This is a genomic window from Brevundimonas sp. GW822-FHT03E11 (assembly GCF_058801445.1).
Genome location: NZ_JBXANG010000004.1, coordinates 222902 through 277340, shown reverse-complemented (window position 1 = coordinate 277340; position 54439 = coordinate 222902). Strand labels below are relative to the sequence as shown.

The window sequence follows — 54439 nt, the reverse complement described above, 5'->3', positions numbered from 1 at the left end:
CTGGAGACCATCCGCGAAGAGGTCGCGTCCCGAGCCTTGCGGCGTCGCTCGACCAACGACGATCTGGGCAAGGTGACGCTTTCGGCCGGCTTTGCCGACTATCGGCCGGGAGAAAGCCCCGCCGCCCTTCTGGAGCGCGCGGACGCGGCGCTTTACGCCTCCAAGCGCGGGGGTCGCAATCGCGTCACGCGGGCGCCCGCCCTCGAAAACGCGGCTTGAGGGCATGACATCGCGGCCAGCTGCGCAATAATCGATCCATGCGCAGCTTTTCATTCAACGTCGCCTACTGGATTCTCTCGATCGCCTATGGCTTGGCCGCCGCCTTCGCGGCGCTTGCCCCCGGGCGGGGCCCGACTGGCTGGGTCATCCGCCGCTACGTCCGACGCATGGTGCAGGCCATGGCCCTTTTCGCCGGCATCCGCCTGGACGTGCGGGGCAAGGAACGGCTGCCTGAAGGCGCCTTCATCATCGCCTCCAAGCACCAGAGCTGGGGCGACGGCTTCGCGACCTATGATCAGTTCGACGATCTGGCTTTCGTCACCGGCGACCACCTGGAAAAATTTCCCCTGCTCGGCGGCGTTCTGAAAAAACTGGGCGCCATCGTCGTCAACAGCTGCGGCGGCCACGAAGCGCGCCAGGCGCTCGCAACCCGCGCCGCCCAGGCCAGGGCTGAAAACCGCAAGATCCTGATCTATCCTGAAGGTCACCTCGCCCCGGTCGGACAGAAATACCGCTATCGCTCAGGCGTCTGGCATATGTATCGCGACTTCGACATGCCGGTCGTGCCGCTGGCCACCAACCTCGGCCTCTTCTGGCCCGAAGAGAAGTACGAGAAGCATCCCGGCACGGCCACCCTCGAGTTTCTGGACCCCATTCCAGTCGGCCTGGACAAGGACGAATTCCTGGCGCGCCTTGAAGCCGTGATCGAAGCGCGCACGGCCGAACTGGTGGCAGAGGCCACAGGCGCGCCCCTGTCGCCGGCGGTGCTAGTCGATACGCCCGCCTAGAGGTCCAGCAACAGGCGCAGACGGTTCTTGGCGAGTTGTCGTCGTTTTCGAACCAGTTCGCGGCTGATGTTCAGATGTGCGGCGATCCGATCATCTCCCCAATCGTCCAGGTGAAGCCGCAAGGGTTCGACCAGGGCGGCCGGCAAGGCGTTCATCGCCTTGTCCCAGGCGGCGTCTCGCTCTTGTTGCGACAGGGCCTCTTCCGGCGACGGCGCCGCCCTGACCCAGGCCGCCGCAGTCGGCGGCGGCAGATCGGCGTCCTCTGTCTGTATAGGGATCCGATTGGCGTTGTGGCGATGCAGGTCCATGCAGGTGTTGTGCAGTATACGCACCAGCCAAGCTCGGGGATTCTCCACCGGTTGCCGCTGAAAAGCCTGGGCGGCCCGCACCATGGCGGCGCTCAGCGCATCCTCGGCGTCGGCGCGATTTCCGCCGGACAGACGAAGGCTTCTCTGCCGCAGGGCTGTCTGATGCGCCATCCAGATGGCCCAGAACCGATCCATGGAGGCCGGCCGCTCCAGGGATCGCGCGATGACCTCCGTCGGCGTCAGCGGCGAACCGGCGCGCCGCCCTCCAGCCGCCCTGGCCAGAACATCCACCGGCGAAGGCTGGGCCGGTCTTAATCCCCGACGCAAGCCTCGTTCGGTTCGGGCCGGCGATTTGGAGATCTGTTCGATCTCCTGGGTTTCCTTTTCTGGAAACAGGCGGACAACATTCATCTTCCCGACCCCTCTGTCCCATCGGGCTGACGTCGGGCGCCGACGCGCCGATCCGACCTTGGCGGAGAAGCGCCGCCCGCCGTCTATGCGACGTCGCCGCCCCATCACCCCCGTGAATACAACTTAAACGGGTTTCCCGGAGTTTTGTGAAGCGTGCGATCCGAATTCGAGGGAAATCAGATCAGCTGTGCGTCGCCTCGGCCGATAGAGCCGCACCCTCTTCTGTCTTGGCCGCGCGCGCCAGCATCGCGCAGATGGCGAGATCCAGCTGTCGCGTCACCTCCTGCGCAATGATCGCCCGCAGGGCATCGACGATCTCGCGACTGACCTGGGCGGACGGCCCAAGCGCCGCGCGGCGCATCTCCTCCGGCATGGCCGCCAAGCGCTGGTCCGCCACGGCCTTCCTCAACTGTTCGCGTTGATCGGCGAAACTGTCGACGACCTGGTGCTTCTGCGCCGAGACGGCGTCATACAGATGCTGGCCCGCCCCTTCTGTCACGAGGTCTTGTCCTTATCGGCGGCGGGCAGGCCCAGGGCGCGCTCGACCTGTCCCTTCAGCTGGTTGATCATCTCCTCGCTGAACTTGGCCACCTGACCGGCCGCCGGATCCTGCAGCTTCAGAAGATCCGGCAGCTGAGCGCTGGCCAGGTTGAACATTTCGATCACCATCTGTTGCGCCGCCAGAACAATGGGATCGCGCGCCGGCGCCGGGGGCGCGCCCGGCTCGACGCCGGCGTCATCGTTCGTCATAGGTCGCCTCAGTCCTTGTCGCCGGACGCCGGGACGAAGGTGGTCTTGGCGACCAATTCGCCTTCCTCAATATCGGTCAGCAGGCCCTTGGCCTTGACCATCAGCTTGGCGGCCCATGAGGCGTAGGGGTCGTCGAGAAGCGGCTCCTGCATCTGATAGAGGATGGCCACGACCGTTTCCGACGCGCGGCGCAGGTCCAGGTAGCGTTCCTGGCTGGCGGCGAAGGACGGTCGCGACAAGCCCTCGCCCGCCTCCTCGCTCCAGTCTTCCATAGCGCGCTGCGTCTCCCATTCCAGGGCTTCCGCTTCCTGAGTCACGGCCTGGGCGTCGCTCTTTGCGGACAGGGTCAGTCGGCTCACGATAGTCTCCTTTGTTTGGCTTCAGTTCTTGGGGAAGCTCTCGACGGCCTTGGTGACGGACTCCGCCGCCAGACCGGCTGCGATGGGGGCGGCGAACGCGCTGACCAGGGCCATGGCGTAGGCGACCAGGGCCGGTTCGTTCAGGCCGCCGGAGGCCAGCATCATCGCCATCGCCTTGCCTTGGACGGTGGTGCTGATCGACATCGCATTGCGCTGGTAATCGGCCGCGTCCTGAACCGCCAAGGCTGCGGCCTGGGTGGCCTTGTCGTAGGCTATGGCCCCGCCGGCGGAGACGCGGCTGGCGCTGGACGGCGTGCCCGCCTCCAGGGGCGCAAAACCCATGGCCCAGTTGGTCGAGGTCTGGACGGCGTCCTTGATCTGGCTGTTGACGGCGGGTTCGCTCACGGCGCTGCTGCTTTCGTTTCAGGAGGGCCCGGCGCTATTTGTGCGCGGCGTTCATGATCATGGTGACGGCGCTGGAGGTGACGGCGTTGCCGATCTGTTGCAGCCCGCCCTGCGCCTGCTGGGCGTTCTGCATGGCCAGGGAAATCGAGTGAGCCATGCTCTGATAGACCAGGGCCATGGACTGGGCCGGCGCCTCGCCCAGCACCTTGACGTTGGTCTGGGTGACGGCGTCCGTGACCTGAGAATTGACGGGCGTATCGGCGGCCATGGTTCAGATCCTGACAAATCTAGAGTTTCAGCATTTTGAGAGCGACGAGCAGCATCACGGCGGTTTCCAGCGTGTTTGAGGCGGGCGGGCGCGCCGCAATCCGAGCGGTGGCCGCCGCCGAGACGAGGCCGCCCATCTCATAGACCTGCATCACCCCCTGGTTGGTCGCCGCCTGGGCGCAGATGGAGGCCTGGCGTTGGGCCTGAACCGCGTTCTGGAAGACGATGGCCGTCGAATGGGCGGCGCTCTGGTAGATCGACCCCATGGCCACCGTCGACGCAGAGCCCAGAACCATCATGTTCTGTTGCGTCACCGCATCGGTGATCCGGCTGTTGACGGCGGGCGAATAGGCCATGACTCAGGCCACCGGGATTTCGAGAATCTTGGCGATCAGGGCGCCCACCGCCGCATTGTTGATCTGCTGCATGCCGCCCTGGGCCTGGCTGGCGTTCTCCACCGACAGGCTGGTGGCGTGGGCCACCGCCTGAACGGCGATCGCCACAGCCTCCGCCGGACCTTCGCCCAGAACCTTGACGTTGGTCTGGGTCACGGCGTCGGTGATCTGTGCATTGACCGTGTCGGTCATGAGCCTTCCCCCTCTTCCAGATGGTCAGGTGACGACGGGCGCGCCGTACATGGGCGACGGCGCCTGAGCATGGGTCTGCGAAACGGCGCGGACGCCCATGTCCGCCGCGCGGGCGGCGCGCATCGGCTGCATCTCGGCCAGGCTGGTCGCCAGCTGCCGCAGTTGCAGGGTCGACAGTTCGGCCGCGTGTTGGCTGGACGCCGCCAGGCGCGCGGCGAAGGCGTCGGCCGAGGCCATGATGGTGATCAGGCTGGCGTTGCAGACCCCCGCCCCGCCGCACAGCACCAGAAGGTCATCCCGGCAGGCGGCCGAACCCCGCAGGTCCGGCGATCGCGTCTCCTCCTGCGTCATTCGAACGGCTCCTCTCGACGCGGATTGATGTCTGGCCAGGGCACGAAGGACGGCTTGTCCATCAGGGCGTTGACGCAGTTCATCGTCGCCACCATGCCCAGGATGTTGGTCGTCTGCTGATGGGCCACAGCGTTGTGGTACATCAGCCCGCTGGCCTGATTGGCGGCGACAAGGCTCTGCATCGCCGCAAAGCTGGGGCCCGAGCCGATGACCGTCAGCAAGGTGCTGGCCACCGAATCGGCGATCGGCGCGGTGGCCGGATTGCGGCTGAGCTCCAGGGCGAGCTTGAGGATGTCCTCATAGTCGCCGAGGTTGGGCGAGCCCTTGTCGGCGCCGCCGCTCTTGTTGCTGGCCTCGGACACGTCGTCCTCCCAAGGGTGGCGCGGCGGGCGCCGGGGCCCGACCGCAACGATGGCGGATTACGACAGTCGACGCTCGCCGGCCGCGTCGCCCGTCGGCCGGTCCTCAGACCTGGGTGGCGCGCAGGGCCGTGAGCAGCGACAGCAGATTGTCGGGGGTGTCCGACTGGCTGATCTTGCTGGCCGCCACGGCGCCGGCCATGGTGTCCACGCTGTAGATCTGGATCACGCCCTGGTTGGTCGCGGCCTGTCCGGCGATCGCCAGCTGCTGCTGCGAGGAGGCGGCGTTCTCGTAGAGAATGCCGGTCGAGTGGGCGAGCGACTGGTAGATCGCGCCCATGGCCATGGCCGGGGCGTCGCCCAGAACCTTGACGTTGGCCTGGGTGACGGCGTCGGTGATCATGCCGTTGACGGGAGTGGGAAGCGCCATGTCTCAAATCCTTCTTTCAGTGCGAGGGTGAAGCGTCAGGAGACGCCGGCGCCGGGGCCGACGGCGCGCAGGGCGGTCAGCAGGGACAGCATATTGTCGGGGGTGTCGGACTGGGCGATCTTCGAGGTCGCCACGGCCCCGGCCATGGTGTCCACGCTGTAGATCTGGATGACGCCCTGGTTGGTGGCGGCCTGCGCCGCGATCGCCAGCTGCTGCTGCGACGAAGCGGCGTTTTCGTACAGAATGCCCGTGGAATGGGCCAGCGACTGGTAGATCGCGCCCATGGCCATGGCCGGGGCGTCGCCCAGGACCTTCACATTGGCCTGGGTTACAGCGTCGGTGATCTGACCGTTCACCGGAGTTGGAATAGCCATCAGTTCTCTCCTTACCCGTTGGATCGAGGCCCGTTTTGAGGAAGGTCGCCTCGCCCCGCTGAAGCGCGACCTCACGGACTTGACGGTCGAGCGGCCAACTCGTGAACCACCTTTGGTTGATTTCTCCATCGCTCGGCGCGCCTGCTGAAAATGCGCGCTCAAGTTTCACAAGACGCCGTCGGCCACGTCGGGTGTGCGGGACGCCACCGCTCGCGTCGCAGTCTTTCGGGGCGCGGCTCTGACGCGGGAGTGGTGGGCCAGACCGTGCAATCGGGACCGGGAGCATCCCATCATGTCGAGAGCGCTCAACCTGTTGTTGCTCGGTCGTATGGTCGAAGGCCGTTCGGTCCGTCCCTCAGCCACCGCGCCCTTCTCCGGCGTCGCCCGACCGGCGAGCGCCAATGCGGAAGCGACACCTATGCCGATCTCCACCGCCAACTTCATGGATCTGGTCACCCAATGGGCCAGCGCCAACGTCAATCGAATCCGCCTGGTCTGGCCGCTCGCCGGCGGTTGGGAGGCCTGGGCCCAGGCCGAAATCGCCGGCCACATCAACGCCAATGTCCAGGACGCCTGGATCGAGCGCGAAGCCTATGTCTATCCCGACCGGGCGCGCGCCGACTTCCTGGTCAACAACCCTTTCGAAAACCCGTCCTCGGACGAGATCGTGGTCGAGATGAAGTGCGAGTCGCTCCGCAACTGGGCCGGCTTCATCGACGGCCTGCGGTACGACACCTGGAAGCTGAACGGTCCGATGCGGCTGGGGCTGGGGGGCGCCAGGAAGATCTCGCTCGGCCTGTTTTTCTCTCCGGAATCGGAAGAGCAGCTGGCCGTGCTGACCGGATATGAGATCCGCTACACGCCCCATCGCGAGATCGGCATCGCCTTCCTCGTCGCCTGAACCACGTCAAGCCTGGGATCTGGAGCGACGCTCCAGATCCTACAGCCGGCCCGCCTCGCCCAGCTTGTCCAGCATCCACACCCGCGCCGGCGGCAGGGGCCGGTTCTGCGGGTGGAAGACGAACTGCTCCAGGAAATGCCCGGTCAGGTCGAAGCCCGCCTTGACGTCCCCCTCGTCCACGCCGGCCTGGGCGCCGAGCATGAAGGGCGGCAGGGCCAGCATCTTGTCGGCATAGGGGGCGCCGGCCGCGCGGCTGACGGCGCGGCCTGTGCGGGGGCTGACATAGATCAGGTCGTCAGTGACGCCGGTCGCCGCGCATTTCGAAAGATCCAGCCCGAAGCCCAGATCCTCCAGCAGCCCTGCCTCGAACCGCACGAAGACCGCCGGCCAGACCTCGGGCCAGGCGAAGGCCGTCATCAGGGCTTCGAAGGCCAGGAAGACGCCCGGATGCGGCTCGCGCTCCGGCAGGGCGCCCTGGGCCACGCCCGCCGCCGCCGCCAGACCGGTCAGGGCCAAGGCGTCGTCAAACAGGGCGCTCGGTCCCTCGCCCACCGGCTCCAGCCGCGCCCCGCCCAGATGGTCCGAGGTCCGCGCCCGATAGTCCGCCACGACCCGCGCCCCCGGCTGCAGAAACGGCCGCATCTTCCGCGACGCCCCGCCCGCCACATAGGCCGCGCGCCGCCCATGGGTCTCGGTCAGCAGATCGACCACGGCGCCGGTGTCGCCATGGCTGCGCGCCGACAGGACGAAGGCCTCTTCGTGGAAATCCATCAGTCGGCGGAGTCGGACTTGATCAGGGCGACCACGGCGCGCGCGCGGTCGTTCGGCACGGTGAAACTGAGCACATATTGCTCGATCTTCCACACGCCTTCCGGCCCGCTCCGCCGCAGCAGGCCGGATCCCCGCAGGGCGCCGTAGCCGTCATTGTCCAGCTTCTCGTCGAACCAGGCGACGTCGCCGGAGACGATCAGAGTGCGGTCAGAGGGGCGATAGGTCCAACCCTGGCCGCGGGCGAACAGCGGCTCGGCATAGGCTTTGAACGCGGCGATATCCCAATGTTCCGACGCGTCGGTGCCGACGAATCGCGCGGTGTCGCTGAACTGGGCGAAATAGGTTTCGCCGTCCGCGTCTGCCGCCGCCTGATGCATCCGGTCCAGGGTCGCCGCCGCCGCGTCCGCCTCCCGTTGGGCGGTCGCGCGGACCTCATTGGTCCGCACTGACGACCCGGTCGTCGGCGGCGCGGCTTGAAGGGCGAGAACGGCGAACAGGGCGATGATCATGCCGCCCGTTCTAGTCCTGTTCTCAGCTTTCGGGAACGGGGTAGGTGTCGGGCCTCAGAACACGGGCCAGGGCCAGAAGATTGCGCGCGGCGTTTCGGCCAACCCGATCGGAATAGTCATGGCCCTGATCCGTCTCGACATAGTCGGGACCGGCGCCCGGCCCCAGGTGCCAGTAGGTCCAGCTCTGCGCCGGCATGGTGAAGCCCATGTCGATCAGGGCCTGGGACACGGTGGCGACGATATGGTGCGCGCCGTCCTCATTGCCGGTGATGACGATGCCGCCCACCTTGCCGAAGGCGACGGGCCGGCCGCTGTCGTCCGTTTCCCCGAACAGGGCATCCATCCGCTCCAGGGCCCTCATACAGACGCTCGACATCTGGCCGACCCAGGTCGGGGTGGCGAAGACGACGATGTCGGCCGCCATAATCTTGGCGTGAACCGAGGGCCAGTCGTCGCCTTCGCCCTCGTCCGTCCTCACGCCCGGCTTGAGGTTCAGATCCACCAGCCGGACCAGCTCGACCTCGGCGCCGCCCTTTTCCAGCTCCGCGATCACCACCCGGGCGAGGGCCTCGGTGCTGGACGTCTGGGGCGAAGGTTTCAGGGTGCAGTTCAGAACGAGCGCTCTCATGGGGATCCTTTCCGTCGTTTTCTGGCAAACCGGCGGGGCCTTGAGGCGTTCCATCGAGGCGTGGCGGGTTTGCGAAGATCAGGGACGCCTGGGCCGATCTAGACCAAGGTCGAATGGATCGCCTTCAAGGCGCCGCCTAACCGAGACGCTGAAGGCCCTCCCCGGCCGTAACCCTGAAGAGTTCATGTCGCGCATCCGTTGTTCGTCCCTGCGTTCCAAGCTTATGTCGGCCGAAGACGCCGCCGCCCTGATCCCGGCCGGATCGACCGTCGGCATGAGCGGCTTCACCGGCTCCGGCTATCCCAAGCTTGTCCCCCCGGCCCTGGCCCGGCGGATCGAGGCGGCGCATGACGCGGGCTCCCCCTTCCGGCTGAACCTGTGGACCGGCGCCTCTACCGGACCCGAGCTGGACGGCGCCCTGGCCAAGGCCGACGGCATCGAACGGCGCCTGCCCTACAACTCCGACCCCATCGCCCGCGAGAAGATCAACTCCGGCCAGATGGACTATCTGGACATGCACCTCAGCCACCTGGCCCCCATGGTCTGGCAAGGCGTGCTGGGCAGCCTCGACACGGCCGTGATCGAGGTTTCGGCCATCAAGGAGGACGGCTCCCTGGTCCCCTCCTCGTCGATCGGCAACAACAAGACCTGGCTGGACCGGGCCGAGCGCGTGATCCTCGAGGTCAACGCCTGGCAGAACCCCGCCCTGGAGGGGATGCACGACATCTATTACGGCACCGCCCTGCCGCCCAATCGGGTGCCCATCCCCCTGACCCGCCCCGACCAGCTGATCGGCCAGCCGACCCTGCGCTGCGACCCGGACAAGATCGTCGCCATCGTCGAGACCGAGGCGCCGGACCGCAATCTGCCCTTCGCCGCCCCGGACGCCAACGCCCGCGCCATCGCCGGCCATCTGATCGAATTCCTCAAACATGAGGTGAGGGTGGGCCGCCTGCCCGCCGGCCTGTTGCCGCTCCAGTCGGGCGTCGGCAATGTCGCCAACGCTGTCCTGGCGGGCCTGATGGACAGTCCGTTCGAGCGGATGGCCGCCTATACGGAGGTCATCCAGGACGGCATGCTGGACCTGCTGGACGCCGGAAAGCTGACCGTCGCCTCCGCCACCGCCTTCTCCCTCAGCCCTGAGGCGGCGGCCGATCTCAACAGCCGGATGGAGCAGTTCCGCGGCAAGATCATCCTGCGCCCCCAGGAAATCTCCAACCACCCCGAACTGATCCGCCGCCTGGGCTGTATCGCCATGAACGGCCTGATCGAGGCCGACATCTACGGCAACGTCAACTCGACCCAGGTCATGGGCTCGCGCATCCAGAACGGCATCGGCGGTTCGGGCGATTTCTCGCGCAACGCCTTCATCTCGTGTTTTGTGACCCCCTCGACGGCCAAGGGCGGCGCCATCTCGGCCATCGTCCCCATGGCCAGCCACGTCGACCACATCACCCAGGACGTCCAGGTCATCGTCACCGAACAGGGCCTGGCCGACCTGCGCGGCCTCTCGCCGAAACAGCGCGCCCGGCTGATCATCGCCCAGTGCGCCCACCCCAGATACCGCGACGGACTGACCGACTATTTCGAGCGCGCGCTGAAGGGCTCCTACGGTCTCCAGTCGCCGCATCTGCTGAACGAGGCCCTGTCCTGGCATCAGCGCTATATCGACACTGGGTCCATGCTTCCGGCCTGAGGAAGCGGGTCGGATCACTTCCGTCCGCTCCTGAATACGGCGGCGCAAGCCTTTGCGCCCCGCGCCGGTCCGTTTGACGGGAGCGGACGCTTTTAGGACGGCCTCAGATGAGGCTAGCGGTGCAGGGTCGTGGGGAAGTCACGGCCCAGGGCTTCGGCCATCGCCTGCTGGCTGATCAGGAAGACCTGATCCCGAAGGTGATAGTTGTTCGACAGCACGATCACCGTCACATCGGCGTCGGGTTGGTACAGCATCAGGTTGCGGAATCCGCCCCAGCTGCCGGTGTGGTAGATTTGGCGATCCTGGAAGCTTGGCCGAACCTGATCGCCCAGCCGGTTCGCGAAAATCCCGTAGCCCCAGTCGCGGCGTGGATGGCCCCGCTCCATCGGCGTATCGGCAGGGGCGTGGTCGGCGAGCATCTGCTGATAGCTGGACGGCTTCAGCAGACCGCCGCGGTGCAACGCCCTCTGCCAGACCAGCAGATCGTCCAGCGTCGAATAGACCGCGCCCGCCCCCGCGACGATGGAGGTGTTGGCGTTCGGCTGGGCCGCCAGTCCGCCGGGGAAGTTGGCGTAGCCCATGATCAGCCCGTGGTCGCGGCCGTCCAGGTCCAGCCCGCTGTCCTTCATGCCCAGGGGGCTGAAGAAGGTGTCGTGCATATAGGCGTCATACGGCCGTCCGCTGGCCTTCTCGACAATCGCCGCCGCCAGGTTGAAGCCTGCATTGTCGTACCGGACCTTGGTCCCTGGCGGAAATTGCAGGCCGAACCGTTTCGAATCCTCGGTCAGCTCGTCCAGGGTCGCCGGCGTCGTGCGCCTCATGCCCCAGCCCGGCCGCGCCATCAGGTCCGGTATGCCCGAGGTGTGCGACAGCAGGTGGCTGATCCGCACCGGCTCCCACGCCTGAGGACAGGGCTGGATCCATTTGCAGACGGGGTCCGAGACGCTCAGCCGTCCCTCGTCCTGCAGATGCAGAATAGCCGCCGCCGTGAACTGTTTGGAGATCGAGGCCAGCCGGAACCGCGAGTCCAGTTTCAGCGCCTGCTCCTGCCCATAGTTCGCCTTGCCGTAGACCTGACGGAACAGAACCCGGTCGCCCCTGGCCACCAGGACCCCGCCCATGAACCGACCGGCGGCGGCCTCGCGATCCAGCCGCGCGGCCAGCCGAGGCAGGTCCTCGACCACGACCAGCGGCGGGCGCGGCGGCGTCTCGGGCGAAGCGGCGGCGCGCGCTGCGTCGCTGACGGGCCTTACCGCTGTGGAGAATCCGGCCCAGACGGCGCCGCCGAGGATCAGCGCCCCCAGGACGCCCAGAACGAGCCGGGGATGAGCCCCCGGGGTACGCGGCACTTCAAACACGGGCGCTCAGACGTCGAAATCCAGACCGAACTGGGCGTAGAGCGCCCGCGAATCCTGCCACTTCGGATCGACCTTCACTGTCAGGAACAGGTGGACCTGGCGGCCCAGGATCTCGTTCAGCTCCTCACGCGCCTTCTGGCCGATCCATTTCAGGGTCTGGCCGCCCTTGCCCAGGACGATGGGGCGCTGGCTCTCGCGCTCGACATAGATGGTCTGTTCGATCCGGGCCGAGCCGTCGGCCCTCTCCTCGAAACTGGTCGTCTCCACCGCCGCCGAATACGGCAGTTCCTCGTGGACGCGCAGATAGACCTTCTCGCGCGTGATCTCGGCCGCCAGAACCCGAACCGGCACGTCCGCCGCCTGGTCCTCGGGATAGAGCCACGGCCCCTTGGGCATGGACCGCGCCAGCCTTTGCTTCAGGTCCTCGACCCCGTCGCCGTTGGCGGCGGAGATCATATAGACCTCCTCATAGACGCCGCTCTCGAAGAGCTTCTGCGACAGGCCCAGCAGGGTGTCGCGCCGCATGCCGTCGATCTTGTTCAGGGCCAGGATCACCTTGGTCCCCGTCGCCTTGAGATTGGCGATGATGGTCTCGGTGTCCTCGGCCGAGCGCCGATCCGCCGCCGTGCCTTCGCGACCTTCGGCGTTGATGTGCGACTGGGCGTCGATCAGATGCACCACCACGTCCGCATCCTCGGCGCCGCCCCAGGCCGAGGCGACCATGGCCCGATCCAGACGCCGGCGCGGGGTGAAGATGCCGGGGGTGTCCACCAGCACGATCTGGGCGTCGCCTTCCATGGCGATGCCGCGCACGGGGAACCGCGTGGTCTGCACCTTCTGGGTGACGATGGAGACCTTGGACCCGGTCAGCCGGTTGACCAGCGTGGACTTGCCCGCGTTCGGGGCGCCGATGATGGCGGCGAAGCCCGCCCGCTGGTTTTCAATATCGGTCAAATGACGCCTTCACGTTTCAAAAGGGCCGTTGCGGCCGCCTTCTCCGCCTCCTGACGCGAACGCCCCTGCGCGGTCAAGGGCTCCACGCCCTCAACGGACACCTCGACGGTGAAAGTCGGTGCATGATCCGAACCCGTCCGATCTGCGATGCGATAGGTCGGCAGGGGCCGGCCCAGCCCTTGGGCCCATTCCTGCAAGGCCGACTTGGGATTGGTCACGGTTCGCGACGGGGGCGCTGCAAATTCCAACGCCCAAGCCTTGTCGAACACGGTCCGGGCCGCCTCGAGACCGCCGTCCAGATAGACGGCCGCCAGTATGGCCTCGACCGCATCGGCGATGACCCCGGCCTTGCGGCGGCCGCCCGTCTTGGTCTCGCCCGGCGAGAGCCGCATCGCCGGGCCGACGCCCAGGGCTTCGCCCACACGGGCGCAGGCGGTTTTGTCGACCAGGGCGTGCAGGCTGGACGACAGCTGCCCTTCGTCCGCGGTCGGATAATCCCGCGACAGCTTGTCCGCCACCAGCAGGCCCAGAACCCGGTCGCCCAGGAACTCCAGCCGCTCGTTGTGCTTGGGGCCATGGACGCCGACCGGCGCGCCCTCGCCCACGCTGGCGTGGGTCAGGGCGCGATCCAGCAGGGCCTTGTCCCGGAAATGATGGCCGAGCTGCGCCTCAAGCGCCGCGACCGCCTCGGCCCGCGTATTCGCCATCAGTGCAGAACGTCGAAGAACCGATCGAGCCGCACATTGCCCCACGTCCAGGGCTTGAACAGCGAGGCGCCCGGCTTCCACGAGAACAGGATGATCTGCGCCTTGCCGACCAGGTTCTCGGCCGGGACCATGCCCACGCCGCTGGACTGTTCGACGCGGCTGTCGATCGAGTTGTCGCGGTTGTCGCCCATCATGAAATAGTGACCGGCCGGCACCTCATAGACGGGGGTGTCGTCCAGATCGTTGCCCGGGCCGAAGTCCTGGGTCATGAAGCTCTTGCCGTTGGGCAGGGTCTCGCGAACCTCGGTGACGGGGCGCGGGCCGAAGATGTCGTTGATCTCCTGCTGGCTGACCACGACGTCCTGAACAGGTTTATCGTTGATATACAGCTTGTTGGCGATCATCTGGATCCGATCGCCCGGCAAGCCGATCACGCGCTTGATAAAGTCGGTCTTGTCGTCGCGCGGCAGTTTGAACACGACGATGTCGCCCCGCTTGGGCGCCGACCCCATGATCCTGCCGTCGAACAGCGGCGGGCTGAACGGGATCGAATGTCTCGAATAGCCATAGGACCATTTCGACACGACGATATAGTCGCCCTCATACAGGTTCGGCTCCATCGAGGCCGATGGAATGGTGAAGGGCTGGAACAGGAAGATCCGCAGCACCATGGCGATCAGCAGGGCGAAGACGACCGTCTTGACGATTTCCATCGTCTCGTCCCCGGCCCCGCCGCCCTGTTTGGCCTTGGAAGACTTGTCCGCCTTTTGCGCCGCAGGCGCCGGCGCGTCCTCGAAGGGGGCGTCGCCGTCGTCGCTCCAAACCGGCCGCTTTGCGGCGACCGGCGCCGCCGAAGTCGTCGAGGTCATTGGCTCGACAGGCGCCTCCGCAGGCTTCTCCGCCTTGTCGCCCTCAGTCCAGACATAGACGTCGCCCGCCGAGGCCGCACCCGCAGCATCGCTCGTCTTCACGTCGTCGCCCTGCGGCTTTTGATCTTCGCTCATGCGATCAAGCATCCCCTTGCCGCGTCCTCGCGGTCGTCCAGTGACGGGTATATCGCGATTACGACAGCGGCAAGGCTTCGATCACCACGAAGGCGAGCGCATAGGGGTGTTCGTCGCTCAGGGTCAGGTGAATCTTCGCCTCGTGCCCGGCCGGGGTCAGCCGCGCCAGGTGATCGGCCGCGTGGCCGGTCAGGGCCAGGGTCGGCTGCCCGGACCTCAGGTTCACCACCCCCATGTCGCGCCAATAGACGTCCGCCCTCATGCCGGTGCCCAGTGCCTTGGCGCAGGCCTCCTTGGCCGCGAACCGCTTGGCGTAGCTCCAGGCCGGGTCCGGCTTCCGATCCGACCGCGTCCGTTCGATATCGGTGAAACAGCGCTGTTTGAACCGCTCGCCGAACCGGTCGAGCGAGGCCTGGATACGCCGGATGTCCGACAGGTCCGCGCCGACGCCGATGATCACTTCGCCGAATCCATCGCCGCCCGCATGCGCCGGATCGCTGTATCCAGGCCCACAAATATGGATTCGCCGATCAGGAAATGGCCGATGTTCAGCTCCCGAATCTCGGGAATGGCCAACATCCGTGGGGCGGTCTCATAGTCGAGCCCGTGACCGGCGTGGACCTCCAGCCCCAGGATGTCGGCCTGGGCGGCGGCGGCGGCCAGCCGCTCGAACTCGACCTCCCGCTCGCCGGGATCGGTCAGGTGGCAATAGCGGCCGGTGTGAAACTCCACCACCTGGGCGCCGACCGCCGCGGCGGCCTCGACCTGAGCCTCGGACGGTTCGATGAACAGCGAGACCCGTATCCCAGCTTCCGTCAGGGCCTGAGCGACAGGCTTGATCCGCGCCTCCTGTCCCGCCACCGCCAAGCCGCCTTCCGTCGTCACCTCCTCGCGTCGCTCGGGCACAAGGCAGGCGGCGTGGGGGCGGTGGCGCAGGGCGATGCTCAGCATCTCGTCGGTCACGGCCATTTCGAAGTTGAGCGGCTTGGCTGCGCGCGCGCAGAGCGCGCTCAGCACGCCGATGTCGGCATCCGTAATGTGGCGCCGATCCTCGCGCAGGTGGGCGGTGATGCCGTCCGCCCCCGCCGTCAAGGCCGTCTCCGCCGCGCGGACCGGATCCGGATGGGCGCCGCCGCGGGCGTTCCGAACCGTCGCGACATGATCAATATTGACGCCCAGCCTCACCCGTTCGCGCATCTTCAGCTCCTCGCCGGCCCCGACGTCGCTTCGTCGGACACTATTTCGAAAGTCTGCGGCTGCCGGGGTCTTCGACCGGCACGGCCGCCAGTTCCGGCGGCAGGGCGTCGGCCGGATAGGCCGGCACCTCCAGCGACGCCAGGGCGATCAGGGGCACGCCCACATCGGCCTTTCCGCCTGACCGATCGACGATACAGGCCGCAGCGACCACCTCGCCTCCCGCCGCCTGGATGGCGGCGATGCATTCGCGCGACGACAGGCCGGTGGTGACGATATCCTCCACCATCACAACCTTCTGGCCCGGCTCGACCGAAAACCCGCGCCTCAGCTTGAACTGGCCGCCTTCGCGCTCGACATACATCGACGGGACGCCCAGGTGGCGCGCCGTCTCATAGCCGGGAATGATCCCGCCCACGGCCGGCGAAATGGCCACATCCACCGGCCCGACCGTCGCGACGATCTTGTCCGCCAAAGCCTTGCACAGCCGCTCGCAGCGGTCCGTCTGCATGAAGACCAGGTTCTTCTGCAGGAAGACGGGGCTGTGCAGACCGGAGGACAGGACGAAATGGCCTTCGCGCAGGGCGCCGGCGTCGCGAAACTCGTTGAGGACGTCTTGGGTGTTCATGCGGGGGGTCTTAGCGCCTCGCCCCGTCCGGCGAAAGACTCAGCCGCGCCCGCGATCGACGTTGTCGACCGAAGGATTGGCCCGCAGAGCCGCCATGATGGTGGTGGCGTGTTTGGCGTCCTCCACCTCCACATCAATCGTCACGTCAAAGAAGTCCTGCTGACGATAGGCCATCGACAGATTGATGATGTTGCCGCCCGCCTCGCCGATCAGGGTGGTCACCTGTCCCAGCACGCCCGGCGCATTGCGGATGGTGGCGTTCAACCGGACCGCCGCGACGGCGTCCGTCTCGGCCTGGGGCGTCCATTGCAGATCGTGCCAGACCGAATCGTCATCGGCGAAGGCCGCCAGGGCCTGACAGTCGATGGTATGGACGGTGAGCCCGGTCTCCGGCTCAAGAATGCCCACGATGCGATCGCCGGGCACCGGGGTGCAGCAACGGCCGAAATGGACGCTGACGCCGGGCGTGAGCCCGCCGCCGCGAACGAACAGCCGGGCCGTATCGCCTTCGATCCTCTGTTTTTCCGGCCCGGCCTTCAACCGCCCCTTCAAGGACGGGAACAGGGTCTCGGCCACGGTCGTGGGCGAGAACCGACCGCGGCCCAGATTTTCGAACACATCGTCGTCCGAGGCGACCGCCAGGGTTTCCAGAACCGGCTTCAGCGAGACGTCGGCCAGAGACTTCTCCACCCGGGCCAGCGTCTGCTCCAGCGCCACACGGCCCAGCTTGATGAACTCTTCACGCTCGGAGGTTCGGATATGACGACGAATGGCGGAACGGGCCCGCCCGGTCACCGTCAGACTACGCCAGTCCGCCGGCACCTCCCGCTTGGCCCCGCGAATGATCTCGACCACGTCGCCGTTCTGCAAAGGCGTCCGCATCGGCTTGAGCTCGCCGTTGACCTTTACCCCGACGGCCGTGTCGCCGACCTCTGTGTGAACCGCATAGGCGAAGTCCAGCGGCATGCCGCCGCGCGGCAGGGTCACCAGCCGGCCCTTGGGCGTAAAAACGAAGACCTGATCCAGGTACATTTCGAGCTTGGCGTGCTCGACCCAGTCTTCCCCGCCCTCGCCATGTTCAATCACCTGAACCAGGTGGCGCAGGTTCTGCAAGGGATCGCGGCCGCCTCCCGTCGCCATGGCTTCATGATCGAAACCGTAGGAATGGTTCTTGTAGCGCCAGTGGGCCGCCACCCCGTCCTCGGCGACGCGGTCCATCGCCTCGGTGCGGAGCTGCATTTCGATCCGCAAGCCGCGCGGCCCCACGACCGTGGTGTGCAACGAGCGGTAGTTGTTCGACTTGGGCGTGGAAATGAAGTCCTTGAACCGTTCCGGCACCATCGGCCAGGCCCGGTGGATCACGCCAAGCGCGCGGTAACAGTCGTCCTCCGCCTCCAGGATCACCCGGAACCCGTAGATGTCCGACAGGGAGGAAAACCCGACCGACTTGCGTTGCAGCTTCCGCCAGATGGAATAGGGCGTCTTCTGCCGACCGAAAACCCGCGCCGGCACCCCGGCTTCCGACAGCACCCGCTCCACCTCGTCCGACACGCCTTCAATGGCGTGACCATGCTCCAGCTTCAACGCCTCAAGCCGACGTTCGATGGCGGTCTTGGCCGTGGGATTGAGATAGGTGAAGGCCAGTTCTTCCAGTTCGGATGCGATGGAATGAATTCCGATCGACCTCCCCAGGGGCGCATAGACCTCCAGCGTCTCGCGGCTGATGCGCTCACGCTTCTCCGGCTTGACGTACTGAAGGGTCCGCATGTTGTGCAGGCGGTCGGCCAGCTTGACCAACAGGACCCGCACGTCCCGGCTGATCGCCAGGATGAATTTCCGGAGGTTTTCTGCCTGGCGCGTATGCTCGGCCTGAAGCTCAAGCCGGCTCAGCTTGGTGACGCCCTCGACCAGGACGGCCACCTCTTCCCCGAACATCTGAGCGATGTCTTCGCGTGTGGCCGAGGTGTCCTCGACGACGTCGTGCAGCAGGGCCGTGACGATCGTCGCCGTGTCCAGCCGATAGTCGGTCAATATGCCCGCGACCTGGATCGGATGGGCGAAATAGGGATCGCCTGAAGCCCGCAACTGCGAGCCGTGCATCTTCATCGCATAGACGTAGGCGCGATTCAGAAGCGCTTCGTCCGCCGTGGGGTCATAGGCCTTGACCGCCTCGATCAGCTCGAACTGGCGCAAGATCGGCGCACGTTTCGACGATCGCGGCGCACCGTCCGCCGGCGGCGTCGGATCGTTTTTGTTTGCAGCTTGGGGCGCCGGCGGAACCGTCTCGGTCCGCGCCGGCAGGATAGTGACGCCTGGGGCTCCCTCGGGCGTCAGTAGCGCTCCTCCTGACCGCCGTCCCGGTCGCTTTGCAGGGCGCGGATCAGCTCGGCCTCGGCCATGTTCATGTGCTGCGGCTCGGCCAGCAGGGCGACGGTTTCCGCCTCGTCCTCGGCCTCCGTGCGCTCATCGACGCGTTGCAGCGTCGTGATGATCGTCTCGCGCAGTTCATCGGGCGCCACCGTATCATCGGCGATCTCGCGCAGGGCGACCACGGGGTTCTTGTCATTGTCGCGGTCGATCGTCAGGGCGGCGCCGTTGGCGATGCTGCGGGCGCGGTGACCCGCCATCAGCACCAGACCAAAGCGGTTCGGAACCTTCTCGATGCAGTCTTCGACGGTGACGCGGGCCATGAAATTCCTCGAACGCGGGGGAGAACCGCGTCAAATACAGATATGGTCGCTGTTTTGCAACGCCAGAGCGGCGAAACTACGGCGTCAGATGGGATGAGCGTCCTTGCCGACCCCTGCGGCCCCGGCAAGGGCTGCGGCGTCGCCGCCGGCGGGATGCACCCAGTCCGGCGCAATCTCCGCAATCGGCCCCATGACGAATCTGCGCTCGGCCGCCCTGGGATGCGGCAGGATCAGGCCGTTCAGGTCGCCGATCAGTCGCCCGTAGGCGATCAGGTCCAGGTCCAGGGTGCGCGGCGCGTTGCGCGCCGACCGACGCCGCCCGAAGGCGTCTTCGATCCGGCCCAGGGCCGCCATCAGATCATGGGGATCATGGGCGGTGCTCACGATCACGACGCCGTTCAGGAACGGCGGATCCTGCGGATCGGGCCATGCCAGCGACGACCACCAGGACGACCGGGCGATGATGTCGATCCCTTCCGTGCGAAACCGCGCCAGAGCCGCCTCCAGGGCCTCGCGGCAAGACGACCAGGCCCCCTTGTCATTACAGCCCAGCGCCACGATGACTGCGGCGTTCAGGTCGAGTGCGGCGTCGATTCTCGTATCGACCGGCGCCCCTCGCCTTTCGTCCCTCATTTCATCTCTTTCGACGGCCTCGACCATGTTTCATCCCACCGACCGCCTGGCGATCTTCATCGACGGGTCCAACCTGTATTCCGCCGCCCGCGCCTTGCAACACGATATGGACTTCCGGCGGATGCTGGACTGGTTTCGCGAAAAATCCATCCTGATCCGCGCCTACTATTACACGGCGGTGGTGGAGGGCGAAGAGTTCTCACCGGTAAAACCCCTGGTGGACTGGCTGGACTACAACGGCTTTTCCGTCGTCACCAAGCCGGTGAAGCGGTTCACGGACACGGCCGGCCATAGCCGGATCAAGGGCAATATGGACATGGAGATCGCGGTGGACATGCTGGAGCTGGCGCCGGCGCTGGATCATGTGGTGCTGTTTTCCGGCGACGGCGACTTCCGACGGCTGGTCCAGGCCGTCCAGGCCAAGGGCGTGCGGGTGACGGTCATCTCCACCCAGAAGACTCAGCCGCCCCACATCGCCGACGAACTGCGCCGTCAGGCGGACGCCTTCCTGGACCTGAACGATCTGATGGCCGACTTCGGCCGACCCAAGTCGGCGACGGCGCAATGAACCTGACGCCCGAGCCGCCCCGCGACTGTCCGCTCTGCCCGCGACTGGTGGCCTATCGCCAGGAAAACGCCCGCCAGAATCCGGATTGGTGGAACGGCCCCGCCCCCTCCTTCGGCGACCCTCAGGCGCGGCTTCTGGTCGCCGGCCTGGCGCCGGGCCGCACCGGGGCCAACCGCACCGGCCGTCCATTCACGGGCGACCACGCCGGATGGCTGCTGTACGACACGCTGAAGAAGACCGGCTTCGCGACCGGAACCTATGAGCCGAACGGCGACGATGATCTGACCTTGGTCGATTGCATGATCACCAACGCCGTCCGCTGCGCCCCGCCCGGCAACAAGCCCCTGCCGGTCGAAGAGACGACCTGTCGTCCTTTCCTGATCGACCGACTTGCGCTTCTGCCCAATCTTAAGGTCATCATCACCCTGGGCGACGTCTCTCGCCGCAACATCCTCAAGGCGTTCGGCCGCCCCGCCTCGGCCATGCCGGCGGGGCATGGGGCCGAGGGCGAGGCCGGAGGCTATGTGATCCTGAACTCCTATCACTGCTCCCGATTGAACACGAACACGGGTCGCCTGACCCCGGACATGTTCGAAGCGGTGTTCAATCGCGCCCGGTCGATCATAGAAGCCTGACCGTGCTGTCGCGGAGGTGTCGCACCAATCCGGCAGGATCCAATTGAGGCGGAACTGAGGCCCCGCCGCTGCGTTCTCGAGGGGAGGGAGGCTGAACCATGCAACGCACGACCGATCGACTCTTCACCCCAGCCGAGCGCAGGCTGGCCTTGATCGCAGCCGTGGTCGTGGTCGCCTTCACGGTGCTGACGCTGTTGACAGGGGGTCTGGTCGCCCCCTCCGCCGGCGGCCAGATGAGCCGAGGAGTCTCCGACCTGCCCGGCGTGATGGACGCCCGCCCTCTCAGCTAGGCGACGGCGACGGGGCTCAGCCCTTGTCCCGCATCAGCCGCGCCTTGTCGCGCTGCCAGTCCCGTTCGGCCGAGGCCTCGCGCTTGTCGTGCAGCTTCTTGCCCTTGGCCAGGGCGATCTCCAACTTCGCCTTGCCCGCTTCGTTCAGATAGAGCCTCAGCGGGATGATGGTCTGACCGTCGCGTTGCACCGCCCCCATCAGCTTGTCGATCTGCTTGCGATGCAGCAACAATTTGCGCGGCCGGCGGGGCTCGTGATTGAAGCGGTTGGCCTGTTTGTAGGGCGGAATGTCGGCGTTGATCAGGACGATCTCTCGCCCCTCAACCGCCGCATAGCTTTCGGCGATATTGGCCCGACCGTCGCGCAGAGCCTTGATCTCGGTGCCCAGCAGCTGAATCCCCGCCTCTATATTGTCCTCCAGGAAATAGTCGAAGCGCGCGCGGCGGTTCTCGGCGATGACCTTGGACTTGGGCTGCGGCTTGGGCGCCATCAGATCACGCCCGCCTCGACCATGGCCTTGTCGATGGCCGGCTTGACCGCGTCGGCGGTCGGCGACAGCGGCAAGCGCGCCTCTTCCCGGCACAGGCCCAGCCGGGCCAGGGCGTATTTGGTCGGGGCGGGAGAATTATCGAGGAACAGCGCCTTACACAGGCCGATCAGACGGTCCTGCCAATCCCGCGCTGCGGCATAGTCGCCGGCCGCCGCCGCATTGTGCAAAGCGACCATGGCTTCGGGCGCCACATTCGACGCCACCGAAATCAGTCCGACCCCGCCATGGGCGTGATAGCCCAAATAGCTGGAGTCATCGCCGGAGATCAGGTCGAACGGCTCTTGGATCTCGGCCCGCATCCAGCTGACCCGGCTCATGTCGCCGGTGGCGTCCTTGATGCCGACGATGTTCGGATGAGCCGCCAATCGCGCCACCGTCTCATTCGCCAGGTCCGCGCCGGTTCGCGCGGGCACGTTGTAAAGCAGGATGGGCAGTTGGACGGCGTCCGCTATGGCCTCGAAATGCGCCGCCATCCCGGCTTGGGACGGGCGGATGTAATAGGGCGTCACGACCAGGGCGCCGTCCGCCCCGACCGTCTTGGCGTGGCGGGTCAGGTCGATGGCTTCCTTGGTGTAGGGCGAACCGGTTCCGGCGATGACGCGAACGCGGCCGGCGACCAGCCGCACGCACAGTTCGATCACATGCTTGTGCTCGTCCAGATCCATACTGGCGCCCTCGCCTGTCGTGCCGACGGGCACCAGACCGCTGACGCCTGCGGCGATCTGACGCTCGATCAGCGTGGCGAATGCGGCTTCGTCCACGTTTCCGTCATGAAGTGGTGTGATCAGGGCGGTGATCACGCCCTTGAACAAGGGGGCGGTCATGGGACTAGCTAGCCTAATTGGGGAGGGGCGATGGACGGACGTCCAGGACCTCTGTCTTGAGAGCGCGAGACGTTAGGTCGCCAGCGGCTTCGCCGCAACCGGGATGAATGAGAACAGGAAAGATCATGATTGCGACGAGTCTGGCGGCGGTTCTCGCCTTGATTGCGCCGAGCCCTCAAGACGCGGCGCCGGCGCAGGCCGTCCCCTATGGTTCCGTCACTCAAACCGGCGTCGCCTATGGCCAAACCCGCGTCCTGAATGATCAGGACACGGCGCTGTTTCGTCAAGGACTGGCCGCCGCGCGGGCGCGCGACGTGCTGGGCGCCCAGTCGGCCCTCTCACAGATCGGCGATCCCGCAGCGCGCAAACTGGTCCAGTGGGCCCTGATCGACACCTCGGGCGAACAGCTGGCCTACGCCGACCTCGCCCGCGCCCAGACGGAGCTGGCCGGCTGGCCGAGGGCCGAATCACGCCGCGAAGCGACAGAAAAGGTGCTGGCCCGATCCGGCGTCGGCCCGGACGCCGCCCTGGCCCTGTTCGCGCAGGAACCGCCCCGCACGGTCGATGGCGCCATCGCCTACGCCGCCGCCCTTGAACAGAGGGGGCGACGCGATGAGGCGCGCGCCCTGATCCGCGAATGGTGGCGCACGCGATCCTTCGACGAGGCGCCGCAATCGCGCATTCTGGTCGCCTGGGGCGGATGGTTGACCCCGGCCGATCATGAGACCCGCCTCAATCTGCTGCTGATGGGCCCTCACGGCCCGGCCACCCGCGCGATGACGGGCCTCGTCTCACCGGAACGGGCGGCCGTCGCAAACGCCGTCATGAGCCTGCGCACCGCCTACAGCCCTGACGCCGTGGTCGCTTCCCTGACCCCGACACAGGCCGTCGATCCCGTCGTGGTCCTGGAACGGGTTCGTATCCTGCGGTCTCAGAACCGTCAGTCCGAAGCCTTCCCGCTTCTGGCCTACCTCCCGCCCGCTCCGGGCCACACGGTCGGCGACGACACCCTGTGGACCGAGCGCCGCAACTATTATCTGGACGCCCTGCAGCAGGGAAACTGGCGCGCCGCCTATGATGCGATGAACGGCCACGGCTTCACCTCGGGCGACCGAATGGTTGACGCCGAATTCTTCGCCGGATGGGTCGCCCTGACAAAGCTGAACCAGCCCGAAGTCGCCGCCCGTCATTTCGAGGCCCTGCGCACCGCCTCCTCAACTCCGATCACCCAGGGCCGCGCCTATTACTGGCTGGGCCGGGCCGCCGAGGCCCGGGGCGAGCGCGACGCCGCCCTCGCCTATTATCGCAACGGCGCCCAGCACTGGCAGACCTTCTATGGCCAGCTCGCCGCCGAAAAGGCCGGGATGACCACCCTGACCCTGCCCGGTGATCCGGCGCCTACCCCTGCGGACATCGCCCGATTTGAAGCCGATGAACGGGTTCGCGCCACTCGGATTCTCGGCGAGACCGGGGAGACCAGCCTGCTGCGGGTCTTCGCCTATCAGCTCGACAACGACCTCCCCACGATCGAGGATCTGGCCCTGCTGATGGATTTGAGCCGCAGCTACGGCGACGGTTTCGCGGCCATGATGGTCGGCCGTGCGGCCAGCCAGAGGGGCTTTGTCCTGCCGGAGCGGATGTATCCGGTCCGCATACCGCCACAGGTCGCCGGCGCGGCGCCTCTGGAGTTCACTCAGGCCATCACACGTCAGGAATCCAGTTTCGACCCCCGGGCCCGCTCCGGGGCCGATGCGCGCGGAATGATGCAGTTCCTGCCCTCTACCGGCTCCGGCGTGGCCCGTCGCCTGGGCATGAGCTTCTCGGCCGAACAGCTGTGGGACCCGGACTACAACATGACCCTGGGCAGCTATCACCTGGGCGAGCTGATGGCGGCCAACAACGGCTCCATGCTGCTGGCCACGGTCGGCTACAACGCCGGCCCAGCGCGGCCGAACCAGTGGATCGCCCGCTGCGGCGACCCGCGCGGCGACGCCAACGCCGCCATCGACTTCATCGAATGCGCCCCCTTCACCGAGACGCGCAACTATATGATGCGGGTGATGGAGAATATGGCGGTCTACAAGGCCCGGCTGAACGGCGGCTCGGCGCCCCTGACGCCCTCGGCCGACATTGCGCGCGGCGCCGCGGCGGGTCCGCGTCCCTACGTCGCCTACTGAGCCCGACGGGCCGCCAGCAGCGGCCCGTCCGGCGTTTCGACCCAGCGCCCGTCCAAGCCGAAGACGCTTTTGAGCACGCCCGGCTCCAGCGCCTCCATCGGCGGGGCGGCGGCGACGACCTGTCCCTGATGCATGACCATCACCTGGTCGGCGAAGGCCGCCGCCAGGGTCAGGTCGTGCAGGCTGACCAGCACGGCGGCGCCGCCGTCCGCGCGGGCGCGCAGCCGCTCCAGCACCAGCCGCTGCGCGTCCGGATCGAGCCCCGCGATCGGTTCATCCGCCAGCAGCATGGGGGCGTCGGTCGTCAAAGCGCGCGCCAGCAGCACCCGCGCCCGCTCGCCGCCGGACATTTCGGCTACGCCGCGATCGACCAGATGGGCGCCGCCCACTTCAGCCAGAGCCCGCTTGGCCCGCGCCAAGGCTTCGGGACCGGCCAGGAAGGGCGCGCCCAGGGCCGCCACCTCCACCGCCGGCAGATTCCAGGCGATCCGCCGCTCCTGGGGCAGATAGGCGACGCGCCGGGCCCGTTCTCGAGGGGACAGGATTGTGACGTCGTCGCCGTTCAGGCGGGCGACGCCGCCGTCCAGCGCCAGCAGTCCGACGAACGCCTTGATCAGGCTGGACTTGCCCGCCCCGTTGGGACCGACCAGGGCGACCAACCGGCCGCGCTCGACCTGTACGTCCGCACCGTCCAGCACCTTGCGCCCGCCCAGGGTCGCCTGGGCGTCCCACATCGTCAGCGGCGCGATCACAGTCGCCACTCCCGCGCCGCCCGCCAGGCGATCAGGGCGAACAGGGGCGCCCCGATCAAGGCCGTGAACACCCCCAGTTTCAGCTCCTGATCCGTCGGCGTCAGCCGCGCCGCTAAGTCCGCGACCACCAGGATCAATCCGCCCGCCAGGGCCGAGGGCGCCAGGATTCGCCCCGCGTCCCCGCGCACCGCCGCCCGCACCAGATGGGGCGCCGCCAGACCGACGAAGCCGATCACGCCCGCGACCGCCACCGCCGCCCCCGTCGCCAGCGCCGCCGCGATCAGGGCGAAGCCTCTCAACCGCCCCATGGAGAGCCCCGACGTTGCGGCCGTTTCATCGCCAAGGGTGAGCATCCGCAGTCCCCGCGCCGACAGGGCGGCGAAAACGGCCGCGATCGCCAGGGCCGGCGCCACCCAGGCTACATCGACCCAACTCCGGTTCTGCACCGATCCCAACAGCCAGGCCATGACCTCGGCCTGGGCGATGGGGGACGGCGACAGGTTGAAGATCAGGGCCGTCGCCGCCCCCGCGAAACTCGACAGGGCCACCCCGAACAGGATCAGGGCCTCCGGCGCCCGCATCAGTCCGGCTGCCGCGACCAGCACCCCGCCGGCCACAGCCGCGCCGGCCAGGGCCGACATCTCCACCAAGCCCCCAACGTCCGCGCCGCCGAGGACGATCGCCAGGGCCGCGCCCAAGGCCGCCGTCGCCGAAACCCCCAGCACGCCAGGATCGGCCAGGGGATTGCGGAGCAGCCCCTGCATCACCGCCCCCGCCAGCCCCAGAGCCGCTCCGACGACCAGGGCGCAGACGGCGCGGGGCGCCCGCACCTGCCACAAGACGTCCCAGGGACCTGAAGACGGATCGCCGAAGGCCGCCGCATACTGGGCGCGGTCGAACCCCGTCTCCCCGAACAGGACGGCGGTCGCCACGGCCGCCGTACAGAGCAGGCCCAGAGTCACGCACAGACGAACCGTACGATTCATGGGCGCGCCTTCATCATCTCCACCCCGTCGGCGGCGAACCAGGCGGGACAGGTCAGGACGGCCGCCGGCAGCTTCGCCGCCGTCCGCCCCTTGGCGGCGCGGCGCACCACCGGATGGCGGCCCGCGCCCCGCCAGTCGGCCCGCAACTGGTCGAAAAAGCCCAGCACGAACCGGATGGGCGGCTGAAGCGCGATCTGCTCGACACTGACGGCCCCGAAGCCCGGCGCGGTCGTCAGATTGCGAAAGCCGGCCGCCCGCATCATCGCATCCATCAGCGTGCCGGGACCGGACGTATAGCCGCCCGAGGTCAGATAGAGGGCGCCGGGCGTGGGGCTTCCGGCGGGCGGCGCCGCGCGATCCAGCTTGGCCTGCATGGTCCGCTCCAGTCGAGCCCCCCGCTCGGCCTGCCCGAGACCCTGAGCTGCGGCGCGAATATTGGCGCGCACCCCGTCGAAGTCCGTCGCGTCCGCGATCGTGACCACCTTGGTCCCGCGCTGCTCCAGTGCCGCCAGCAGCCGGGGTTCGCCGCCCCAGTAGCGTACGACCACATCCGGTTTGAACCCGACCGCCGCCTCCAGGGTCGGGCGCAGCCGCCTGTGTCCGGCCGCCTCGCGCCTCAGCCAGGCGTCAGGATCGTCGGCGCGCGGCGACAGGGCCAGTTCGGCGTCGGGCGCCAGGGCCAGGACATATTGATCGGCGCACTGATCCAGGGCCATGACCCGCAAGGGCCGAGCCTGGGCGGGGAGCGGCGTCAGCCCCACAAGGACCAGACAGAGAAGGAGCGACCGGGCGCGTGGGGTCACGGTTTAAGCAGGCCGTCGAACACGGCGTCCAGGGTCGTCTTGACCAACCGGTCCCGCTCCACCCACGGAAAATAGGGTTTGGTGATCATCAGCGACACGACGCCGTGCGCAGCCGCCCAAATCGACTGGGCGATCGCCCTGGCGTCGCCCTCCATCCGCCCTGCGGCCACGGTCGCCTCAACCAAGGCTACAAAGGCGGAAAAGACGACGGCGCCCAGCTCCTGAGACAAGGTCTGAGCGCCCTCTCGGGCCTCCGCGGGACGGGTCAGATAGATCAGCCGATAGGCGTTGGGCTGATCGAACCCGAACTGGGCGTAGGCCTCGATCATGGCCCTCAGTCGCACCTCCGGCGGCGCGGAGCCCGACGACAGGGAGGCCGCAGCCGCCGTCAGGACGCTGAAGGCGTTGCGGCAGATTTCCTGCAGGATCGCGCCCTTATCGGGGAAATGCATATAGAGGGCGGTCGAGGACAGGCCGACCTCATCCGCGATCTTGCGAATGGTCGCTCCTTCATAGCCGTGCTCGACGAAAATCCGCTCGGCGGCGGCCAGGATTTCGCCGCGCCGTGAATGGCCTTCCCCCTTGGGCTTGCGGTGGGAACGAGACGATTGCGACGCGAGGGGCAAAGGCGACTCCAGGTCAGGGGCGATCTGAATAGCGACAATCGATCATCGGCGCCAATCGGCGCAGAAAAATCCAGTTGCAACAAACAAGTATTTCCAGTTGTATTCGGCTCGGGCGGGGGCTGGAACGATGATGATCAAGACGAATGCGCTCAGCGGCGCAGGGCGTCGAACGCCGACGGCCTGGCAGGCGGCGGTTGTCGGCGGGCTGGTCGCATGTGCGGCGTTCGGCCTTGTCCTCTGGCCACGGGCGACGCTGGAGGCCCTGATCTTGGGTCAGGCTTGTTTCGTCGCCACGGCCATTTGGCGGGCCGTCCTGGCGGCAGCCAGTCTTTCTCCGCCGCCCCCGCCGCCCAAGCCGGGCCGCTGGCCGCGCTATACCGTCCTGGCGGCCTTGTATGACGAGGCGGCGGTGGTGGAGCAGTTGGTGCAGAACCTGTCTCGGCTGGACTACCCCCGCCGACAGTTGCAGGGGTTCCTCATCCTGGAAGCGCACGATCAGTCAACCATTGCGGCGGCGACGGCCGCAGCCAGGCCTGACTGGCTGCAGATCCTGATTGTGCCGCCTGGCGCGCCCCAGACCAAGCCGCGCGCCCTCAACCACGCCCTTCCCTTCATCAAGGGCGAACTGGTCACCGTCTATGACGCCGAAGATGCGCCGGACCCGGGGCAACTGCGTGAAGCGGCGGCGCACTTCGCCCAGAGCCCTGATCTCGCCTGCGTTCAGGCGCCGTTGCGCGTTCGCAGAGGCGCCGGCCTGAAGGGGTTTCTCGATCGACAGTTCGCCCTGGAGTACGCCGCCCTTTTCGAGGTCAATCTTCAGGGCATGGCGAAGCTGAACCTGCCCTTCCCCCTCGGCGGCACCAGCAATCATCTTCGGACGGCCATCCTCCGGGATCTGGGCGGTTGGGACGCCTATAATGTGACGGAAGACGCCGACCTGGGCTTTCGGCTCTGGTCGGCGGGGTGGCGTCTGGGGGTCATCCACCGACCGACCTGGGAAACGCCGCCCGGCCCTTTCGAGCGCTGGCTGCCCCAGAGAACGCGATGGTTGAAGGGCTATATGCAGACCTGGGGCGTCCATACGCGCTCGCCCGCCGCCCTGGGCGAACGCGGACTGCTGTCGCTTGTCATGACCTTGGGAGCCGCCGTCATATCCGCCGCCTGCCACGCTCCCGCCTTGGCCTGGATCGGGTCGGCCCTTCTCCTGGGCCTTCATGCGGGCGCGGCGCCGTACTTGCCGACCGGATCGCTCGCCGTCCTGGCGCTGGGCGTCGTCGCCGCATGGATGAGTTGCGCCGTCGGGGCGCGCCGCGCCGGTCTGGACTATCGTCTCAGCGACATGCTGCTGGCGCCGGCCTATTGGTCCCTGCTCAGCGTCGCCTTCGCCCAGGCCCTCTGGCGACTGATCGTATCGCCCTATGTCTGGGACAAGACGATCCATGAGCCGGACCATGACGCCGAATGCGGCGCCTCCACCCATGTCGATGCTGGACGTAAGGCCGCCTGACCGCCTATCAGCCGCAGGATGGCGCCCCTGCTCTCTCCCACCCCCGAAACCCTGGTGACCCACGGCTGGTCCGACTACGCCCTGCTGGACTCCGGCGAGGGCAGGAAGCTTGAGCGCTACGGCCCCTATATGGTGGTCCGGCCCGAGCCCCAGTGCTTCTGGTCCCCGCGCGACCCGGCCGCTTTCGACCAGGCCACCGCCGCCTTCGATCCGCAGCAGGAGGAGGAAGACTCCGGCCGCTGGCGCTTCGACCGGCACGGCCCCGTCGACGCCTTTCCCCTGAAATGGCGCGAGGTGAAGTTCACCGGCCGTTTCACGCCTTTCCGCCACCTGGCCTTCTTCCCGGAACAGGCCGCCAACTGGGACTGGCTGGACGCCCGCGTGCGCGCCTTCACGCGCGACGCCGGCCGAGCGCCGAAGATCCTGAACCTGTTCGGCTACACCGGCGTCGCCAGCCTGGCCTGCGCCGCCGCCGGGGCCGAGGTCACCCACGTCGACGCCTCGAAGAAATCAGTCAACTACGCCCGCGAGAACGCCGAACAGTCCGGCCTGTCCGACCGCCCGATCCGCTGGATCGTCGAGGACGCCCGCAAATATGTGGCGCGCGAGGTCCGGCGCGGCTCCAAATACGACGGTATAATCCTGGACCCGCCCAAGTACGGACGCGGCCCGACCGGCGAGGTCTGGCGCCTGTTCGAGGACATGCCGGCCCTGCTGAAGGACTGCGCCGCCCTGTTGTCCGACGAGGCCGATTTCCTGTTGCTGAACGCCTACGCCGCCCGCATCTCCGGCCTGTCCCTGGCCCATCTGATGGCCGAGGCCCTGCCGGATCGCGGCGGCCGCATCGACTGGGGCGAACTGGCCCTGTCCGAAGACGGTGCGAACGCCCGCGCCATCGGCCTGTCCTTCTTCGCCCGGTGGAGCCGATGACGGACCGCGTGATCACCTCACTGACCAATGACACGGTCAAGGCCGTCCGGGCCCTGCATATGCGCAAGGAGCGGGACAGCACCGGGACCTTCCTGGCCGAGGGGCTGAAATTCATCGGCGAGGCCCTGGACCTGGGCCGGGCGCCGCGCCTGCTGCTGGTCGGCGAGGATGCCCGCCCCCACCCCCTGCTGGACCGGGCAAAGGCCGAGACGCGCAAGGCCGGCGGCGAGATCGTCGTCGTCACCCACGCCATCCTCGAAAAGATCAGCCGCCGCGACAATCCGCAGACCGTCCTGGGCGTGTTCGATCAGGTCTATACCCCTCTGGACAGGCTGGACCCCGCCTCGGCCCCCTGCTGGGTGGCCCTGGAGCAGGTGCGTGATCCCGGCAATCTGGGCACCATCATCCGCACCGCCGACGCGGCCGGCTGCGGCGGCGTCATCCTGATCGGCGACTGCGTCGATCCCTATTCGGTCGAGGCGGTGCGCGCGACCATGGGTTCGGTCTTCGCCGTCTCCATCACCAAAGCCGACCCCGAGTCCTTCCTGGCCTGGCGCCAGACCTGGCCCGGCAGCGTCGTCGGCACCCGGCTGGACGCCAAGGTCAGCCACCGCTCGGCGGTGATGCAGAAGCCGTCGCTGATCCTGATGGGCAACGAACAGGCCGGGTTGACCGACCAGCTGGCCGCCGCCTGCGACGTCAACGTCAAGATCCCGATGCGCGGCCGGGCCGACAGCCTGAACCTGGCCGTCGCGACCGGGATCATGGTCTATGCGGCGACGGACGAAGCCTAGAGTTCGGTATCAGAGTTCCGTCTCCGGGCTGACCCGCCCCATGCCCCACAGGGCCAGTATGGTCACCACCGCCGACAGGGCCAGATAGCCGCCTACCGCCGCCAGCCCATAGGTCTTGGCCAGCCAGGTCGCCAGATAGGGCGCCAGCGACGCCCCCACGATCCCGGCCAGATTGAAGGCCATGGACGCCCCCGTATAGCGGACGGCCGTTGGGAAGGGCCGCGCCATGGCCGCGCCGATAGGGCCATAGGTGCAACCCATCAGGGCAAAGCCCAGGGCGAAGAAGATCAGCAGCCCCGTCAGCCCCGCGCCGAACAGGGGGGCGAACAGGCCGCCGAACAGGGCGATGCCGACCGAGGAGGCGATCAGCACCTTCACTTGGCCGAACCGGTCGGCCAGCAGGGCCGTCACCGGAATGAAGGCGGCGAAGAACAGCACCCCGATCAGCTGGACCGGCAGGACCTCGCCGCGCTCAAGCCCCATCCCCGTCGTCGCCCAGCCCAGGGCGAAGACGGTCATCAGATAGAAGAGGGAGAAGGTCGTCACCCCGCTGAACGTCCCCAGGAACAGGGCCGCCTTGTGATGGGCGAACAGGGTCACGGCCGGCGCCTTGACCCGCTCCTTGCGATCCATCGCCGTCTGGAACTCCGGGGTCTCGGTGATCTTCAACCGCACCCACAGACCGACGAAGACCAGGACGGCGCTGGCCAGGAAGGGCAAGCGCCAGCCCCAGGCCTCGAACTGGGCCTCGCTCATCGTCGAGGTCAGGACGATGAAGGCGCCCGTCGACAGGATGAAGCCGATCGGCGCCCCCAGTTGCGGGAACATGCCGAACCAGGCCTTCTTGCCCGGAGGCGCGTTTTCGGTCGCCAGCAGGACGGCCCCGCCCCATTCGCCGCCCAGGCCCAGCCCCTGCCCGAACCGGCACAGGGCCAGCAGCAGGGGCGCGATCACCCCGACCGTCGCATGGGTCGGCAACAGGCCGATCGCCACGGTCGACAGGCCCATGGTCATCAGGGCCGCCACCAGGGTCGCCTTGCGTCCCACCCGGTCCCCGAAATGCCCGAAGGCCAGGGCGCCGACCGGTCTTGCGAAAAAGGCGATGGAGAAGGTGGCGAAGGACGACAGCATGGCCGTCGTCGGGTCCCCGCCCGGGAAGAACAGCCGCGGAAACACCAGCACCGCCGCCGTGGCGTAGATATAGAAGTCGTAGAATTCGATCGTGGTGCCGATCAGGCTGGCGAAAAGAACCCGCCCTTTTCCGGCGGTCGGCGAGATGGTCCTGGCGTTCGGCACGATTTTGTCCCCGTTGGCGCACGGCGGGCGCGCCTGACCATATCGCGTCATCTTCTCCCGCTGAAAAGCCTCAACCTGCGGGCGACGGCCGTCCCATGGTCCAGTTCGCCTGCATCCGCACGACCGGGTTGGGCGCACACCAGATTTCTCCGGTCTCGGTAATGGCCGTCACCCAGATCAGATTGTGCTCCTGACCATAGTCGATGACGGCGAAGGCGAACCCCTTGCCGCGATCCTGCACGGTGACAGGCAGCGGGGGGTCGAGTTGGGTAAGTGCCATGGGGCGTCCTCTGCGAGATTGGCTCAACGCAGCGCTTGCCGCCCGGTTGCAGCCGCTTGGGACGGGTTCGACGCTTCACGTCCCGCGGGGCTTGGCCCGGTTGGTCGCCTGGGCTTCGGCCGGGTTCTCGGGCCAGGGATGGCGCGGATAGCGGCCGCGCATCTCCGAGCGCACCGCCGCCCAGGAGCCCGCCCAGAATCCCGGCAGGTCCTGGGTCACCTGCACCGGCCGCCGCGCCGGCGACAGCAGGGCCAGGGTCAGGGGAACGCGGCCGCCGCCGACCGTCGGATGGGTCGTCACGCCGAACAACTCCTGAACGCGGATCTCAACGCGCGGTCCGCCCTCCGCGCCGTAGTCGATGCCCGCCGACCCCAGCGGCGTCGTCAGTCGCGGCGGCGCCAGTTCGTCCAGCCTGCGTTGCAGATCCCAGGGGATCAGCCCCCGCAAGGCGTCCGCCAGCCTGCCGTCGTTGGTCGCCGCCAGCGACTTCGCGCCCTCCAGCACCGGCCACAGCCAGTCCTCGCGCGCCGCCATGAGACCATCGTCCGACACATCAGGCCAGGCCGGGTCCAGCCCGTGCAGAAAAGCCAGCCGCGCCCGCAGAGCCGAGGCCTGCTCGCCCCAGTGCAGGGCGCCGATCCCCTCGGCCTCGACCTCGGCCTTCAGCACGGCCGACAACTGGCTCGCGTCAGGCGTCCCGATCACCTTCTCATCCAGAACGATCGCGCCGATCCGTCGGATGCGCTTGATCACCGCCCGGCCCGAGGGCTCGCGCGCCAGCCGTTCCTCGGTTTCGATCAGCCGCGCCAGATCGGTTTCAAGCGTCGCCGCGTCCAGCGCCGCCGCCAGCCGCACCCGGTCCCGCGCCTCGCCGCCCCCCAGCTCGGCCACCGCCAGCCAGGTCTCGCGCGCCAGGGGATCGGTCGCCTCGACCATGGCCCCGCGCCCGCTGGCCAGCAGCATCTCGCCGGCCTTGCCCCGCATCCGCGCGATCCGTTCGGGGAAGGCCTCGGCCAGCAGCAGTCCCTCATCGACCGACCCGCCCGCGCCGCCGCCCGCCGCCCGAGCCCAGCGCTCAGCCAGTTTCAACGCATCCCGCGCCCGCGGCGACCGGTCCCGCTCCAGGCCGACCAGCCGTTCGTGCAGATCCACGTTCGATCCGCCCAATCCCGGCTCGCTCAGCACCGCCGCGATCCGCGCGCCCGTCATGGCGTCGTGCCCGTCCGAGGCCACGGCGACCATATGGGCCAGGCGCGGCGACAGGGGGATGCGTGTCAGCCGCCGCCCGTGATCGGTCAACCCGCCCTCCGCATCCAGCGCCCCCAGCCGCGTCAGCACCTTGCGCGCCTCGCCCAGGGCTCCGGCCGGCGGCGGGTCCAGCAGGGCCAACCCCTCGACCGACCGCGCGCCCCATCGCGCCAGATCCAACGCCAGGCCGGTCAGGTCCGCTTCCTGGATTTCCGGCCGCTGATGCGGGACCAGGCCGCGCGTCTGTTCCTCGTCCCACAGCCGATAGCAGACGCCCGGTTCGGTCCGTCCCGCCCGTCCCCGGCGCTGTTCCGCCGACGACCGGCTGACCCGAACCGTGGCCAGCCGGGTCAGGCCGCTGGACGGCTCGAACCGAGGCACGCGCGACAGGCCGCCGTCCACCACCACCCGCACCCCGTCGATCGTCAGGCTCGTCTCCGCAACCGAGGTCGCCAGCACCAGCTTGCGCCGCCCCGGCGCCGCCGGTTCGATGGCGCGGTCCTGCTCCGCCCGATCCAGTCCGCCATACAGGGGAACCACGTCGACGTTCGGCAGCCTCAGCCGTTCGTTGATCTGCCGCACGACCCGATGAATCTCGCCCTGCCCCGGCAGGAAGGCCAGAACCGACCCCGTCTCCTCGCCCAGGGCCGTCAGACAGGCCCGCGTCATCGCCTCCTCGAACCGCTCGGTCGGATTGCGGCCCAGATAGCGGGTGTCGACCGGATAGGCCCGCCCCTCCGCCTCGATCACCGGCGCGCCGTCCAGCAACCGCGACACCCCCGCCACGTCCAGGGTGGCCGACATCACCAGCAGCCGCAGATCCTCCCGCAGCGCCCCTTGCGTTTCCCGCGCCAGGGCCAGACCCAGGTCGGCGTCCAGGCTGCGCTCGTGAAACTCGTCGAACAGGACCACTCCCACCCCCTCCAGGCCGGGGTCGTCCAGGATCATCCGTGTGAAGACCCCCTCGGTGATCACCTCGATCCGCGTCTTCGGCCCGATCCGGCTCTGCAGCCGGGTGCGGTAGCCGACCGTCCCGCCCGCCTCCTGGCCCAGGGTGGCGGCCATCCGGTCGGCGGCGGCCCGTGCGGCGATACGGCGCGGCTCCAGCACCAGCAGCCGTCCGTCGCCCAGCCAGGCCTGGTCCAGCAGGGCCAAGGGGACGACCGTGGTCTTCCCCGCCCCCGGCGGGGCGGCCAAAACCGCCGTATTTCCGTTTGCAAGGGCGGATTTCAGCGGGTCGAGAACGGCGTGGATCGGCAACATGATCCGCCTCTAGCCCGATGCGCCCCCGATGCGCCACGATCACGAAAGCGTCGTGAGCGCTTCACCCCGCCGTCATGCGCGTTGCGCGGCCCGCATTCCGCCGCTAGCGTCCCCGCCGACGCGGCCAGAGGGCCGCCGTAAACGTGGGGGTATTCTATGTGGCGCGTTAAGTCGCTCGACGCGATTCTGGCCACGGCCGAGAAGAAGTCGCTTCATCGGTCGCTCGGACCTGTTCAACTGACCTTGCTCGGCATCGGCGCCATCATCGGCACCGGCATCTTCGTTCTGACGGCTGCGGCCTCTCAGAAGGCCGGCCCCGGCATGATGGTCAGCTTCGTCATCGCCGGCGCGGTCTGCGCGGTGGCGGCGCTCTGCTATTCGGAACTGGCGGCCATGGCCCCGGTCTCCGGCTCGGCCTACACCTATACCTACGCCGTCCTGGGCGAGCTGCTCGCCTGGTGCGTCGGCTGGGCCCTGATCCTCGAATACGCTGTTGCGGCCTCGGCCGTGTCGGTGGGCTGGTCCGGCTATGTGCTGGGCCTGATAGAGAACGGGATAGGCTTCGACTTCCCGGACCTCCTATCCGCCGGACCGACCTGGAGCATGAACGGTTTCATCCCGACGCCGGACTTCTCGGCCGGGATCGTCAACATTCCCGCCATCATCGTGGCCCTGGCCGTGACGGGCCTGCTGATCCTGGGCACCACCGAGTCGGCCCGCGTCAACGCCATCCTTGTGGCGATCAAGGTCGCGGCCCTGACGGTCTTCATCGTCCTGACCCTGCCGGTCATCGACACCGCCAACCTGTCGCCCTTCGCGCCCAACGGCCTGTTCGGCGCCTATTCGGGCATGGGCATCGTCGGCGCCGCCGCCTCGATCTTCTTCGCCTATGTCGGCTTCGACGCCGTCTCCACCGCTGCTGAAGAGACCAAGAACCCGCAGCGCAACGTGCCGATCGGCCTGATCGGCTCCCTGGCCTTCTGCACCGTCTTCTATCTGCTGGTCGCCCTGGGCGCGGCCGGCGCCATCGGCGCCCAGCCGGTCCTCGGCGCCGCCGGTCAAGCCGTCCAGCCGGGCTCGCCTGCCTTCGTCGCCGCCTGCGCCCTGCCGGCCAACGCCGAGGCCCTGGTCTGCTCGAACGAGGCCCTGGCCCACGTCCTGCGCGTCATCGGCCATCCGCAGGTCGGCAACGCCCTGGGCACCGCCGCCCTCTTGGCCCTGCCCTCGGTCATCCTGATGATGATCTACGGCCAGACCCGCATCTTCTTCGTCATGGCGCGCGACGGCCTGCTGCCGGAAGGCCTGACCAAGATGCACAAGCGGTTCAAGACCCCCTATGTCGTGACCCTGTTCACCGGCGTCGCCGTCGCCATCGCCGCCGCCCTCTTCCCAGTGGGTCAGCTGGCCGACATCTCGAACTCGGGCACCCTGTTCGCCTTCTTCATGGTGTCGATCGCGGTCCTGATCCTGCGCAAGACCGACCCGAACCGGAAACGTCCGTTCAAGACGCCCCTGGTCTGGATCATCGCGCCGCTTTCGGCTGCCGGCTGCGCCTTCCTGTTCTGGAACCTGCCGCATGACGCCAAGATGGTCCTGCCCATCTGGGGCGCCGTGGGTCTGGTGATCTATTTCGCCTACGGCTTCCGTAAGAGCCACGTCGCCCGCGGCCTGGTCGAGGTCCCGGAACTGTCCCCCGACGCCCCGGTCGGCCCGGTCCCGCCGATGCCGGGCGCCCCGGCCCCCGGCTCCAAGGAAGAACGCGACTGATGCAAAGAAGGCCGGTGTCGACGCCCCGGCCTTTTTCTTCGCCGCAAGGGAAACAGTGGCGCGCCAACGGCGCCTCAACTAACGCCACGCGCGATGGGCCCACAAAATGGCCTCAAGCAGCGCGAAGCGCGATAAGCCTGCCCTACAAAGACAAAAAGGCCCGGGATCGATCCCGGGCCTTTTTGCTTGGTGCGGATGAGAGGACTCGAACCTCCACGCCTCGCGGCGCTGGAACCTAAATCCAGTGCGTCTACCAGTTCCGCCACATCCGCATGGGCAGGCAGTGGGCTCTAGAGGGCGGGATCGCCCCTGACAAGGGGCGCTGTAACCCCAACACCGTTCGGCCACCAGTTCATTGCGAATCGCGCCGCCCTGGGGATTGCGCGCCAGAAAGCCGCCTCCGCGCTGAATCGTCCGCGTCTTGAGGCTAGGCCGGTCGGGAAGGTTCCGGCGTCGAGCGGCCTTGGCGCGCTTCGATTCCACGCCAAGAGCCGGTCAGCGACGACGGCCTGACGCCAAGGGAGGCCCAAGGCAGGCCTTTGCTTATGGGAGAGGCGGTGGCTGGGGAACTAGGACTCGAACCTAGAATGACGGTACCAAAAACCGGAGTGTTACCATTACACCATTCCCCAGCAGGTCCGGCGTCCGCTGCACTCTCGTGCGGCGGAGGCGGTCAGATAGGCCAAACCGTTTTCGGATGCAACACCCCCATTCAGGACAATTTTCGCCGCCTGCGAAGAAGGTCGAAATGGACGCTTGCGGCCTCCGAAACCCATGGCTATAAGCCGCGTCCTCACTTCGGGGCGACGCCTTGCGGCCCAGCCCCCACGGTCGGAGTGTGGCTCAGCCTGGTAGAGCACTGCGTTCGGGACGCAGGGGTCGGAGGTTCGAATCCTCTCACTCCGACCATTCTCTCTCATCCCTCTAGTGATCGTCACCCTCGGGCTCGACCCGAGGGCCGGCCCGTCCGCCGCATGGCGTCGATAAGGACGCACAGGATGACGAGTCATCTCCCGCGCATCAGTCGTCGTTCGCCGCCGTCTCCCGCGCCCGCCGCGCCACCGCGTTCAGACGCGCCCCCACCGACTCGATCGGCCGCCGCCCCAGGGCCGCGCGCCGCGCCATGAGGTCGGGCGAGCCGGCGTCATAGTCCGCCATCAGATCCCGCACGAATCCCCCGCCCTGAACCTCGGCCAGGACCTGATCCATGGCGGCGCGCGATTCGGCGCCGATCACGCGCGGCCCGGTGCGGTAAGCCCCGTACTCCGCCGTATTGGAGATCTTGGCGAAGGCGCCGGCTATGCCGCGCTCGTACATCAGGTCGGTGACCAGCTTGGCCTCGTAGAAACATTCGAACCAGGCCACCTCGGCCGGATAGCCGGCCTCGACCAGTTTCATGAAGGCCGAATCGATCAGTTCGGCGATCCCGCCGCACAGCACCACCTGTTCGCCGAACAGGTCGCTCTCGCACTCGTCCCGCATCGTCGTCTCGAGGATGCCCTTGCGTCCGCACCCCAGGGCCGCCGCATAGGACAGGCCTAGCGCATGGGCCCCGCCCGTGGCGTCCTGATGCACCCCGAACAGGCAGAAGACCCCCTCCCCGGCCTCGTACAGGTCGCGGATGCGCGGCCCGATCCCCTTGGGCGAGGCCAGGATCACGTCCAGATCGTCGCGGGGCTCCACCAGGCCGAATCGCACCGACAGGCCGTGGGCGAAGACCAGGGCCGCGCCGGGCCGCACAGCAGGCGCCAGTTCGTCGCGCCACAGGTCGCGATGCGCCTCGTCGGAGGTCATGACGGCGACCACGTCCGCCCCAGCCGCCGCCTCGCCCGCCGTCATCACCTTAAATCCGTCGGCTTCGGCCACAGCCCGCGTCTTCGACCCGGGCTTCAGGCCGACCACGATGTCGGTCACGCCCGAATCGCGCAGGTTCAGCGCATGGGTGCGTCCCTGACTGCCGTAGCCGATCATGGCCACGCGCTTGCCGCGGATGATCGAAAGGTCGCAGTCGCGGTCATGGAAGACGGGCAGCGGATTGGCTAAGATGTTGGTCATGGCCCCCTTCATAACCGCATTCGACGTCGTCGCCTTCTGGAAAGAGACCGGGCCCGAAAAGTGGTTCGCCAAGGACGAGGCCTTCGACGCCCAGTTTCGGTCGCGCGGCCAGGATCTGCACCTGTCGGCCGCCCGGCGCGAACGCGACGACTGGATCGAGGCCCCCGAGACCGCCCTGGCCCTGCTGATCCTGCTGGATCAGTATCCGAGGAACAGTTTCCGCGGCACGGCCCATCAGTTCGCCACCGATCCCCTGGCCCTGATGTTCGCCGAACAGGCGGTGGCGCGCGGCTGGCACCTCCGGGTCGAACCCGAGCTGAAGAACTTCCTCCTGCTGCCCTTCGAACATTCCGAACGGCTCGAGGATCAGGACCGCTACCTGGCCCTGGTCGCCGGCGACGCCGAGCTGGAGAAATGGGGCCGCCTGCACCGCGACATCATCGTGCGCTTCGGCCGCTTTCCCCACCGCAACCTCGCCCTGGGCCGCGCGACGACGCCGCAAGAGCAGGCCTTCCTCGATCAGGGCGGCTTCGGCGGCTGAGCCGCGGCATTCCGGCCTCGCCCGTTCAAATCTTCGCAGAAGCGGCCTATGTGAGCGGCGCCATCACGGAGCCGTCCCTTGCTGATCCTTCTTTCTCCCGCCAAACGGCTCGACTTCTCGCCGGCCGATCCGGCCCTGCCCGGCACGGAGCGTCGCTTTCTGGAAGACACCGCCAGCCTGGCGGCGACGGCGCGGCGTCAGACCAAGGCCGACCTGCGTCGCCTGATGGGGATTTCGGATGATCTGGCGACCTTGAATCTGGAACGGTTCAGGGCGTTCGATCCGGAATCGACGGACGGCGTCCAGGCCGCCTTCGCCTTCGCCGGCGACGTCTATGAGGGGCTGAAGGCGCGAGAGCTGGACGCCGCCGCCCTGGCCTTCGCCCAGGACCATCTGCGGATTTTGTCCGGCTTCTACGGGCTGCTGCGTCCGCTCGACCGGATCCAGCCCTATCGACTGGAAATGGGCACGCGGCTGAAGACCCGCCGCGGCTCCAGCCTTTATGATTTCTGGGGCGATCGGATCTCCAAACAGCTGAACGCCGACGCCGAAGACCTCAGAGCCCAGGGATCGCCCGATCCGGTCGTCGTCAACCTGGCCAGCCAGGAATATTTCGGCGCCGTCGACGCCAAGGCTCTGAAACTGCCGGTCGTCACGCCCCAGTTCCGCGAGGAGAAGAACGGCGAAACGCGGATCGTCTCCTTCTTCGCCAAGAAGGCGCGCGGCGCCATGAGCCGCTTCGCCATCGACGAACGGCTGGAACGAGTCGAGGATCTGAAGGCTTTCGACCGGGACGGCTACGGTTTCGACAAGGCGGCCTCGACCGAGACCGAATGGATATTCATCAGGTCGGGAAATTCTTGATCTTCGCCGGGCGCCCCCGCTAGTCTCTCGCGAAAGAACGAAAGGCGCATCCATGTCCACCTCGCCCCAGTCCCCTGACTTCCGCGACATCGGTGATCTGAAGGGTCAGGCGGCGGTGATCTCGGGCTCGACCTCGGGCATCGGCCTGGCCCTGGCGCGCGCGGTGGCGACGCGGGGCGGCGACGTGGTCCTGAACGGGCTGGGCGATCCGGCCGAGATCGAGCGCACCCGCGCCGCGCTTGAGGCGTCTTCCGGCGTGCGGGTGCGCTATCACCCCGCCGACATGACGCGCGGCGAGGAGGTGGCCGACATGGTCGCCTTCGCCGAGCGCGAGTTCGGCCGCCTGGACATTCTGGTCAACAACGCCGGCGTCCAGCATGTGGAGTCGGTCGAGAAGTTTCCCACCGACAAATGGGAACAGATCATCGCCATCAACCTGTCCTCGGCCTTCTACGCTACCCGCGCCGCCATCCCGATCATGAAGGCCCAGGGGCGTGGTCGGATCGTCAACATGGCCTCGGCCCACGGCCTGGTCGCCAGCCCCTTCAAATCGGCCTATGTCGCGGCCAAACACGGCGTCATCGGCTTCACCAAGACGGTGGCGCTGGAGCTGGCGCAGGACAACATCACCTGCAACGCCATCTGCCCCGGCTTCGTCCATACGCCGATCGTGGAAAAGCAGATCGAAGACCAGGCCCGCACCCGCGGCATCAGTCCTGAAAAGGTCATGAGCGACGTGATCCTGGCCGCCCAGCCGACCAAACAGTTCGTCACGACGGATCAGTTGGCGGGGCTGTTCCTCTATCTGGTCAGCGACCTGGGCGCCTCGGCCAACGGCGCCAGTTTCTCGATCGACGGCGGCTGGACCGCTCAATAAGATCATCCCAGCGAGGGCCGACCTATGGCGATCTTCAAACGCAAGACCGCCGAGCCGACGGACCTCGCCGCCGCCTCGACAGGACGGCGGCCCTTCTGTCTGGCGCTTCAGGGCGGCGGGGCGCACGGCGCCTTCCAATGGGGGGTGCTGGATCGACTGCTGGAAGACGATCGGCTGGATATCCGCGCGGTCTCGGGCGTGTCCGCCGGCGCCATGAACGGCGCCGCCCTGGTTTCCGGCCTGGCGAGCGGCGACGCCCGCGCCGCCCTGGACCGGCTGTGGCGCGAGATCAACCAGTCGGGGGGCCGCAACGTCTTCGGCGACAGCGCCCTGTGGAATCCGGCCCAGGCGCCCGACTGGCTGAAGGACACGCCGCTCTGGCGCGCCGGAGAAACCTTGGCTCTGTCAATGAGCCCGTATGAATTCAATCCCTTGAACCACAATCCTCTGAAGCGGGTTCTGAAGACGGCCGTGGATTTTCAGGCGGTCCAGGGCTCCGACGTCAAACTGTTCGTCGCCGCCACGGCCGTGCGCCAGGCCAGGGCCCGCATCTTCGCGTCCAGCGAGATCACCGCCGACGTCCTGATGGCCTCGGCCTGTTTGCCGCACCTGTTTCAGGCCGTCGAGATCGAGGGGGAGCCTTACTGGGACGGCGGTTATCTGACCAATCCGCCGCTCTGGCCCCTGACGGGGGACGATACGCCGGACGACGTGCTGCTGGTGACGCTGAACCCGATGGTGCGCGACGAGACGCCCCGCGCGGCGGGCGACATCGTTGATCGGTTGAATGAGATCCTCTTCAACGCGCCGCTGCTGGCCGAACTCCGCGCCATCGCCATGGCCGGAGAAATGATCAGCCAGGGACAGTTGAAACACGGCTCAGGCCCCTATCGACAATTGCGACTGCACGCCATCGAGGCCGACGGTTGGCTGTCGGACCTGTCCTTGAGGTCGAAGTTCAACACGGAATGGAGTTTCCTGACCGACCTGAAGGCCCGTGGCCGGGCGGCTGCGGACGACTGGCTGGAGACCTGTCTCGCCAGCGTCGGACGCCGCTCCAGCGTCGATCTTCAGGCGCGGTTCGGTTAGCCGACGAAGCCCGCCGCTCGCCGAAGCCTGTCGTTGATCGCCTCGCCCAGTCCGGAGGAAGGAATGGGCGCCACGGCTATGCCCGCCGGCTTGGCTCGGTCTGCTTCTCTGAGCAACCTGAATAGGTTAGCGGCGGCTTCTCGCAGATCGCCGGAAGGACTGAGACTCCAGCGGGGGTCGCCGACGCCCGGCCCGAACCCCAGCAGGATTTCGCCCGGACGCGGTTGGGTCGCCTCGATCCGCACCGGGGCGTCAGGCGCATAGTGGACGGCCAGCCGACCCGGCGAGCGTCGCCCGTCGCCGCCCTCGTCCAGGGGACCGACCACGGCCTCGATCTCCGCTCGGGTGACGGCGCCGGGTCTCAGCAGGGCGACCCGTCCATCCAGGACCGAAACGACGGCGCTTTCCAGACCGACGGCGCAAGGACCGCCGTCCACGGCGGCCGAGACGGCGAAGCCGGTCTCCTCCACGGCGTCGGCGAAGGTCGTCGGACTGGGCCGGCCCGAGCGGTTGGCCGACGGCGCCACGACGGGGCCGCCGAACATCGACAGCACAGCCCGCGCCTGGGCGTGGCCGGGAACGCGCACGGCGACGCTGTCCAACCCCGCGCGCGCCAGATCGCAGACGCGGGTCCGATCCCGCACCGGGACCACCAGCGTCATCGGCCCCGGCCAGAAGGCCTGGGCCAGGGCGCGGGCGGCGGCGTCGAACAGACCGATCGCCTCAGCGGCGGCGGCGTCAGAGACGTGCGCGATCAAGGGGTTGAACCGAGGTCTTCCCTTGGCTTCGAAAATGGCGGCCACCGCTCGCGGATCGGCGGCGTCGGCGCCCAGGCCATAGACCGTCTCGGTCGGCAGCAGGATCAGTTCGCCGCGGCGCAGGGCGGCGGCGGCCTGATCCGGCGGGTCGCCCGCGCTCCTCACGGCCGCCGCGGGATCAGGGGGATCATCCGATGCAGCACATTGTCGCGGTTGATGAACTGATGCTTCAGCGCCGCGGCGACATGCAGGGCGATCAGGACATAGAGGCCCTTCATCACCGTCTCATGCACGTCCATGAACCGACCGGCGGCCTCGCGCCCGCCGCCCACCGGCAAGAGGGGCCAGTCGAACAGGCCGAACCAGGCGAAGCCGCGTCCCGCCGCCGAGGTGGCCAGCCAGCCCGACAGAGGCATGGCGATCAGGACGACGTAAAACAGGACATGGGTGGCGCGCGCCGCCAGCCGCTCCCAGCGCGGCATCGACGCGGGCAAGGGAATGGCCGGATGCGCCAGTCGCCAGCCGATGCGAGCCAGGGTCAGGATCAGGATCGACACGCCCAGCGACTTGTGCAGCATGACGAACTGCCCGGACAGCGGCCCCTCCGTGCTCTCATGGGCGGTGATCAGCAGCACCTGGACCAGGATCGCCGCAGCGATGATCCAGTGCAAAGCCAGTGACACCGACGAATAGCGATTGCGCGGCTCGGCCATGACGACTTCCCTTCCCTCGCGGCAGGGCGTCACTGTGCCCCGACTGCCCCGACTGCGCCAAGTCTCTCTTGCGACGGGGGGCTTCGGCGAGGCACTTAAGCCGGAAAGGACATTGAGGAAACCCATGAGCTACCGCGCCCCCGTTCGTGATCTGGCCTTCACCCTGGAGGCCGTGGCCGGCATGGCGGACGTCGCCGCCACCGGCGCCTTTCCGGATTACGATTCCGACGTCGCCTCAGCCGTGCTGGAGGCGGCCGGACAGTTTTCGCAGGAGGTGCTGGCCCCGCTGAACCGCATCGGGGACCAGAAGGGTTCGCTCTACGCCAACGGCGCCGTCACGGCCGCTCCCGGCTTCGCCGACGCCTATCGCCAGTTCGCCGCCGGCGGATGGACCGGTCTGTCGGCGCCGGTCGAGGCGGGCGGCCAGGCCCTGCCCAAGGCCCTGGAGCTGGCGGCCTATGAGACCGTCCACGCCGCCAACATGGCCTTCGGCCTGTGTCCAATGCTGTCTCTCGCCGCCATCGAGGCCTTGGAGCAGGTCGGCACGGAAGAGCAGAAGGCGACATATCTGACCAAGCTCGTCAGCGGCGAATGGACCGGCGCCATGGTGCTGACCGAGCCGGGCGCCGGATCGGACCTGGGCTCGTTGATCACGACGGCGACGCCGAACGGCGACGGAACCTACGCCATCCACGGTCAGAAGATCTTCATCACCTGGGGCGATCACGACGCGACGGACAACATCATCCATCTGGTCCTGGCGCGCCTGCCCGACGCGCCCAAGGGGCCCAAGGGGATCAGCCTGTTCCTGGCGCCGAAATTCCTCGTCAAGGACGACGGAAGCCTGGGCGAACGCAACGCCTTCCGTCCCGTCGGGGTCGAGCACAAGCTGGGCATCCACGCCTCGCCCACCTGCGTCATGGCCTATGAGGGCGCGCGGGCCGAGCTGGTCGGACGTCCGAACGAGGGCCTGGCCCATATGTTCGTCATGATGAACGCCGCCCGCCTGGCCGTCGGGGTCGAAGGCGTCGGCATCGCCGAACGCGCCTATCAGCACGCCCTGGCCTATGCGCTGGACCGCCGCCAGGGTCGATCGGTCTGGACCGGGGAAGCCAACGCCCCGATCTTCGATCATCCGGACGTGCGTCGGATGCTGGGTGTGATGAAGGCCAAGACTGCGGCCGCTCGCGCCCTGTGCCTGTCGACCGGCGTCGCCGCCGATCTGGCCCGTCATGCCGAAACGGAAGAGGCGCGCCGCCGCTGGAAGGCCCGCGAGGATCTGTTCACCCCCATCGCCAAGGCCTGGTCCACCGACGTCGGATGCGAAGTCGCCTCCCTGGGCGTCCAGGTCCATGGCGGCATGGGCTTCATCGAGGAGACGGGCGCGGCTCAATACTATCGCGACGCCCGAATCGCCCCGATCTACGAGGGCACCAACGGCATCCAGGCCATGGATCTGGTCGGGCGCAAACTGTCGATGGACGGGGGCGAGGCGGCCAAGGCCCTCATCGCCGACATGAAGACGACGCTGGCCGACCTCTCTGGCCTCTATGCCGGCAAGCCGGTCGAACGGTTCGCAACGGCCGTCGAGGCGGTGGAGGACGCCACCCTGTGGCTGCTGGACCGCAAGGCCGACCCGGATGCGGCGGCCGACGTCCTGGCCGCAGCGGACGCCTATCTGAAGCTCTTGGGCGACGTCATCGGCGGCTGGATGCTGGCCAAGGGGGCGCTGGCCGCCAAGGCGCGGCTGGACGCCGCCGACGGCGATCCCGTCTGGCTGCAGGGCAAGCTGGACCTCTACGAACTCTATGCCGCCAATGTCCTGGGCCATGTCTCCAGCCGCCTGGCGGCCGTGGGCCAGGGTGGCGACCTGCTGAAACGGATGACGGTCGAGGCCCTGGCGGGCTGACGCCCGACGCGATCTTGATTTGACCTTGGGCGGCCCAAACGCCCAAGGTCGCCTCCTCACGCCCGGGAGCCGATCATGAACCGACGCCAAATCCTCCTGTCCACCGCTGCGACGGCCTTGGCCGCCTCGGCCTCCCCCGCCCTCGCCCGCCAGTCTTCCGGAGCCTCGATGCCCCAACCCCCTGTCGCCAAGAAGATCCCCGTCGTCATCGAACAGCTGGGTCGCACCCGCACCGACGACTACCAGTGGATGAAGGACGACAATTGGCAGGCGGTGCTGCGCGATCCGACCCTGATCAAGGCCGAAGTCAAAGAGCATCTGACAGCCGAAAACGCCTATCGCGAAGCCATGATGGCCTCCACACTCCCTCTTCAGGAGACGATGTTCCAGGAGATGCGCGGCCGCATCAAGGAGGACGACAGTTCCGTCCCCGCGCCTGACGGCGACTGGACCTACTATGTCGAGTACCGCACGGGCGACCAGCATCCCCGCTACATGCGCGTCGAGCGCCAGGGAACCTGGATGGTCGATGGCCGGCCGGTGACGAAGAATTTCATCGTCGCCCCGACTCCCCAACTGCTGCTGGACGCCAATGAACTGGCCGAAGGCAAGGCCTATTCCGAGGTCTCGGCCGCCGCCCACAGCCCTGACCACAGCCTGTTCGCCTATGCCGAGGACGCGCAAGGGTCCGAGGTGCACAAGATCTATGTGAAGGATCTGGCGACCGGCGCCGTCCTGCCCGATGTGATCGAGAGCGCCACCGGCGACTTCACCTTCTCGCCTGACAGCCGGTGGATTTTCTGGACCAATCGCGACGACAACGGACGGCCGGACAAGATCTTCCGCCGCCCGGCGCGCGGCGGCGAGACGACCCTGGTCTATGAGGAGGCGGACGACGGCATGTTCATCGGCGTCGGCCGCACCGCCGACGACCGGTTCATCGTCATCGGCATCCAGAACCAGGAGACGTCCGAGGCCCGCTACATCCCCGCCGACGACCCGACCGCTGCGCCGGTCGTTTTGGAGCCGCGCCAGGTCGCCGTCCGCTATGACGTCGATCACTGGGACGACCGCTGGGTGATCCGCACCAACGCCGACGACGCCATCGACTTCAAGATCGTTCAGGCGCCGACCGAAACGCCCGGCAGGGCGCATTGGACGGATCTCGTCCCCCATACGCCGGGCCGATTCATCGAGGGGATGGACCTGACCCGCCATCATCTGGCGCGCCAGGAACGGGCCGACGCCAACACCCGCATCATCATCCGCGATCGCGCCGGGGCCGAACATGCGATCGCCGTCGATGAACCGGCCTTCGCCCTGTCGCTGTCGGGCGCGTCGGAGTTCGACACCACGACGACCCGCTACAGCTACAACTCGCCGTCCACCCCGACCCAGACCTATGACTACGACATGGCGTCGCGGGAACGCACGCTGCGCAAGACTCAAGAAATCCCGTCGGGACACAATATCGAAGACTATGTGGTCGAACGGCTGAACGCCCCCGCCGCCGACGGCCAGCTGGTGCCTGTCACGGTCCTGCGCCGCCGCACCACGCCGATCGACGGCTCGGCCCCTCTGCTGCTCTACGGCTACGGCTCCTACGGCATTCCCATGCCGGCGAGCTTTTCGACCATTCGGCTGTCGCTGGTCGATCGCGGCTGGATCTACGCCATCGCCCACATCAGGGGCGGATCGGACAAGGGCTGGGGCTGGTTCCTCAGCGCCCGCCGGATGACCAAGAAGAACACCTTCACCGACTTCATCGCCGCCGCCGAACATCTGATCGCGCAGAACTACGTCCGCGCCGGCAATATCGTGGCCCAGGGCGGCTCGGCCGGCGGCATGCTGATGGGCGCCGTCAACAATATGCGGCCCGACCTCTGGGCCGGGATTATCGGCCAGGTGCCCTTCGTCGACGTCATCAACACCATGAGCGACACCTCCCTGCCGCTGACGCCGCCGGAATGGCCCGAATGGGGAAATCCGATCGAGGACCCGGACGCCTACGACTATATGATGAGCTACAGCCCCTATGATCAGGTGAAGCCCCAGGCCTATCCCGCCGTCCTGGCGACGGGCGGCCTGTCCGATCCACGGGTGACCTATTGGGAGCCGGAGAAGTGGGTCGCCAAGCTGCGGCCCGCCACCACCTCGGGCAAGCCCGTCCTGCTGAAGATCAATATGGAGGCCGGCCACGGCGGCGCGGCCGGCCGGTTCGACTATCTGAAGGAGGTCGCCCACGACTACGCCTTCGCAGTCTGGGCGATCGAAAAGGGCTGGGAGACGGCTTAACCCGCCCGCGCCGGCGGCTTCAGCTCTTGGGCTGAAGCCGCGCAGCCAGGCTGGAGGTGTCCCAGCGATTGCCGCCCATGGCCTGGACCTCGGCGTAGAACTGATCGACCAGGGCCGTCAGGGCCAGGCGCGCCCCGTTCGACCGCGCCTCGTCCAGAACCAGGCCCAGATCCTTTCGCATCCAATCGACGGCGAAGCCGAAGTCGAACCGGCCCTGGGCGGCGGTCTTCCAGCGATTGTCCATCTGCCAGCTCTGGGCCGCCCCCTTGGACACGGCGTCGAAGACGGCGTCCGTATCCAGGCCGGCGACTTGAGCGAAATGGACCGCCTCGGCCAGGCCCTGGACCACCCCGGCGATGGCGATCTGATTGACCATCTTTGTCAGCTGGCCCGAACCCGCCGGTCCCATATGTTTGATCGCCTTGGAATAGGCTTTCAGCGCCGGTTCCACCCGGGCCAGAGCCTCGGCCTCGCCGCCGGCCATGACGCTGAGCTGGCCGTTTTCGGCGCCCGCCTGACCGCCGGAGACCGGAGCGTCGATAAAGGCGCGCCCCGCCTCGGCCGCCGCCTCGGCCATTTCCCGCGCCAGCCGGGCCGAGGTCGTGGTGTGATCCACGATGACCGCCCCTTCGGCCAGGTGCGGCAGGGCCTCGGTCACGACCGCACGCACGTCATCGTCATTGCCGACGCACAGGATGAAGAGCTCCGCCCCCTGCGCCGCCTCCGACACGGTCGCGGCCGCCCGCGCGCCCACGGCCTCGGCCCAGGCCTGCGCCTTGGCCTGGGTGCGGTTGAAGCCGACGACCTCATGGCCGGCGTTCACCAGGTGACGCGCCATCGGGGCGCCCATGACCCCCAGGCCGGCGAAAGCGATCTTCATGGCAGGCTCCCGTGTTTCCGCCCTGGACTAGGCCGGGTCGGACAAGGGTTCAACCCAGGCTGGGGGTCAACGGGCGGTTAACCTTGCCGCGTCATGCTGGCGCGAACTTGCCGGGGTGCGTCCATGTCCGTGAGCGATCGTCCGATCCTCATCAAGAAGGTGAAAAAGGTCTCCGGCGGAGGCCACCACGGCGGCGCCTGGAAGGTGGCCTATGCAGACTTCGTGACGGCCATGATGGCCTTCTTCCTGCTGATGTGGCTGATCAACACGACCGACCCGGAACAGAAGAAGGGCATCGCGGAATATTTCGCCCCCGCCAGCGTGTCCGAAACCACCTCGGGTTCGGGCGGCCTTCTGGGCGGCACGGCGCTGGGCGACGACGGTCCCAAGAGCTCGGGCTCGCAGTCGGTCATCGAACAGCTGGCGCCCGAGGCCCCGCCGGAGACGACCAACACCGGCCCCAGCTCAAACCTCACCTCCGCCAGCGACGCCGCCCTGCAGGCCGAAATCCAGAAGCGCGAGGCGGCCGAGTTCGCCAGTGCGGCGGAATCGCTGCGCCAGGCCATGCAGTCGATGCCGGAACTGGCCGAACTGTCCAAACAGCTGATCGTGGACCAGACGCCGGAGGGGCTGCGCATCCAGCTGGTGGACCAGGAAGGCCGGTCCATGTTCGACAACAACTCGGCCCGCCCCAATGCGCGGGCTCAGGTTCTGCTGCGCGCGGTCGCCAAGGTGATCAACCAGCTGCCCAACCGCATCTCCATCACCGGCCACACCAGCGCCACGCCAGGGTCGAACCGCGCCAGCGGCCCGGCGGACTGGACCCTATCCTCCGAACGGGCCAACGGCTCGCGCCTGGTGTTGCAAAGCGCGGGCGTGGACCCCGATCGGGTCTATTCGGTCGCCGGCAAGGCGGGCTCTGACCCCCTCTATCCCGACGATCCCAGCCTGCCCGGCAACCGCCGCATCGCCATCGTCCTGCTGCGCGAGGCCCCGGTCCTGCCTATGGACACCTCGCTGTGATCCTGAGCGGCTGTGGCGCCTTGGCGCTTGCCGCCGAGCGCTCAATCGCGCCAAATCGCGGCATGAGCGTCAGACCGTCCTATTTTGGGCCAGATCGGGTGCGGACCTAGAGTCGTGACCCAACATGTGCCGACACGCCAGCTCCGGTTCTTCATGACCTCGGTCGCCCCGTGTCCCTATCTGCCGGGCAAGACGGAACGGAAGGTCTTCGCAAACCTCCCCTTTTCGGACGGCGCCCACGTCAATGACGAACTGACCCTGGCGGGTTTCCGCCGCAGCCAGAACATCGCCTATCGCCCCGCCTGCGAGGCCTGCGACGCCTGCGTCTCCGTCCGCCTGCCTGTGCCGGACTTCGCCTTCAGCCGATCCCAGCGCAAGGTTCTGGCGCGCAACGCCGACCTGACGCGCGCCCTGGTCGAGGCCGAGGCCACGACCGAACAGTTCCAGCTGCTGCGCCGCTATCTGACCAGCCGCCATCCCTTGGGCGGCATGAGCGATATGGGCTGGCTCGACTATGTCGCCATGGTCGAGGACACGGCCGTGCGCACCCATCTGATCGAATACCGCCTGCCGTCCGACGACGGCGGCCCCGGCGACCTGGTCGCCGTGACCCTGACGGACCTGCTCCGTGACGGCCTGTCCATGGTCTACAGCTTCTACGATCCGCGTCTTGACCGCCGCAGCCTGGGCCGCTTCGCCATCCTTGATCATGTGCGCCAGGCGGCCCAGGTGGGCCTGCCCTTCGTCTATCTGGGCTACTGGGTCCGGGGCTCGGAGAAGATGGACTACAAGGCGGACTTCCGCCCCCTCGAGGTGCTGGGCAAGCTGGGCTGGATGCGGCTGGAAGACCAGCCGCCCCCTATCTGAACTTCCGCAAGCCCCTCGGCCCCTGGCGACCGGCGCCGGCGCGCTTGCCCAGCCAGTCCTTCCAGTCGGGCCAGTTGCGCCGGCGGCCGCCGCCGTCGGCCCATTCCGGCCCCTGTTCGGCGTTGAAGACCGTCACATCGGCCAGGCCGCCCTGTTTGAAGCTCTGCAGCTTCACACCCTTGCCGCGCCCCATTTCGGGCAGTTCTGCCAGAGGGAAGATCAAGGTCTTGATGTTCTCGCCGATCGTCGCGACGTGATCCCCCATAGGGCTGGTCGGCACGCGCAGCATGGCCAGCATCTCGCCGTTCAGCACCTGTTTGCCGCCCCGCTTCTGGGCCAGGGTGTCGTCCTCGGGCGCGATGAAGCCGTAGCCGGCCTTTGAGGCGATCAGCAGCTTGCCGCCCGGCTGGTGCGCCAGCAGATTGATGATCTCGGCCTTCTCGTCCAGATCGATCATCAGCCGTAGCGGCTCGCCGTGGCCGCGGCCCGACGCCAGCTTGTCCGCGCCGATGGTGAAGATCCGGCCGTCCGACGCCCCGACCAGCAGCTTGTCGGTCGTATAGGCCGGGACCAGATAGGCCAGCTTGTCGCCTTCCTTGAACTTCAGCTCCGAAGGATCCTCGACCTTGCCCTTGGCGGCGCGGATCCAGCCGCGCTCCGACAGGATGACGGTGATGGCCTCGCGCGGGATGAAGGCCTCGGGGGCCACGAAGGCCGAGGCGTCGACCGCCTCGCCCATCGTCGTGCGCCGCGGCGAGATCAGCGCCTTGCGCACCGCCTCAAGCTCTTTGGAAACAGCCTTCCACTGCTTGCCTTCCGACGACGTAAGCGCCTTCAGATTGGCAAGTTCTTCCGACAACTCCTTGAATTCATTCTCGATCGTCATCTCTTCCAGACGCGCCAGCTGCCGCAGCCGGGTGTCGAGGATGAAGTCGGCCTGGACCTCGGTCAGGCCGAAGCGCGCGATCAGGACGGCCTTGGGCTGGTCCTCCTCGCGGACGATGCGGATCACCTCGTCCAGGTTCAGGAAGACGATGCGCAGGCCTTCCAGCAGGTGCAGCCGCTTCTCGACCCGGGCGATCCGCCATTGCGACCGTCGGTTCAGCACCTCGCGCCGGTGATCCAGGAAGGCCTTGAGACAGGCCTTCAGCCCCATGACGCGCGGGGTGCCGTCGGCGTCCAGCACGTTCATATTGATCGGGAAACGGACCTCGAGATCGGAAAGCTTGAACAGACTTTCCATCAGCATTTCAGGCTCTATGGTCCGATTCTTGGGCTCCAGGATCAGACGGATATCCTCCGCCGACTCGTCGCGCACATCGCCCAGCAGGGGCGCCTTCTTCTGCTCGATCAGGTCGGCCAGCGCCTCGATCAGGCGCGACTTCTGCACCTGGTACGGCATTTCGGTGACGACGATCCGCCAGACGCCGCGGCCCAGGTCCTCGGTCTCCCAGCGCGCGCGCAGCCGCACCCCGCCCCGGCCCGTCTCATAGGCGTCCAGAATGGCTGCGCGGCCTTCTACAGCCACGCCGCCGGTGGGGAAGTCGGGTCCGGGGACCAACTGCACCAGCTCGTCCGTGGTCGCCTCGGGTCGCTCCAGCAACAGCTGACAGGCGTCGATCAGTTCGCCGACATTGTGCGGCGGGATGGAGGTCGCCATGCCCACGGCGATGCCCGAAGACCCGTTGGCCAGAAGATTGGGGAAACCGGCCGGCAGGACGACCGGCTCCTCGTCCTGATCGTCATAGGTGGGGCGGAAATCGACCGCGTCCTGGTCGATCCCCTCCAGCAGCAGGACGGCGGCCGGGGTCAGCTTGCACTCGGTATAGCGCATAGCCGCCGCGCTATCGCCGTCGATATTGCCGAAATTCCCCTGGCCGTCGACCAGCGGATAGCGCTGGGCGAAGTCCTGGGCCAGGCGCACCAGGGCCTCATAGATGGAGGCGTCGCCGTGCGGGTGGTATCCACCCATGACCTCCCCGACCACCTTGGCGCATTTGCGCGCCGCCGCCTGCGGGTTCAGCCGCATCTGGTGCATGGCGTACAGGATGCGCCGGTGCACGGGTTTGAACCCGTCGCGCACGTCCGGCAGGGCGCGATTGGTGATGGTCGACAGGGCGTAGGCCAGATAGCGACGGCTGAGCGCCGTCTCCATCGGCTCGTCAATGATACGGCCGCCTTCCGGCGGCGGAGCGTGGATCGTCATGGGCCAGCGAATCGGGGATCGGAAGCGCGAAGTCTAGCCCGTTCGCGGCCGGCAGGTCGTCTATCTGTGGGAGATAATGTCATCGGCGGGGTAACCGAAGGCCGCCCGGCTTCGTATGTGGAGAACTCCACCCGCATCGGGCGCCCGCATGATCCTGTTTCTCTTGTCCTATCTCGCCGGCGTCCTGACGATCGTCAGCCCCTGCATCCTGCCCGTCCTGCCGTTCGTCTTCGCTCGGGCGGATCGACCGTTCGTCCGCAACGGCCTGCCTCTCCTGGTCGGCATGGCCGTCACCTTCGCCGGGGTGGCCAGTCTGGCGGCGCTCGGCGGCGGCTGGGCGGTGCGGGCCAATGAGGTCGGGCGATGGATCGCTCTGGCGGTCATGGCGGCGCTGGGCCTCAGCCTGCTGATCCCTGCCGTAGGGGACCGGTTGATGCGGCCCTTCGTGGCGGCCGGGTCCTGGCTGACCGATCGCGTCCAGCGCGGCTCGGACGACCGGGGCGAGGTGCGATCCTCCCTGTTGCTGGGCGTGGCGACCGGCCTGCTGTGGGCGCCCTGCGCAGGCCCGATCCTGGGGCTGATCCTGACCGGCGCGGCCTTGCAGGGCGCCGGCGTCGGCTCGACCGTCCTGTTGCTGGCCTATGCGGCCGGCGCCGCCACCTCCCTGGCCCTGGCCCTGCTGGTCGGCGGGCGGGTGTTCAAGGCGATGAAGGGCGCCCTGGGCGTCGGCGAATGGGTGCGGCGCGGCCTGGGGGTTCTGGTTCTGGTCGGGGTCGCCGCCATCGCTCTGGGCCTGGACACCGGCCTGCTGACCCGGATTTCGGCCGCCGGCACGGGACGGCTCGAACAGGCCCTGCTGACGACGGTCGGCCGCGGCGTCCCGACCAACACCGCCCCCGCCGACCTGAACAACCTGCCGGTCGAGGGCGTCATGCCGCCCCTGTCCGGCGCCACGACCTGGATCAACTCGCCGCCCCTGACCCGCGAGCAACTGCGCGGCAAGGTGGTGGTGGTCGACTTCTGGACCTATTCCTGCATCAACTGCCTGCGCGCCCTGCCCTATGTCCGCGCCTGGGCCGAAAAATATAAGGATCAGGGACTGGTTGTGATCGGCGTCCACACGCCCGAGTTCGCCTTCGAAAAGTCCGAGGCCAATGTGCGCGAGGCCGTCGCCCGTCTCGGGGTCGCCTATCCGGTAGCCATGGACAACGACTTCGCCGTCTGGCGCGCCTTCAAGAACCAGTACTGGCCCGCCCACTATTTCATCGACGGCCAGGGCCGGATCCGCCACCACCATTTCGGCGAGGGCGACTATGACGGGTCCGAACGGGTCATTCAGCAACTGCTGAAAGAGGCGGGCGCCGCCGACGTCGCCTCTGACCTGGTTCAGGTCCAGGCCCAGGGCGCCGAGGCCGCCGCCGACATGGCCCAGCTCGCCTCGCCCGAGACCTATATCGGCTACGCCAGGGCCGAGAATTTCCGCTCGCCCGGTGGTTTCGCGCGCGACGCCGTCAAGACCTATGGGCCGGCGGCCTTACAGCTGAACGACTGGAGCCTGGCGGGCTCCTGGCGGGTGACGCGGGAACACGCCGCCCTGACGGCGCCGGGCGGACGCCTGGCTTTCCGGTTCAAGGCGCGGGATCTGCATCTGGTCATGGGGCCGGGGCAAGGCGACGCCGGGGTGCGCTTCCGGGTCCGGATCGACGGGGCCGCGCCGGGATCGGACGCGGGATCAGACATCGACGCCCAGGGCCTGGGCCGCATCGACCGCCAGCGTCTGTATCA

The 54439-nt window shown here is 67.7% G+C and carries 60 protein-coding genes and 3 tRNA genes (2 of these 63 cut by a window edge); 22 read left to right on the top strand and 41 right to left on the bottom strand.

What is annotated here, in order from left to right:
• Together AC1RKE_RS09060 and AC1RKE_RS09055 are read left to right on the top strand one after the other, a co-directional pair.
• On the top strand, positions 1-219 hold the end of the coding sequence (locus AC1RKE_RS09060) for a GGDEF domain-containing protein (RefSeq protein ID WP_348684549.1). It extends 828 nt beyond the left edge of the window; only the last 219 of its 1047 coding nucleotides appear in the window; the start codon falls outside the window, past its left edge; its stop codon occupies positions 217-219.
• A 38-nt stretch (positions 220-257) separates the two neighbouring features.
• A complete protein-coding gene (locus AC1RKE_RS09055) occupies positions 258-1007 on the top strand; it encodes a lysophospholipid acyltransferase family protein (RefSeq protein ID WP_054765746.1) in 750 nt (249 codons plus the stop codon).
• Here AC1RKE_RS09055 and AC1RKE_RS09050 read toward each other — a convergent pair.
• The 12 genes from AC1RKE_RS09050 to AC1RKE_RS08995 form a co-directional block, all read right to left on the bottom strand.
• On the bottom strand, positions 1004-1726 hold the full coding sequence (locus AC1RKE_RS09050; RefSeq protein ID WP_348684550.1) for an RNA polymerase sigma factor: 723 nt from the start codon (positions 1724-1726) through the stop codon (positions 1004-1006). The genes AC1RKE_RS09055 and AC1RKE_RS09050 overlap by 4 nt on opposite strands.
• A 181-nt stretch (positions 1727-1907) precedes the next feature.
• Positions 1908-2225 carry a hypothetical protein gene (locus AC1RKE_RS09045; RefSeq protein WP_348684551.1) on the bottom strand — a complete coding sequence of 106 codons (318 nt, stop codon included), beginning with the start codon at positions 2223-2225 and terminating at the stop codon, positions 1908-1910.
• Positions 2222-2476, bottom strand: coding sequence for a hypothetical protein (locus AC1RKE_RS09040; protein ID WP_228185682.1), 255 nt, complete (start codon positions 2474-2476; stop codon positions 2222-2224). Before AC1RKE_RS09040 ends, AC1RKE_RS09045 begins: the two co-directional genes overlap by 4 nt.
• Positions 2477-2484: 8 nt before the next feature.
• Entirely contained in the window at positions 2485-2835 is a 351-nt protein-coding gene (locus tag AC1RKE_RS09035; protein WP_348684552.1) for a hypothetical protein, read from the bottom strand.
• 21 nt (positions 2836-2856) lie between these two features.
• On the bottom strand, positions 2857-3240 hold the full coding sequence (locus AC1RKE_RS09030; protein WP_348684553.1) for a hypothetical protein: 384 nt from the start codon (positions 3238-3240) through the stop codon (positions 2857-2859).
• 34 nt (positions 3241-3274) lie between these two features.
• Positions 3275-3508 (bottom strand): RebB family R body protein, encoded by a 234-nt coding sequence (locus AC1RKE_RS09025; RefSeq protein ID WP_054765740.1) that lies wholly within the window; start codon positions 3506-3508, stop codon positions 3275-3277.
• 19 nt (positions 3509-3527) lie between these two features.
• Positions 3528-3863, bottom strand: coding sequence for a RebB family R body protein (locus tag AC1RKE_RS09020; protein ID WP_191555733.1), 336 nt, complete (start codon positions 3861-3863; stop codon positions 3528-3530).
• 3 nt (positions 3864-3866) lie between these two features.
• Entirely contained in the window at positions 3867-4094 is a 228-nt protein-coding gene (locus tag AC1RKE_RS09015; RefSeq protein WP_054765738.1) for a RebB family R body protein, read from the bottom strand.
• A 24-nt stretch (positions 4095-4118) separates the two neighbouring features.
• Positions 4119-4445, bottom strand: coding sequence for a hypothetical protein (locus tag AC1RKE_RS09010; protein WP_054765737.1), 327 nt, complete (start codon positions 4443-4445; stop codon positions 4119-4121).
• On the bottom strand, positions 4442-4807 hold the full coding sequence (locus AC1RKE_RS09005; RefSeq protein ID WP_054765736.1) for a RebB family R body protein: 366 nt from the start codon (positions 4805-4807) through the stop codon (positions 4442-4444). The genes AC1RKE_RS09010 and AC1RKE_RS09005 overlap by 4 nt, the downstream gene beginning before the upstream one ends.
• A gap of 103 nt (positions 4808-4910) precedes the next feature.
• A complete protein-coding gene (locus AC1RKE_RS09000) occupies positions 4911-5234 on the bottom strand; it encodes a RebB family R body protein (protein WP_152950248.1) in 324 nt (107 codons plus the stop codon).
• Between the two features lie 35 nt (positions 5235-5269).
• Positions 5270-5608, bottom strand: a complete 339-nt coding sequence (locus tag AC1RKE_RS08995; protein WP_054765734.1) for a RebB family R body protein — start codon at positions 5606-5608, stop codon at positions 5270-5272.
• A 292-nt stretch (positions 5609-5900) separates the two neighbouring features.
• On the opposite strand from AC1RKE_RS08995, the gene AC1RKE_RS08990 reads away from it, so the two are divergent.
• A complete protein-coding gene (locus AC1RKE_RS08990) occupies positions 5901-6509 on the top strand; it encodes a hypothetical protein (protein ID WP_348683406.1) in 609 nt (202 codons plus the stop codon).
• Positions 6510-6548: 39 nt separating this feature from the next.
• On the opposite strand, the gene recO is transcribed toward AC1RKE_RS08990, so the two are convergent.
• From recO to AC1RKE_RS08975, 3 genes are read right to left on the bottom strand one after another with little or no spacing between them, the layout of a single operon-like run.
• A complete protein-coding gene (recO, locus tag AC1RKE_RS08985; protein ID WP_191555737.1) occupies positions 6549-7280 on the bottom strand; it encodes a DNA repair protein RecO in 732 nt (243 codons plus the stop codon).
• Positions 7280-7789: a nuclear transport factor 2 family protein gene (locus AC1RKE_RS08980; RefSeq protein ID WP_152950242.1), complete on the bottom strand. Its 510-nt coding sequence runs from the start codon at positions 7787-7789 to the stop codon at positions 7280-7282. The genes recO and AC1RKE_RS08980 overlap by 1 nt, the downstream gene beginning before the upstream one ends.
• A gap of 22 nt (positions 7790-7811) precedes the next feature.
• Positions 7812-8417 (bottom strand): flavodoxin family protein, encoded by a 606-nt coding sequence (locus AC1RKE_RS08975; RefSeq protein WP_054765731.1) that lies wholly within the window; start codon positions 8415-8417, stop codon positions 7812-7814.
• 184 nt (positions 8418-8601) lie between these two features.
• Between AC1RKE_RS08975 and scpC the strand changes: the two genes are divergently transcribed.
• A complete protein-coding gene (gene scpC, locus AC1RKE_RS08970) occupies positions 8602-10113 on the top strand; it encodes a succinyl-CoA:acetate CoA-transferase ScpC (RefSeq protein WP_348683409.1) in 1512 nt (503 codons plus the stop codon).
• A gap of 113 nt (positions 10114-10226) precedes the next feature.
• Here the strand turns inward: scpC and AC1RKE_RS08965 are convergent, their stop codons facing one another.
• From AC1RKE_RS08965 to folK, 10 genes are all read right to left on the bottom strand, one after another.
• Complete coding sequence (locus AC1RKE_RS08965; protein WP_348683411.1) at positions 10227-11462, bottom strand: serine hydrolase domain-containing protein; 1236 nt, start codon at positions 11460-11462, stop codon at positions 10227-10229.
• 15 nt (positions 11463-11477) lie between these two features.
• Positions 11478-12425, bottom strand: coding sequence for a GTPase Era (gene era, locus AC1RKE_RS08960; RefSeq protein WP_054765728.1), 948 nt, complete (start codon positions 12423-12425; stop codon positions 11478-11480).
• The gene (rnc, locus tag AC1RKE_RS08955) at positions 12422-13132 is read right to left on the bottom strand and encodes a ribonuclease III (protein WP_152950235.1); all 711 of its coding nucleotides are present in this window, start codon (positions 13130-13132) and stop codon (positions 12422-12424) included. The genes era and rnc overlap by 4 nt, the downstream gene beginning before the upstream one ends.
• A complete protein-coding gene (gene lepB, locus AC1RKE_RS08950; RefSeq protein ID WP_224761566.1) occupies positions 13132-13845 on the bottom strand; it encodes a signal peptidase I in 714 nt (237 codons plus the stop codon). The genes rnc and lepB overlap by 1 nt, the downstream gene beginning before the upstream one ends.
• A gap of 349 nt (positions 13846-14194) precedes the next feature.
• Complete coding sequence (gene acpS / locus AC1RKE_RS08945; protein ID WP_333895676.1) at positions 14195-14596, bottom strand: holo-ACP synthase; 402 nt, start codon at positions 14594-14596, stop codon at positions 14195-14197.
• Positions 14593-15333 carry a pyridoxine 5'-phosphate synthase gene (locus tag AC1RKE_RS08940; protein WP_348683413.1) on the bottom strand — a complete coding sequence of 247 codons (741 nt, stop codon included), beginning with the start codon at positions 15331-15333 and terminating at the stop codon, positions 14593-14595. Before AC1RKE_RS08940 ends, acpS begins: the two co-directional genes overlap by 4 nt.
• 40 nt (positions 15334-15373) lie before the next feature.
• A complete protein-coding gene (gene pyrE, locus AC1RKE_RS08935; RefSeq protein WP_228185672.1) occupies positions 15374-15958 on the bottom strand; it encodes an orotate phosphoribosyltransferase in 585 nt (194 codons plus the stop codon).
• 39 nt (positions 15959-15997) lie between these two features.
• A complete protein-coding gene (locus AC1RKE_RS08930) occupies positions 15998-18154 on the bottom strand; it encodes a RelA/SpoT family protein (RefSeq protein WP_194167030.1) in 2157 nt (718 codons plus the stop codon).
• A gap of 134 nt (positions 18155-18288) precedes the next feature.
• Entirely contained in the window at positions 18289-18648 is a 360-nt protein-coding gene (gene rpoZ / locus AC1RKE_RS08925; protein ID WP_054765722.1) for a DNA-directed RNA polymerase subunit omega, read from the bottom strand.
• 84 nt (positions 18649-18732) lie between these two features.
• Complete coding sequence (folK, locus tag AC1RKE_RS08920; protein ID WP_224761548.1) at positions 18733-19281, bottom strand: 2-amino-4-hydroxy-6-hydroxymethyldihydropteridine diphosphokinase; 549 nt, start codon at positions 19279-19281, stop codon at positions 18733-18735.
• Between the two features lie 25 nt (positions 19282-19306).
• Here folK and AC1RKE_RS08915 point away from each other — a divergent pair, with 25 nt between their 5' ends.
• The 3 genes from AC1RKE_RS08915 to AC1RKE_RS08905 all read left to right on the top strand — a co-directional run bounded on the left by AC1RKE_RS08915 (position 19307) and on the right by AC1RKE_RS08905 (position 20774).
• Complete coding sequence (locus AC1RKE_RS08915; protein ID WP_152950228.1) at positions 19307-19849, top strand: LabA-like NYN domain-containing protein; 543 nt, start codon at positions 19307-19309, stop codon at positions 19847-19849.
• Positions 19846-20484, top strand: coding sequence for a uracil-DNA glycosylase (locus tag AC1RKE_RS08910; RefSeq protein WP_287395788.1), 639 nt, complete (start codon positions 19846-19848; stop codon positions 20482-20484). Before AC1RKE_RS08915 ends, AC1RKE_RS08910 begins: the two co-directional genes overlap by 4 nt.
• 98 nt (positions 20485-20582) lie before the next feature.
• Complete coding sequence (locus AC1RKE_RS08905) at positions 20583-20774, top strand: hypothetical protein (RefSeq protein WP_054765719.1); 192 nt, start codon at positions 20583-20585, stop codon at positions 20772-20774.
• Between the two features lie 16 nt (positions 20775-20790).
• On the opposite strand, the gene smpB is transcribed toward AC1RKE_RS08905, so the two are convergent.
• Together smpB and dapA are read right to left on the bottom strand one after the other, a co-directional pair.
• Positions 20791-21264 carry an SsrA-binding protein SmpB gene (gene smpB, locus AC1RKE_RS08900; protein WP_054765718.1) on the bottom strand — a complete coding sequence of 158 codons (474 nt, stop codon included), beginning with the start codon at positions 21262-21264 and terminating at the stop codon, positions 20791-20793.
• Positions 21264-22148 carry a 4-hydroxy-tetrahydrodipicolinate synthase gene (gene dapA / locus AC1RKE_RS08895; protein ID WP_054765717.1) on the bottom strand — a complete coding sequence of 295 codons (885 nt, stop codon included), beginning with the start codon at positions 22146-22148 and terminating at the stop codon, positions 21264-21266. The genes smpB and dapA overlap by 1 nt, the downstream gene beginning before the upstream one ends.
• 125 nt (positions 22149-22273) lie before the next feature.
• Between dapA and AC1RKE_RS08890 the strand changes: the two genes are divergently transcribed.
• A complete protein-coding gene (locus AC1RKE_RS08890) occupies positions 22274-24325 on the top strand; it encodes a lytic transglycosylase domain-containing protein (RefSeq protein ID WP_348684617.1) in 2052 nt (683 codons plus the stop codon).
• Here the strand turns inward: AC1RKE_RS08890 and AC1RKE_RS08885 are convergent.
• The 4 genes from AC1RKE_RS08885 to AC1RKE_RS08870 are packed head-to-tail and all read right to left on the bottom strand — an operon-like array spanning position 24319 to position 27492.
• Positions 24319-25074 (bottom strand): ABC transporter ATP-binding protein, encoded by a 756-nt coding sequence (locus AC1RKE_RS08885; RefSeq protein WP_395942047.1) that lies wholly within the window; start codon positions 25072-25074, stop codon positions 24319-24321. The two genes, AC1RKE_RS08890 and AC1RKE_RS08885, sit on opposite strands and share 7 nt — an antisense overlap.
• Positions 25074-26063, bottom strand: a complete 990-nt coding sequence (locus tag AC1RKE_RS08880; RefSeq protein WP_395942044.1) for a FecCD family ABC transporter permease — start codon at positions 26061-26063, stop codon at positions 25074-25076. Before AC1RKE_RS08880 ends, AC1RKE_RS08885 begins: the two co-directional genes overlap by 1 nt.
• On the bottom strand, positions 26060-26866 hold the full coding sequence (locus tag AC1RKE_RS08875; protein WP_395942045.1) for an ABC transporter substrate-binding protein: 807 nt from the start codon (positions 26864-26866) through the stop codon (positions 26060-26062). The genes AC1RKE_RS08880 and AC1RKE_RS08875 overlap by 4 nt, the downstream gene beginning before the upstream one ends.
• Complete coding sequence (locus AC1RKE_RS08870) at positions 26863-27492, bottom strand: TetR/AcrR family transcriptional regulator (RefSeq protein WP_395942046.1); 630 nt, start codon at positions 27490-27492, stop codon at positions 26863-26865. Before AC1RKE_RS08870 ends, AC1RKE_RS08875 begins: the two co-directional genes overlap by 4 nt.
• A gap of 130 nt (positions 27493-27622) precedes the next feature.
• Here AC1RKE_RS08870 and AC1RKE_RS08865 point away from each other — a divergent pair, with 130 nt between their 5' ends.
• The 3 genes from AC1RKE_RS08865 to AC1RKE_RS08855 are packed head-to-tail and all read left to right on the top strand — an operon-like array spanning position 27623 to position 30723.
• The gene (locus AC1RKE_RS08865; RefSeq protein WP_492896860.1) at positions 27623-28999 is read left to right on the top strand and encodes a glycosyltransferase; all 1377 of its coding nucleotides are present in this window, start codon (positions 27623-27625) and stop codon (positions 28997-28999) included.
• An 18-nt stretch (positions 29000-29017) separates the two neighbouring features.
• Entirely contained in the window at positions 29018-29929 is a 912-nt protein-coding gene (locus AC1RKE_RS08860; RefSeq protein WP_348684508.1) for an RsmD family RNA methyltransferase, read from the top strand.
• Positions 29926-30723: a TrmH family RNA methyltransferase gene (locus AC1RKE_RS08855; RefSeq protein ID WP_348684509.1), complete on the top strand. Its 798-nt coding sequence runs from the start codon at positions 29926-29928 to the stop codon at positions 30721-30723. Before AC1RKE_RS08860 ends, AC1RKE_RS08855 begins: the two co-directional genes overlap by 4 nt.
• 9 nt (positions 30724-30732) lie before the next feature.
• On the opposite strand, the gene AC1RKE_RS08850 is transcribed toward AC1RKE_RS08855, so the two are convergent.
• The 3 genes from AC1RKE_RS08850 to hrpB form a co-directional block, all read right to left on the bottom strand.
• Positions 30733-32070 carry an MFS transporter gene (locus AC1RKE_RS08850; RefSeq protein ID WP_483458165.1) on the bottom strand — a complete coding sequence of 446 codons (1338 nt, stop codon included), beginning with the start codon at positions 32068-32070 and terminating at the stop codon, positions 30733-30735.
• Between the two features lie 19 nt (positions 32071-32089).
• Positions 32090-32299 carry a hypothetical protein gene (locus tag AC1RKE_RS08845; RefSeq protein WP_042823661.1) on the bottom strand — a complete coding sequence of 70 codons (210 nt, stop codon included), beginning with the start codon at positions 32297-32299 and terminating at the stop codon, positions 32090-32092.
• 75 nt (positions 32300-32374) lie between these two features.
• Positions 32375-34810: an ATP-dependent helicase HrpB gene (hrpB, locus tag AC1RKE_RS08840; RefSeq protein WP_395942259.1), complete on the bottom strand. Its 2436-nt coding sequence runs from the start codon at positions 34808-34810 to the stop codon at positions 32375-32377.
• Positions 34811-34966: 156 nt separating this feature from the next.
• On the opposite strand from hrpB, the gene AC1RKE_RS08835 reads away from it, so the two are divergent.
• Complete coding sequence (locus tag AC1RKE_RS08835; RefSeq protein ID WP_182713620.1) at positions 34967-36577, top strand: amino acid permease; 1611 nt, start codon at positions 34967-34969, stop codon at positions 36575-36577.
• Between the two features lie 187 nt (positions 36578-36764).
• Here the strand turns inward: AC1RKE_RS08835 and AC1RKE_RS08830 are convergent.
• Both AC1RKE_RS08830 and AC1RKE_RS08825 read right to left on the bottom strand, forming a co-directional pair.
• Positions 36765-36849: transfer RNA gene (locus AC1RKE_RS08830), tRNA-Leu, on the bottom strand.
• Between the two features lie 286 nt (positions 36850-37135).
• Positions 37136-37209, bottom strand: a tRNA-Gln gene (locus AC1RKE_RS08825).
• Positions 37210-37409: 200 nt separating this feature from the next.
• On the opposite strand from AC1RKE_RS08825, the gene AC1RKE_RS08820 reads away from it, so the two are divergent.
• A tRNA-Pro gene (locus AC1RKE_RS08820) sits at positions 37410-37486 on the top strand.
• 111 nt (positions 37487-37597) lie between these two features.
• Here AC1RKE_RS08820 and ilvC read toward each other — a convergent pair.
• Complete coding sequence (gene ilvC, locus AC1RKE_RS08815; protein ID WP_348683649.1) at positions 37598-38632, bottom strand: ketol-acid reductoisomerase; 1035 nt, start codon at positions 38630-38632, stop codon at positions 37598-37600.
• Between ilvC and AC1RKE_RS08810 the strand changes: the two genes are divergently transcribed.
• The 4 genes from AC1RKE_RS08810 to AC1RKE_RS08795 all read left to right on the top strand — a co-directional run bounded on the left by AC1RKE_RS08810 (position 38631) and on the right by AC1RKE_RS08795 (position 42003).
• Positions 38631-39173, top strand: a complete 543-nt coding sequence (locus AC1RKE_RS08810; protein ID WP_054765643.1) for a DUF924 family protein — start codon at positions 38631-38633, stop codon at positions 39171-39173. The genes ilvC and AC1RKE_RS08810 overlap by 2 nt on opposite strands.
• A 78-nt stretch (positions 39174-39251) precedes the next feature.
• Positions 39252-40037, top strand: coding sequence for a peroxide stress protein YaaA (gene yaaA, locus AC1RKE_RS08805; RefSeq protein WP_182713622.1), 786 nt, complete (start codon positions 39252-39254; stop codon positions 40035-40037).
• A gap of 52 nt (positions 40038-40089) precedes the next feature.
• Complete coding sequence (locus AC1RKE_RS08800) at positions 40090-40914, top strand: 3-hydroxybutyrate dehydrogenase (RefSeq protein ID WP_348683648.1); 825 nt, start codon at positions 40090-40092, stop codon at positions 40912-40914.
• Positions 40915-40938: 24 nt separating this feature from the next.
• Positions 40939-42003, top strand: a complete 1065-nt coding sequence (locus AC1RKE_RS08795; protein ID WP_182713624.1) for a patatin-like phospholipase family protein — start codon at positions 40939-40941, stop codon at positions 42001-42003.
• On the opposite strand, the gene AC1RKE_RS08790 is transcribed toward AC1RKE_RS08795, so the two are convergent.
• Both AC1RKE_RS08790 and AC1RKE_RS08785 read right to left on the bottom strand, forming a co-directional pair.
• On the bottom strand, positions 42000-42926 hold the full coding sequence (locus AC1RKE_RS08790) for an L-threonylcarbamoyladenylate synthase (RefSeq protein ID WP_348683646.1): 927 nt from the start codon (positions 42924-42926) through the stop codon (positions 42000-42002). The genes AC1RKE_RS08795 and AC1RKE_RS08790 overlap by 4 nt on opposite strands.
• Positions 42923-43474 carry a cytochrome b gene (locus AC1RKE_RS08785; RefSeq protein ID WP_348683644.1) on the bottom strand — a complete coding sequence of 184 codons (552 nt, stop codon included), beginning with the start codon at positions 43472-43474 and terminating at the stop codon, positions 42923-42925. The genes AC1RKE_RS08790 and AC1RKE_RS08785 overlap by 4 nt, the downstream gene beginning before the upstream one ends.
• Before the next feature lie 124 nt (positions 43475-43598).
• Between AC1RKE_RS08785 and AC1RKE_RS08780 the strand changes: the two genes are divergently transcribed.
• Together AC1RKE_RS08780 and AC1RKE_RS08775 are read left to right on the top strand one after the other, a co-directional pair.
• A complete protein-coding gene (locus AC1RKE_RS08780) occupies positions 43599-45383 on the top strand; it encodes an acyl-CoA dehydrogenase (RefSeq protein ID WP_182713626.1) in 1785 nt (594 codons plus the stop codon).
• Positions 45384-45458: 75 nt separating this feature from the next.
• A complete protein-coding gene (locus AC1RKE_RS08775) occupies positions 45459-47678 on the top strand; it encodes a S9 family peptidase (RefSeq protein WP_483458112.1) in 2220 nt (739 codons plus the stop codon).
• 19 nt (positions 47679-47697) lie between these two features.
• Here AC1RKE_RS08775 and AC1RKE_RS08770 read toward each other — a convergent pair whose 3' ends face one another.
• Entirely contained in the window at positions 47698-48558 is an 861-nt protein-coding gene (locus tag AC1RKE_RS08770; RefSeq protein ID WP_348684852.1) for an NAD(P)-dependent oxidoreductase, read from the bottom strand.
• A 123-nt stretch (positions 48559-48681) separates the two neighbouring features.
• Between AC1RKE_RS08770 and AC1RKE_RS08765 the strand changes: the two genes are divergently transcribed.
• A complete protein-coding gene (locus tag AC1RKE_RS08765) occupies positions 48682-49581 on the top strand; it encodes a flagellar motor protein MotB (RefSeq protein ID WP_054765635.1) in 900 nt (299 codons plus the stop codon).
• Between the two features lie 114 nt (positions 49582-49695).
• Positions 49696-50448, top strand: a complete 753-nt coding sequence (locus AC1RKE_RS08760; RefSeq protein WP_183215627.1) for an arginyltransferase — start codon at positions 49696-49698, stop codon at positions 50446-50448.
• Here the strand turns inward: AC1RKE_RS08760 and parC are convergent.
• Positions 50441-52654 (bottom strand): DNA topoisomerase IV subunit A, encoded by a 2214-nt coding sequence (gene parC, locus AC1RKE_RS08755; RefSeq protein ID WP_395942272.1) that lies wholly within the window; start codon positions 52652-52654, stop codon positions 50441-50443. The genes AC1RKE_RS08760 and parC overlap by 8 nt on opposite strands.
• A 148-nt stretch (positions 52655-52802) precedes the next feature.
• Between parC and AC1RKE_RS08750 the strand changes: the two genes are divergently transcribed.
• Positions 52803-54439: the 5' portion of a cytochrome c biogenesis protein DipZ gene (locus AC1RKE_RS08750; protein ID WP_395942271.1), read on the top strand. 94 nt of this gene lie beyond the right edge of the window; only the first 1637 of its 1731 coding nucleotides appear in the window; it begins with the start codon at positions 52803-52805; its stop codon lies beyond the right edge, outside the window.

Bases quoted from the DNA above. Each gene is read 5' to 3' on its own strand.
- AC1RKE_RS09055 (WP_054765746.1), top strand. From the start codon at position 258: ATGCGCAGCTTTTCATTCAACGTCGCCTACTGGATTCTCTCGATCGCC.
- AC1RKE_RS09050 (WP_348684550.1), bottom strand. From the start codon at position 1,726: ATGAATGTTGTCCGCCTGTTTCCAGAAAAGGAAACCCAGGAGATCGAA.
- AC1RKE_RS09040 (WP_228185682.1), bottom strand. From the start codon at position 2,476: ATGACGAACGATGACGCCGGCGTCGAGCCGGGCGCGCCCCCGGCGCCG.
- AC1RKE_RS09025 (WP_054765740.1), bottom strand. From the start codon at position 3,508: ATGGCCGCCGATACGCCCGTCAATTCTCAGGTCACGGACGCCGTCACC.
- AC1RKE_RS09020 (WP_191555733.1), bottom strand. From the start codon at position 3,863: ATGGCCTATTCGCCCGCCGTCAACAGCCGGATCACCGATGCGGTGACG.
- AC1RKE_RS09015 (WP_054765738.1), bottom strand. From the start codon at position 4,094: ATGACCGACACGGTCAATGCACAGATCACCGACGCCGTGACCCAGACC.
- AC1RKE_RS09010 (WP_054765737.1), bottom strand. From the start codon at position 4,445: ATGACGCAGGAGGAGACGCGATCGCCGGACCTGCGGGGTTCGGCCGCC.
- AC1RKE_RS09000 (WP_152950248.1), bottom strand. From the start codon at position 5,234: ATGGCGCTTCCCACTCCCGTCAACGGCATGATCACCGACGCCGTCACC.
- AC1RKE_RS08995 (WP_054765734.1), bottom strand. From the start codon at position 5,608: ATGGCTATTCCAACTCCGGTGAACGGTCAGATCACCGACGCTGTAACC.
- AC1RKE_RS08990 (WP_348683406.1), top strand. From the start codon at position 5,901: ATGTCGAGAGCGCTCAACCTGTTGTTGCTCGGTCGTATGGTCGAAGGC.
- recO (WP_191555737.1), bottom strand. From the start codon at position 7,280: ATGGATTTCCACGAAGAGGCCTTCGTCCTGTCGGCGCGCAGCCATGGC.
- AC1RKE_RS08980 (WP_152950242.1), bottom strand. From the start codon at position 7,789: ATGATCATCGCCCTGTTCGCCGTTCTCGCCCTTCAAGCCGCGCCGCCG.
- AC1RKE_RS08975 (WP_054765731.1), bottom strand. From the start codon at position 8,417: ATGAGAGCGCTCGTTCTGAACTGCACCCTGAAACCTTCGCCCCAGACG.
- scpC (WP_348683409.1), top strand. From the start codon at position 8,602: ATGTCGCGCATCCGTTGTTCGTCCCTGCGTTCCAAGCTTATGTCGGCC.
- rnc (WP_152950235.1), bottom strand. From the start codon at position 13,132: ATGGCGAATACGCGGGCCGAGGCGGTCGCGGCGCTTGAGGCGCAGCTC.
- lepB (WP_224761566.1), bottom strand. From the start codon at position 13,845: ATGGAAATCGTCAAGACGGTCGTCTTCGCCCTGCTGATCGCCATGGTG.
- AC1RKE_RS08940 (WP_348683413.1), bottom strand. From the start codon at position 15,333: ATGCGCGAACGGGTGAGGCTGGGCGTCAATATTGATCATGTCGCGACG.
- pyrE (WP_228185672.1), bottom strand. From the start codon at position 15,958: ATGAACACCCAAGACGTCCTCAACGAGTTTCGCGACGCCGGCGCCCTG.
- rpoZ (WP_054765722.1), bottom strand. From the start codon at position 18,648: ATGGCCCGCGTCACCGTCGAAGACTGCATCGAGAAGGTTCCGAACCGC.
- folK (WP_224761548.1), bottom strand. From the start codon at position 19,281: ATGAGGGACGAAAGGCGAGGGGCGCCGGTCGATACGAGAATCGACGCC.
- AC1RKE_RS08915 (WP_152950228.1), top strand. From the start codon at position 19,307: ATGTTTCATCCCACCGACCGCCTGGCGATCTTCATCGACGGGTCCAAC.
- AC1RKE_RS08910 (WP_287395788.1), top strand. From the start codon at position 19,846: ATGAACCTGACGCCCGAGCCGCCCCGCGACTGTCCGCTCTGCCCGCGA.
- AC1RKE_RS08905 (WP_054765719.1), top strand. From the start codon at position 20,583: ATGCAACGCACGACCGATCGACTCTTCACCCCAGCCGAGCGCAGGCTG.
- smpB (WP_054765718.1), bottom strand. From the start codon at position 21,264: ATGGCGCCCAAGCCGCAGCCCAAGTCCAAGGTCATCGCCGAGAACCGC.
- dapA (WP_054765717.1), bottom strand. From the start codon at position 22,148: ATGACCGCCCCCTTGTTCAAGGGCGTGATCACCGCCCTGATCACACCA.
- AC1RKE_RS08890 (WP_348684617.1), top strand. From the start codon at position 22,274: ATGATTGCGACGAGTCTGGCGGCGGTTCTCGCCTTGATTGCGCCGAGC.
- AC1RKE_RS08880 (WP_395942044.1), bottom strand. From the start codon at position 26,063: ATGAATCGTACGGTTCGTCTGTGCGTGACTCTGGGCCTGCTCTGTACG.
- AC1RKE_RS08865 (WP_492896860.1), top strand. From the start codon at position 27,623: ATGATCAAGACGAATGCGCTCAGCGGCGCAGGGCGTCGAACGCCGACG.
- AC1RKE_RS08860 (WP_348684508.1), top strand. From the start codon at position 29,018: ATGGCGCCCCTGCTCTCTCCCACCCCCGAAACCCTGGTGACCCACGGC.
- AC1RKE_RS08855 (WP_348684509.1), top strand. From the start codon at position 29,926: ATGACGGACCGCGTGATCACCTCACTGACCAATGACACGGTCAAGGCC.
- AC1RKE_RS08850 (WP_483458165.1), bottom strand. From the start codon at position 32,070: ATGACGCGATATGGTCAGGCGCGCCCGCCGTGCGCCAACGGGGACAAA.
- AC1RKE_RS08845 (WP_042823661.1), bottom strand. From the start codon at position 32,299: ATGGCACTTACCCAACTCGACCCCCCGCTGCCTGTCACCGTGCAGGAT.
- hrpB (WP_395942259.1), bottom strand. From the start codon at position 34,810: ATGTTGCCGATCCACGCCGTTCTCGACCCGCTGAAATCCGCCCTTGCA.
- AC1RKE_RS08835 (WP_182713620.1), top strand. From the start codon at position 34,967: ATGTGGCGCGTTAAGTCGCTCGACGCGATTCTGGCCACGGCCGAGAAG.
- AC1RKE_RS08810 (WP_054765643.1), top strand. From the start codon at position 38,631: ATGGCCCCCTTCATAACCGCATTCGACGTCGTCGCCTTCTGGAAAGAG.
- ilvC (WP_348683649.1), bottom strand. From the start codon at position 38,632: ATGACCAACATCTTAGCCAATCCGCTGCCCGTCTTCCATGACCGCGAC.
- AC1RKE_RS08800 (WP_348683648.1), top strand. From the start codon at position 40,090: ATGTCCACCTCGCCCCAGTCCCCTGACTTCCGCGACATCGGTGATCTG.
- AC1RKE_RS08795 (WP_182713624.1), top strand. From the start codon at position 40,939: ATGGCGATCTTCAAACGCAAGACCGCCGAGCCGACGGACCTCGCCGCC.
- AC1RKE_RS08785 (WP_348683644.1), bottom strand. From the start codon at position 43,474: ATGGCCGAGCCGCGCAATCGCTATTCGTCGGTGTCACTGGCTTTGCAC.
- AC1RKE_RS08780 (WP_182713626.1), top strand. From the start codon at position 43,599: ATGAGCTACCGCGCCCCCGTTCGTGATCTGGCCTTCACCCTGGAGGCC.
- AC1RKE_RS08775 (WP_483458112.1), top strand. From the start codon at position 45,459: ATGAACCGACGCCAAATCCTCCTGTCCACCGCTGCGACGGCCTTGGCC.
- AC1RKE_RS08770 (WP_348684852.1), bottom strand. From the start codon at position 48,558: ATGAAGATCGCTTTCGCCGGCCTGGGGGTCATGGGCGCCCCGATGGCG.
- AC1RKE_RS08765 (WP_054765635.1), top strand. From the start codon at position 48,682: ATGTCCGTGAGCGATCGTCCGATCCTCATCAAGAAGGTGAAAAAGGTC.
- parC (WP_395942272.1), bottom strand. From the start codon at position 52,654: ATGACGATCCACGCTCCGCCGCCGGAAGGCGGCCGTATCATTGACGAG.